Here is a 57,671-nt window from a genome sequence, read left to right on the forward strand (position 1 = left end):
GGCTTCCTTCCGGAGAAGCGGCCGAGGACCTCGCGAAGGGCGTAGGGGACCACGGGGCGCGGAAGCGTCACGGGGGTATCGGCCGTGGGGCGCTTCGAGAGGTCGAAGCCGACGATCCGCCTGACGAGCATGGCGTAGAGCTTGTCGCGCGCGCGCGCGCGCCTTCCTCCTAGCGCCGCGAGGACCGCGCCGTAGCGCGCGCACCCTCCCGTCGCCGTGACGACGTCGGTCACCGCCTGCACGTCGGCTTCCAGATCGAAGGGAATGAAGCGCGCCTCCATGGCTTCCGCCTGGGCCTCAAGCACCGGCTCCGTCCTGAAGGGCTCTCCGCTGATCCTCATGAGCGGCTCCAGACCCGCCGCCGCCAAGGCGAGGTCCATCCTGTCGAGCGGGCGGCGGACGCCCGGAGCGTCGAACCAGGCCTGGTTGGACTTGATCTCGCCGAAGCGGACGGCGTGGTTCCAGAGCTCGACGGCCACGTCCGGGTACTTGCGGACGATCAGGCCGTCCTTCCGCTTGAACACCATCTCCAGCGGCTGGAAGAGGATGGCGACGCAACGCGTGCTCATCTCCATGAACTCGGCGAACGCGGGCTCGTTCGGGCCCTCGAAGAACTGCACCCGCCTCGCCTTCGTCAGGTAGGAGCAGCTCGTGCCGTAGTCCTTGTCGTAGGTCATGCCGGTCCGAACGGATCCGAGGTCGTCCGCCGCCCTGATCTCGACGAGGGTCCAGTCGCGAGGATCCTTCCTTCCGTCCAAGCCACGTCCCCTCGCCAGCTTCTCCGGGATCGACATCGGCTGGTGGCGCGACGGGCGGCCCGAACGGCTCCAGGGACCGAGCCCCTCGGAGACGATCCGAGGCGCATGAGGATAGATGCAGGCGGCGTCTTCGTCTTCTTCGACCCTGGGCTTCGCCGCCGACGTCGCCCCCACGATGGCACGAGGGTCGCTGCGCCGGGACCTGCCGCCGTCACCGGGTGCCGACCGGCTCGACGCCGGGCCCGGTCGACCGGCGGACGGGTGCCGGAGGGCGGGCTCCGCCCTCTTCTTCCCGGCAGGGCGACCGACCTGCCTCGATATGCGCCGGCCGCTGAGGTAGTGCCGCTTTATCGTGTTTGACGGATCGGCGGGCCCGAAGCGGGCGACCGCTTCATCGTCATATCGCGCGGCGATGAAGCGCGCGATCGCCTTCTCGCCCTTGGCCACGCCTTCCGCTCGGAGCCGGCCGACGATGAAGTCCATGCGGCGCTCGGCGCGCCCGGCATCGTCACGCGAGGAGGGATCGTCTGCAGTGGCCTTCTGCGCGGCCGGGTTCGACTGGTCGTCCTGGGGCAAATCGATCTCCAGTCTCGGTTACGTGTCGGTGGTCCCCGCCCGGCGCCCGTGCGAAACGCCCCAATAGGGGCCCTCTTCGTCCTGGTCTGGGGCGCTGCTCGTGGTTACAGATGCACCGGGAGGCGGTCGGATGTTCCGCCGAGCCGCACATCGATGGAAGGCGCGTCCGCGGTCCCTCGCCTGGGGCCCGCACCGCTGGCGCCGTCGCACGAGTGATGCGGGAACGTCGGGTCGCGATCGGCACCGGCCGTGCGTGCGTCGATGGACCATCGCCTCAGACCCGCTAGCGGACCAGCGGGTCGCCCTCCGGTATGCGGGTCGAGGTCGAACCAAGGCGGCCGTCGAACATCCTCGTGATGGCCGCAGGCTCCGCATCGGACCCCGGCACCGCGACCAGCCTGACCGGAGCCCGACGCTGGCCGATCCGACGCCCTTCAAGGGCGAAGACGTATCGACCGTCGCCCATGCGGCCGACGAGGGTCGCCGACATCTTGCCACGCCGCCGTTCGAGACGCTTCCGCCCCCAGTCTCGGATCGCCGACTTGAGGCAGACGGCCTGATACGGCGCGACGGCGTCGATGTCCGCCGCGACCCCGCCGGCGGCATCAACCTCCTTCGCCCGCTCGATTTTGAAGAAGGGTGCCGCGTCCTTGACGGCCACGGCCTCCACGCGGTTGTTCATGATCGTCTTCGTCGCGCCGGCTTCCGGCCATTCGATGGCTGCCGACCGGCATGGCGACGTCCGCGGAACCGCACCGGCGGCGCGCTCGGATGGATCGCTCCGAAGCCCTCGCAACGCGTCCATCCTCGATTTGGCGTCATCGCTTCCATGCATCTTCTGACCTCGCGTCGTTCGTGGGCTGGGAACTGAACCGAAGTAGCAGTCCTACTCTTATCGCTACCTAAATGATAATGGTTGCGAATTATGTCAAGGGTGAGTCTGTGCGCACGATCCAGCGGGTGCATATGCGGCGTTCAAAGGCTATCGGTGCAGCATGACGGGGGAGACGCACGCTTCGGACTTCGGCGACATCCCGACGCTCGACTGGCTAGGGGTGCTTCCTCACGAGCGGGCGTTGTGGGAGACGCTTGGACCTGACGAGAGGGAGAAGGCACGCAGGAGGTTGGAAGCCGTTCTCGACCTGGAACGTGGCGGAGGCCGGTCGATGGCGGAAGCCGCGGCGGCGGTCGGCATGGCTAGGAGCGCATTCTTTGCAATGCGCGATCGATGGCGTGCCGTCCCCAGCGTGCTAAGCCTCGGCATGGGACTGCAGCCGGTGAAGACGCGAGCGTCGAAGAGGGGCGCCGAGTTCAAGCAGGCCGTCGTGGAAGCCATAGAGGTTCAGCTGGCCGATCCTACGCTCGGCACCAACGACGTTTTGCGGTTGATCAAAGAACGGTTTCCGGTCGGCCTCGCCAAGACGACGGTTCTTGCGTGGATCGACGATGTTCGTCGTTCCAGCTCGACGGATCGGGTCGTCGGAAGGGAGCTCTCGCTAGACCTCAGCCTGATCGATCTCCTCGATCCAGGCGGCCTTCCCTATGCCGTCGTCTGTGTCGTGGACGTGGGCGCGCGGCTGGTGCTGGGGGCGGGACTGCTCGAGCACGCCGCGGAGCACGCCTACGCGGCGGCGATCAGGGACGCCGATCGGCGCCTCGACGATCTTCCGTTGGGAATATTCGAAATCGCGCCGAAACTTCGAAGCTTCGACCTGCAACTTCCCTCCGGTACCGAAACCTCTCGCTTCGCCTTCGCTGCGGTTGCCAAGCTCCGCTTTGCGAACTGGATCTCCTACCCCGACTTGTCGATAAGTCCCCACACCAAGCGCCCGCGCGGCAGGGCGCTTGCCAAGGCGACGGACGGCTGGCTGGGCGGCCTGAGGCTAGGTCGACCGCGTCGCCGATCCGACGCCAAGCGAGGAGACGGCTACGCGTCGGGTAACGGCGGGGAGGCGCGGACCAATAGTGCTCGCGGGGAACGTCGCGTGACGGCGGACGCTGCGAAAGCTCTTCTGTCTGCGTCGATGGACGACTACGTAAAGGACGTGCGCGCCACGCTTGGACTCAGCGACGACGTCAGGGACCGGGCCGCGCGCGCCGTGCTGAGGAAGGTCCTTGGGATCACACGAACTCCGTAGGCCTGCGATGACGCGGCCTTTCCGGCGGCATCTGCGCGAGCGCCGTTAGGCTCTTCAGCAGGAGAGGCAGCTTACCGCCTTCGACGACATGGAACGGAGCGGGCGTCCGCAATCCGTTGTGGACGGCGATCGCGTCTTCCATGGCCGATCTGGCGTCCCCCAGAACGAAGGGCTGCATCCTCCCCTCCCTCACCGTCTTGCCGATGGAGGCGGGTCGATGGGTATGCCGAGGACGGATCCGCACCTCCGAGATCGCGTCGCCGAACACCACGCGCGCGGCACCGATGGAGGGCACGGGCGCCGCGCTCCTTCCGATCCGCTCGACGCCGGCGGTGGCGAGGACGCCGAGAAGGTGGAGCCATCCCGGGGTCGCGTCGGCTGCCATCTCGAGGCGTACCCTAGCCCCGCCTTCAGCTTCCAAGGCCTGAAAAAGGACGCTGGCGGTGACTTGCGGATTAGGCCTCTGCATCGTCAGTTCATGTCCGACGACGAAACCGGACGGCATCAGGGCGGCGAACGTCAGGATCGGAAGGCGGCGGCGGCCGGCGTCGTCGAGAACTGGCAGCGACACGGCGGTGTGATCGAGGACCAGGGAGGTCGGCGTGTCGCCGGCCATCGGGATCTCCTCGTGACGCCGTCGCATCAGCCTCGCCGCGATCGTCTGGTCGGCCGGCCTCGGCCTTCCGATCTCCTCACACCTGTCGGCGACGGCACGGACGAGATCCGCCGGCCTCACCTGCAGGCCCATGCTGTCGATCGCCTCGTCTATCGTCGTCTCCACGACGGGATCGATGCTCGGGTTCAGCCGGTGCGGCAGTCGGAAGGCATGCCGGGCGCCAGGCAGGGCCGCCGCCCGCCCGTGCTGACGCCATGCGGCCACCAGGCGCAGAGACCCCTGTATGCTGAGACCGAGTTCGTCGGCCAGCCGTCGGTCGTCGTCGAGGCTTGGTCTCGCTATTTCAAGGTAGCGCCTGATCAGGCCGACCCTCCGGCGGATCTCCTCACGCCGAGACGGGAACACTCCCGTGAGATCCACTTCGTCCACCTGTATTCCTCCCAACGCAGAGCTTCCGCTCGCGAACAACTTCTCGTCATAGATGACGACCGGCGCGAGGACGGTCTGTCGGGCCTGTGTTGCGACCAGACTTCGAAAAGCCCCCACGCCGAATTGCTCCCCCGCCGACGACGGGCGGCCTCGATCGCGCTGCCGGCCGCCTCTCGGCCGAAGCCACGGTTTGGCGACGGCGCCACTTGAGGCGCAAGGCACCGCCGTCCGACCGATCGCATTCTCGCACGTCTTCAAGAGCGGCAGCGCGGGTCATCGTGCCTGAATCGGGGCAGAGGCGCGACGGGCCCGCCGACTGGCAGTTCGGATCGTCGCGATGATCACATCGGACACGCATGTGGCTCCTGCGGCGGCGGCTGCCTTGCGTTGGCTGAGCCGCTTGGACCGTACCTGCGATCTCGCGCATCGGCTTTCAATTGCTGCCCGGAGCCGTATGAGCGGCTTTGCGGAGCCTTCCGGCAGGGGCCAGCTCCGAATGGCTTCGCGCCGCTCGGCTGCGGCGCGGAAGTCGCTTTCAGCGCCACGGGCGGGTGCTCTCAATAATCGACGAAGGGCCCTTCGGGTCGCCTCGCCGCCAGCCGTCGACCGCAGGTCGACGTGTCGAATGTCGCCGGCGCGAGGACGGTCGCTACGTGTCCTGAGATACATCCACGCATACTGCGCAGCCGCGACTACATGGCCGGGTCCACCGGCGGCGGGAGTAGGCGGACAGGCGGTCGTCAGGGACGAAGCAGAACGGTGCCTCGCTCCGGGACCGATGAGCCGCACTAGTCTGCACGCCGTTGGGGGGCGGCGCGATGCGTCGCCATCGTGGGATATGCGCTCAGCCTTCGACCAACAGACGCGACAGGGCGACCACCCGCTCCGGCCTTGCCCGATAGATGAGGGAGCGGCTCCGGCGCTCCTGATCGACGACGCCGGCGGCGAGCAGGATCTTCAGGTGGTTGGAGAGCGTCGCCTTGTGCATGCCGATGCGGTCGCTGATCTCGCCCGCGGCCATGCCGTCGTCTCCGGCCTCGACGAGCATCCGGTATACCGTGAGACGCACGTCGTGGGCGAGAGCGGCAAGAGTGCTGACGGCCGGCTTGGTTTCCATGGTTTTCATATAATGAAACCGATTGGTGGCGGCAACGACGGATCGACGCACTGACGACAAAAGTTATTATGATAGTTGTTGTATTATCAAACATACACGACTATGTGGGCGTCGAGGCTAGCCCGCCGACGCGGGGGCCGAGGAGAACCATCATGACGCTTCAGACCGTCGATGTCCCATGCGCCTTGCCAGGCCTCATGTCGCGCGAAGCCGGCCCGATCGCCGATCCGCTGGCCTGCGACCACCCGGACGACCTGGTCGTCCCAACCACCGCCCGACGCCTCCAGCGTCTCGCCATCGTCGCCGCCGACGTCGGCGCGCGGTTCGCCCGGGAGGCGATCCCCCACGATCCGGTGGCCTGGCTTCTCGCTCCGCGCGGCCTCTTCGGCGGCGCGTGCGCTCTCGACGCCTGCCAGGAGCGTGACGCCTTCGTCCGGGCGACCCTGCTCCACGGGCTATCGCTCGGACTGGACGCCGATGGCGACGACATCGACGCCCTGCTCGCCATGGAAGTGGACGACGATGAGGACGTCATGGGCGAGGAGACGCCGTCGCATGCCCCGCAGGCGTCGCGGGGTTCGGAGCGGCTGTTCACCGGCACCGTCGAGGGTCGGGTGGGAGCGGGCGGCCGCTGCCTGCAGGCGTTCTGCGCGACGGTCGCCCCCGACGAGGAGGTATTCCGTCGGCGGCTCAGCGTCCGCTACGGCGAGGCCCTCGGGGCGGCGGCCGTCGTCCAGGAGGGCTTCGATCCGGACGGCGCGGTCACCAAGACGCTGCTGTCGGACGCGGTGCGCCGCATGCTGGCGACTGTGGCGCGCGATCCGGGCGTCGACCTCGGACTGGGGCTCGACTTGCAGGTCGAGCAGCGGTTCGCGGCGTGAGGCCCCCTCCCCCCGAGGACGTCGCGAGCGTGCCCGTCCCGATCGGCACCCTCGCCCGCGCGCTAGATCGCCATCCCGACTACCGGGTCCTCCGGCGCGTCGGCCGCATGGAGCGCCGCGAGGCGGGCTACGCGCGGACGGGCGAGCTCAGCGTCTGCGTGCTCGACGTGGAGACGATGGGGCTGGACCACCGGACCGATCGGATCATCGAGCTGTCGCTGCAGACGGTCCGCATCAACGCTCACGGCCGCATCGTCTCGACCGGCCGCAACAACAGCTGGCTGGAGGATCCCGGCATGCCGATCCCGCCCGAGATCGTGAAGGTCACCGGCATCACCGACGCCGACGTCGCCGGCCGGTCGATCTCGGAGGGCGAGGCGTACGGCGAGCTGACGACGGCCGACCTCCTCCTCAGCCACAACGCGGCGTTCGACCGCCCCTTCGTGGACATGCGCTTCGACCTTCCCCCGCTGCCGTGGATCTGCAGCCTGAACGATCTGGACTGGAAGGCGCACGGCTTCGACGGGCGTTCGCTGACGCAGCTCCTGCTGCAGTGCGGATGGTTCTTCGAGGCGCACCGCGCCGCCGGCGACGTCAACGCGCTCCTGCACCTTCTCGACCATCGCCTCGATGGCGGCGGGACGGTCATGAAGGAGCTGCTCGTCAACGCCGCCCGGCCGACCTGGATCGTCGAGGCGGTGGGTGCCCCGATGTCCGCCAGGGGCGCCCTCAAGGCGCGAGGCTATCGCTGGGATGCCGATCGCCGCACCTGGTGGCGGACGGTCGCCGATGCCGACGGCCAGGCGGAGCAGGACTGGGCGATCGACCACGTCTACGGCGGCCTGCACAGCCCCGTCGTCAGGGGAATGACCTGGAAGGAGCGGTACGCCGCGACACCCTGACAGGTCAGAGCCACAAGCGCCCGGTCGCCCGTGAGGGTGAACACGGCAAGGACAGTCCGACGCTAGACGCCGACCCGCTTGGGTCCAATCAGTGCGTCGCCCTCGATGGCGACGGCTGGGGGCCGAAGCCGGCGAGCAGGTCGTAGCGGGACGAGCCGGCGACATCCGCCAGTCGCGCCGCCTCGTCGCTTTCGGCGGTCACGTAGGGAGCGTCAGCGGCCCGCGCCTCTGCCGCCTTCAGGGCCATGTCGTCGCCGTGGAACGCCGCGAGGACCACGCCCGGACGGGAGACGAGCCTGGCGCCGAGGGGCAGGAAGCCCTTGAGCACCGCGCCGCAGTCCAGTTCGGCTCGGCCGGGGCGGAGGGCGACCGCGGCGGCGGCATCGGTTTCGAAGATCACGCCGCGATAGGTGCCGTCGTAGCAGTGCAGCTCGAGATATGCGGGCTGCTCCGTGCGAACGTATCGCACCTCGGGATACTTCACTTTCGATCTCCTTTCATCGTCGAATGGGCGACATCGCGCCGCGCGCCGTTCATCCCTGACAAACCTTCCGTGGCACTGACGTCGTCGTCATCCATTCGGGTTTCTGTCTAGCGCGATACGGTCGCTCCTACAGAGGGGATCGGAGGCGCACCGGGCGCCGATCAGGTTCTCGAGCCGTCATCGAACGGCTTCATGGGGACCTATCCATTGCATGGAGCCGTCCACCGTGACCATTGCGGAGGAACGTGTGCCGCCGAGCACCGCCGCACCCGTGTTGCTCGGTGGTTTTGAACTCGTCCGGACGATCGCCGGCTCGCTCGACGTCGGCGCGAGAGCCGGCGTCGAAGAGGTTACGCCGCCTTCAGATCACCGTCGTTCGCGGCGGTGGGACCCGGCGCGGGGTCGACTGCGCAGGTGTCGTAGTCGCCCCAGCCTCGCACCTTCGGAAAGTATGGTGCGTCTTCGAGCAGCACGTGCAGCTTGGTCCGGGTGGGCGATCCCGGTTCGGCTGGATCGAACGTCTCGGCGAGGATGATGCCAGGTAGATGCGTGACGAGCACTGGATCCTCATAGCCGCTGCCGGTCGCGTCGATCAGGACGTGCGAGCGAACACGACGCCTGCAGGGATCCGTATCGGCCACGTCGTCCTTGAGCGAAAACTCGGTGACCCAGACGTATCGGGGCAGTTGCATGCCGGAGACCTCGTTCTTCAGCTCCTCGTCGACCATGTTGCGCATCAGCCGCCGCTTGTACTTCCAGCCGAGCGTCAGATACGTCCTCGCGACGAGGTCGTTCGCTGCCGTCGCGTAGAATGCCGGATCCACGGCCCAATCCTCGAGGGAGAGCCCGGGATGCTCGTCCCTCAGGTGCTGCGCGCGATTCTTGGCGACGCGCGACACCTTGTCCCGCGCGAGCGTCTCCGCCACCTCTGCCTTGATGAATACCTTGTTTGGGAGCGGGACGATCAGGAACAGCGCGTCGTCCAGGGTATAGTCGTCGGGCCCTCGGTCTTCTCCGCAGGGGGCGGCATTCGAGGTCGACTGCTTGCCGACGGCCAATGGGAGATAGACGCCGCGCTGATCGTCGTGCACGAGGATGTGTTCGACGCGATCGCCGGTCGTCGCGCCGTACTTCGGGCTTGATCCGGCATGCGTGCCGCCCAGCCGAGTCCCGACCGCGATCACGGCATGACCGACGCCCTCCCCCCTGCGCAGTCCGACGATCACCGGAATACCCGAATCCAGGTACCGGGTGATCTTGCGTCGCGGATGTTCGTCCCAGCCCGTCTCCCCGTCGCTGCCGTAAAAGATCGGGAATTCGCCCATCGCACGAAGCGCCCGCACCATGTTGTCGTCGGTGAGGTAGTCGGAGCCTGCCGGCAGCGAGCGTGCGAGGAAGGAGTCGGTCGGCGTGAGCGCGGCCTCGGTGATGTCCGTGATCGAGAACCAGGGCATCGCGTATCGATTGTGGAAGTGCCTTCCGGCGGTCCAGATGGTGGCTTGTGCGCAGGCGCCCGTCCGCTTGTCCTGCTCCGTCACGGGGACGCCCTTCACGACCAGCTCGGCGCCCAGGACGTGGACCCGAAAATCCGATCGGACGGCGATCTCGGTTCCCGGCTTTTCGAAGTGGCTCGTCGACACGATCGCGCTGCCGACGGGCGCGTGCCCCAAGGGGCGGATGACTATGTGGCCGAGATAATGCTCGGTCGCTGCCTCGAGCTCACGCGCAGTCTCCCCCTTCGTCGGGGCGGACAGGGCGGGACCCACGTCGACGGCGAAGAAGTGGATCCGGCGGCAGAACCGCGGCCTCTGGCGGTAGAGCGTCGAGTAGAAGTTGGCGAATGCGTCCGAGAAGTCGCGGTCGATATACGCAGTCTCCTCGAGGCACTGAACCGCGCCGCATTCGCGGAAGGTCCGGAGGAGCTGGGGCAGGACGCGGCTTTCTCCGTTGCGGTCGAGATCCTTCCGCAGATCGTCCCAGTTGCGGTCCGACTTCAGGTCGGAGTAGTCGAATTCCGCGCGCACGGGTCGTCAGATCCGGCCTCAGGAGAGGCGGATCATCCCGAGCCGGTGCTCGGCCCTGTGCGACGACTCCTCGAGCATCTTGATCCGTTCGCGAGCCTGCTTGGACGGCCCCGGATTGATGACGCCTTTGCGAGAGTCGGCCACTATGGTGCCCGACGAGCTGTTCGCACCCGTCCTAACGCTCTTCTTCGCCAAGGATGTCCTCTTGCTCATGCGAGATACCTTCCGATTCCATCGGCAGGGTGCGGCGACGCCATAGCCGACGTCGCTGCCCCCGACAAGCCAGGCTCCCAGGGCCGATTCGTCCCGAAACCGACAGGACGGTTGCCCGTCACGATCTCCCGCGCCCTTCTCGACCATCGCCGCCGTCTGGTTCGGTCAGGAGGGAGGTCAATCTTGAGATGTCGCCTGCGATCGCTTCGAGGAGACGCGCGACGCGCGCGTCGCGGACGGGCCTCGACGCGGCGACGCGTGCGTGCCGATCATCCAGCCACGTCGCCAGCGCTGTGGCGCACCGTACTCCGACGGGAACCTCCTCGTTGAGCAGCTTGCTGTAGTGCCCTTGGCTGATGCCGCAGGCGCGGCTGACCTGCATCTGCGTCAGACCCAGCTTCCTACGACGCATCTCCACGAGCCGCACCAGCTCCCTGCCACTTCGAAGAACCATTCGAGAAAATATGCATGAATATTTATGAATATTCAAGTAGCCTTTACTTCTTTATTCCGGCGTTGCCACCGTCGTAGCGACCTCCGCACGAGGCTCGTCGTGCGCCACCCCAGCTACCTTCTCAGGATTGATCCGGAAGGCGCGCATCGATCACGACCGCCGAGGATATCCGTTCGGGCCGAAGTTGATCCCGACGTGCGTTCAGGCTCGGACCAGCCAGCAGCGGCTCGCACGTCCTCTCTCGCCCGACCCGTGCACGCTCGGTCGGTCCGTCGGATGGTCATGACGTCTTAATCTATCGGGTCGATGATCCGCCGCATGTCCGGCATTCCATCGAAGACCCTCCACGTGGCCTGGGCTGGCCTCAAGGGCGATCGCTGCTCCACCCCGACTTGCGGGCGGGTGCCTGAGGTGCGCCTCGTGCTGCATCACGATCATCTCGCGAACTTCGCGCGCGCCGAGCTTCTCAGACTCTTGAAAGCGAAGGGTTTGGAGGGCCGCCACGGTCAGATCTGGCAGATGCATGCCGCGGATCTGCGGCGGCTGAGCCTCGTCCGCTTCGCACCGGCGTGGATATGCGAGGAATGCAACCATGGCGACGGCAGAGGCAAGGACAGGAGGTACCGTGGCCGGACCACCCGCATGTATCCCTCGAGCTTCTCGATGACGCCGGCAGAACTGCGACGGACGACAGGTCCGAACGGCTGGGACGAAGCAGCCAAGGAGATCTGGCATGGCGCTCGTCTTGATCATCGGCGGCGTCGGACTGTAATCCGGCAGTGGGCGGTCACCGTGGCGCGAGCCGACGGAGCGGCGGGTCCGGCAGCTCCGAAGACGCTGCCGAACTGATGGGTGGGCGTCATCGGCCTCAGCTCCGAGCTTGTCGCCCGTTGAGCTCCCACCCGTAAGGCGGTCCCTCGAAAGTCCCGTTATGTCAGGACTCAGCGGCGGTAAGATGCGGCCCTCGGCCGGCGACACGCTTGGACAGCCGAAGCCGCCTGCCGACGAGACGAGCATGCATCCGCTGGCAGAGGGCTTGTATAGGTTCTGGTCGGCGGCGCGCTTCTTGGGGCAGCAGGCGCAGCCTGGGCCTCTTGCACTCGTGCCACGAGCCTTCGACCGTCTTGCGGGAAAGGCCTTACATCTATCGAAAAGGGCTTTCGTCTGCGGGCGACGGCGGCCGGTCCGACGTCCTGCACGCCGGTTATGAAACCACGCCATCCGTAGGGCGGCATACCAGAAATGCTACCGAAGGCCTCGCCGGCGCCGGGACCATGCAATTGCGCCGATCCGGCTCGTTCAGACATTGCGTCCCCCCCGTTGTGCCGCTCATGATCTCGATGCTGCCACGGACGATGTCGGCGGTGGGAGAACGAGAAATGACGAAGGCGCAGAACCGCGCTGTTCCCGTGGTCGACGAAGGCGGTACGCCCCCTGCTGCCGGCACGGCGGTCTGTCTGTCAGGGGGCGGATACCGGGCGATGACGTTCCACGTCGGCGCGCTCTGGCGGATGCATGAGCTGGGCGTGCTGTCGAGCGTCGACAGGGTCTCATCGGTGTCAGGTGGGTCGATTACGGCTGCGGTTCTCGCGATGGCGTGGACGGATCTCGAGGAGGGCGGTTCGTTCGCGGATCTCGTCGCCGAGCCCGTGCTGAAGCTGGCGGCCCGGACGATCGACAGGGGCGCGATCATCGGAGGCGCCCTTCTACCAGGGACGATCAGCCAGTGGGTCGCCGACGTGTACGACGAGGCGCTTTTCGGTGGCGCCACGCTGCAGTCGCTGCCTGATAGGCCTCGGTTCGTGATCAACGCGACGAACCTCGAGACCGGGACCCTATGGCGTTTCTCGAAGCCCTACATGCGAGACTGGCGCGTCGGGTCGATCGAACGGCCAAAGCTCCGCCTTGCGGACGCGGTCGCCGCCTCGTCAGCCTTCCCGCCGGTGCTTTCGCCCTATGTGCTCGACGTCTCGCCCTCCGACTTCGACTTGGTCGAACCCGGCCTCGGTGACGAGTTTAGACAGGACGTGTCGCTCACGGATGGTGGCGTCTACGACAATCTCGGGCTGGAGACCGCGTGGAAGCGCTGTCGGACGCTTCTGGTTTCGGACGGCGGCGGCGTCGCAGGGGACGATCCGTCGCCACCTTCGGACTGGGCTCAGCAGGCCAAGCGGGTGCTCGACGTGGTCGATGGCCAGGTTCGCGCGCTTCGCAAACGCCAGCTGATCCAGGCCTATCGTGACGGCTCGCGTGACGGTTGCTATTGGGGGATGCGTACCGACCCCGCTGACTACGGGGTGCCCATGACACTTGCATGTCCGCCCGCGGCATGCGCATCTCTCGCGGCGCTGCCGACCCGCTTGAAGCGTATGCCCGACGAGCTCACGCGCCGGGTTGTCAATTGGGGCTATGCGATCACCGACGCCGCTCTTCGCGCTCACGTTGTGACCGATGCGCGACCGGCGGAGCGCTTTCCGTTTCCGAGCGAGGCGATCTAGGGCTTGTCGACCGTCTTCGTGCTCGGCTTCAGCGCCCCGTCCGTATTCCAACCGTATGATCGGGATCGCCGTTTGCAGGTACCCTTCCTTGACTCTGACGAGCATGCCTAGCGTACATGAGCCGGTCGTCCCGATTTGGGAGGCACAGGTGATGGCTCGCCGGTCACTGCCGAAGTGCAGCTCTGAGCTCGCTGTAGAAGTCGCCGGTCGCCGAGCGCCGGGCGACGCTCTCGCCGAACCTCGCGCGCTTCTCCAAGAGCGTACGCTCCGTCCGCTTGCTGACCCTGGCGTATTCGTCGAGATCCGCATCGCTGCGCAGGTACGGCCACTTGCGCAGAAACTCCGGCGGCAGATGGTTCTGACCGGAATACGTGGCGAGAGGAAAGCTCTTTTCGGTGGCGACGCCGATCTCCCAAGGCACCCACTGCGACGTGGAGGTCGAGGCGGAGACGATTGCGAGAAGCTGGGTGCACTTGCCCATCTCCTCTCGGATGTGGTCTGCAAGCGTCTCCACCGGGCCCCCGACGTACGGGTCGATCACGTCCAGGTAGCAGTCGATCATGTGCAGGGATCTAAGCCGGAAGGCGACGTGGCCTGCGATGTGGGAATCGTGGCGCTGGTGGGAAAGGAACACCTTCAAGCCTGATCTCCTGTTGTAATTGGGGCATGCGGGTCCCGTGGCGTTCCGAGGGGATCGCGGGTTCCGCCTGAGCTCCACGAGGCTGCGGGTCGGCTCATCGGTAGTACAGCTCCCAGATCCCCTCCACGACCGACCGCGAACTCCAGCCCACGCACTTCGCGGCGGCATTCTGGACCACGGAGGACGTGCGCAGCTGCGCACGGGGATTAACGGCGAGGATGGGCTTGTCGTAGATGGCCGAGCCGTTGATCTCCTTGCCTATCCACTTGCTGTATTGGGCATACATCCCGGTCGGGATCACGATCACGTGGCTGCGTCGGATCTGGTTGTGGATGGCTTCTCTTAGCTGCCGATCGTTCGAGGCGTTGAGGATGGGGTTCGTGCGTGGGACCGAATAGTTGTGCAGGAGCATGGAGGCGGAGCCTGCCCGCCAGGACTGGCCGAATATCCAGCCGGCGAGCGTGTCGTAATGCCCCGAGTAGCTCCACGAATGGCTGATGAAGACGTGGATTTGATGGACGCTCAACGTTTCGGACCTTCTTCAGCTCAGATGCGGCGCAACTTGGCGAGCTTGCGGTAGTGCGCGCCCATGGCGGTCAGTCTGCAGCCGGTCGAGTTGATGGCCGCATAGTACATGAATTCCTCGTCGACGGGCACGACGAGACCGTGCCGGTTGCACTTCTGCAGCTCCTTGAAGATTCTCACGTGATCGGGATCGACCGGCACGTGCGCGAGCTGCGGAGCGTTCGTCCGGTCTTCCTCGTAGGATGGATCGAGCGCGAAGACGCTCGCCCGCTCCGGGAAGTATTCCGGCAGGCGCCGGAGGACGTCGTCCGGCACCTTCGGCGTGACCTGGCGGAGCTCGATGAAGGTCTGGACGTTGGCCTTGTAGATCGGGCGCTGCTCCCAGGCGCCGAGGGTCTGATCCACGTGCGAGTACAGAGCCGCGGGCGTGACGTTCCCTCGGATGTCGGAACAGCCGCCCCTCAGGCCGTCGAGGAGGATTTCGGTGAACAGCCCATGCGGACCGTCGTCCGCCTCTCCGTCGCGATGCGTCGCCGTGAGGATCGTGACGCCGGTCCCGATCACCGAGGCGTTTGCCCTGCCGAGGCCGGCCACCTCCCCGGCATAGCCGGAATGGCAGCTATCGAGGACGATCACGCTCGACTTGATGCGAGGATGGGCTTCGTTGGCGAGATTGAGGATCTCGGCCATGCCGACGCCCCAGGAGCCTTTCTTCCCATCCTGCCCTACGACGTAGCCGGCGTTGGTCTCGGGATTCAGGATCCCGTGACCGGCGAAATACAGGAGCGCGATGTCCGCCTCGGCCCGGAAGAGCTCACCTATCGCGTCTTGCAGCACGGCGTTCGTGACCTGGCGGACGTCGCTGGTGAGCGTCTTAACCTCGAAGTTCGGCGATCCGTCCCCGTTGGACTCCAGCACCTGGGTGATGGCGTTCGCGTCGTTGACGCAACCTTCCAGCGGAGCGTCGCCGTAATGGTCGATTCCGACGACGAGGGCCCGCTTGATCATCAGCGCGCTCCGCCGACGAGCTGCTTCAGGTTCTCCCAGGTCCATTCGTAGACCTTGTCGACGGCGGTCGCGGCCTTCGGCTTCTTCCCCTCCTTGCCCGAGTACCCGTTGAGCAGGAAGTGGGGCTTGCCCTCCTCCTTTGCGATCTCGAGCTCGGCGCTGACGCCGGCCGCCGTGTCGGTCTGCCCGCCGCAGATGACGCACACCACGTCCACCGCACGGATCCGGGTCCGCGCCTTGGCCTTCCAATCGCCGTCAATGTGCTCCTTGATGGACCAGTCGGCGAGCTCGAACGGGCTGTCGGGGTTCTTGGCCTGCCCTACGAGGAGCGTCTTCAAAGCGTCGTCGTGGTCGTAGTCGAAGCTGATGAACATTCTGGTCTTGGCCATGTCGCCCCCGAGATCGTCGAGCAGCGAAGCTAGGTGCGCACCCATCAGCGTCAACCAGCCGAACCCGAGAGGCGACGTGCTTTTTTCATCCGATCCGGCGGGACCGGCTTCCCCGACCCTCCTAGTCCGGAGAGAGTTCGCGCAGCTCGCGCCGGACCGGATCGATCTGCCGGATCGGCTTGCCGAGCAGCCGCGCATGCTCGACGATGTCCCCTGTCCCGCCCCTGCCACGGGCAGGTTTGCCGTCCCAGACGGCGAAGAGGAGGTCCACCTCCTGGGCTATCCTGAGGCCGGCCTGCAGAAATGCCTCCTCGCCTTCTGCCCCATTCAGCGGGATTGTGCGCCCCCGCCCCAGAAGGCGGCGGTATGTCTCCAGCGCCTCGTCCCCTTCGTAGCACTGCTCATACCATTCTCCCGGCACCACCGTGACGATGGTGCCACCCGCCTCGAGCACCTTCTCCGCGAAGATCTGGTCGGCGCCGACCGCCAGGGACGACCAGCCCTCGACGCGGTCGGGGACTTCGCCGAGCAGCGATTTGATCGCGTCGGCAGTCCACCGCCAGTCCGCGCCCTCCCTTTCCTGATGCCCGCTCACTCCGATCTTCATCGCCGCCTCCGCTCCGCCGTCTGTTTGATGGCCTCAACGGTCGAGGGTCGTAAGCTTTCCCGCAACGGGCAGGCACCCGCGACGGACCGCACTCGTGGCGTCGCTTCGTCGATGTGAGGTACAGGGCCCCCGATGGAACCCAACCCTCTCGATTCGTTGACGCCCAAGGAGCGCGAGTGCCTGAGACTGGTCGCGCCGGACAGGAAGAGTGCAGTGATTGCCGCGACGCTGGGCATCGCCGTGCCAACGGTGGAGACCCACCTGCGATCGGCACGCGCAAAGCTTGGCGGCGTCAGCCGCTTCACGGCGGCGCGATTGCTGAAGGAGCACGAGGCTCGTCAATCGCTGACTAGTCGAGGGCTGACGATCGCCGAACCGATGGAGCCCGCCGTAGTCGATGCGTCGGACCAGCCGATCGCGGCGGGTTCCCAACCGCTGATGATGGGCGACGCGCGACCGGCCTTCGAAAAGGTCTCGGCGCGGCATGTGACGGAGCAGGCGACGGCCGGTCGAACCCGGTTGTCGGCGCTCAATCGGATGGCCCTCATCGCGTTCTGCCTGCTGGCTCTTGTGGTCGCGGGCATCGCGTCGATCCCGTTGTCGGCGGCGGTGCAGGACGTTGCGCGGATGGTGATGAAGCAACGAACGGAATGAGCCCGGCACCTCGCCGCCGGGCGAGGAGACGACCATGCTCAACGATCGACTGGCGGCAGCGCATAGCGTCCGCGACGCCTACCTGCCCCTCAAGCGCGATACCGACCTGCTGGCGCAGCGGGCAAGCGAATGCATCCTTGAGATGCAGCGCGCGCGCGCCGACGCCGGACTGCCACTCGGGACTGGCGCCGCGCCGATAGCCGACATCGCGCGGGGCGCCGCTCTCCTCTACGAGGCGCAGCGGTGCTTCGCCGAAGCCCATCCGAAGCTCGCGGCTTTGATCGGCGAGGCCGGGCTAGGCCGCTTCTACGGCTACGGCGACGACGAGTGCCCCCCGGACGCCAAGTTCGCGGCGCTTCCTCGCGCCATCGCGGCGGCGGCCTGATCGGGAGCCTGGCGATTCCGACGCGCTTGACGAACATGGTGCCTGCCGTCTCCATGGGGCATGGACATCCGACTGAGCCTCGTTGCGCTGCTGCTGCGCTTCTGGCTGCCCCTGCTGGCCACGCTCCTCTACGCGGCAAGGAGGGGCGGCCCACCAGAGCGAGCTGCGGGGGGAATGCTTCTTGCCGCTGCGGTGGGGACCCTCGTCGTCCGGACGGACTTCGCGCATCGCTACAGCTCCGTCCAGGGTTCCGTCGTACTGATCGACGTCCTACTTCTCGTAGGGCTGGTCGCCCTTGCGCTGAAGGCGGATAGGCGATGGCCGATACTCCTGGCGGCGCTGCATGGCATGACCGTTCTTGGTCATGTCGGCAAGGCGCTCAATCCGAACCTGCTGCGTCTGGGCTACGCGGTGATGATTTCCATGCCGGCGCTCCCGGGGCTCGCCGTCCTCGCCGTCGGGACTTGGCGCCATCAGCTCCGCATGAGGAGGCATGGGACCGATCCGTCCTGGAGCGACTGATAAGGGCGGCGGATCTGGACGACCCGGTGTGCAAGGCCGACGCTCTGATGGAGGAGTTCGGTTCGGCGGCGGCGGTGCTGGGCTCGGCGGGAGGATTGCGGCTGCGCAGGTGCGTCGGCGACCCAGGACTCGCGGAGATGCTGACGCTGGTCGCGGACTTCCTGCGCTGCGTCCTGGGCGGGCGGGTCCGTGGTCTCTGCGTGCTGTCGGGACGCGACGCCGTCTTCGACTATCTTCGCGCCGAGATGGCGTTCTGCCGACGCGAGACCCTTCGAGTCCTGTACCTCGACGCAGCGCATCGGCTGCTCGCCGACGAGGTGGCCGCCCATGGAACCGTCGACTCCGTTTCGTTCTACGCCCGGGAGATCGTCGTGCGTGCGCTGGAGCTGGGCGCGGTCGGACTCGTTCTCGCGCACAACCACCCCAGCGGCAGCCCCGTCGCGACGCCGGCGGACGTCACGGCGACCGACGCTTTGATACGTGCCTGCACACCCCTCGGCATCGTCGTCCTCGACCATCTGGTGGTTGCCGAGCACGGGACACGCAGTCTGCGTGAGACGGGTTGGCGGTCGTGAAGGAGCTGGCACCTGAACGCTTAGACAGGATGCCCGGGCTGCTCGACGGAGCCGTGTCGAGGTTGCGCACCCTCCTGGAGAACGCTCCCCGGAGCGTCCGCCGGCGCTTCGTGCTACCGCTTCCGGAGGATACCGGCCAAGAGGCGGTTGCCCGTATGCTCTACGAGCAGCGCCGGATGCGGTCGGACGCATTCGGCGAGCATGCGTCGTTGTTCGTCGAGCCGGCGTGGGACCTTCTACTCGATCTCTTCCTGGCGAGTTCGGAGGGTCGCGTCGTTTCAGTATCGGCCGCGAGCATCGGCGCGTGCGTGCCGGCGACGACTACGCTGAGGTGCATCGCCGCGTTGCGCCGCCGCGAGCTCGTCGTGACCAGGCGGCATCCTACGGACGGCCGCATGAGGCTTGTGGAGCTCACGCGGGAAGCCGACACTATGATTCGCCGCTATCTGTCTTCGCTACGCTGGGAGCCGAGCAGCGTCGACGCCGCCGTCGCTCCGGCATTGGGACGCCGTTCCAGCTGACGGCCGGACTCGCGCCGATCCGGTTGGAATGGCCGTTTGGGATGCCGCCGGGAAGTGGCAAGAACGTTCCAGGAGGTATCGACGTGACCACCTTTCGTCTGACGCTTCTTCCCGCCGGGGACGGCGACTGCCTCGTCCTGACCTGGGGGCGGGAGGGCGACCTGCACCACATGGTGGTCGATGGCGGCCGAGCCGGTGCGTATCCGCATCTGCACGAACGGCTCGAGAGGATGGCGCTTGGGAGGGAGCCGCTCGACCTCTACGTCATGACGCACATCGATGCTGATCACATCGCCGGAGCGCTCACCTATCTGCGGGCGAAGGATCGCCCCATCGAACCCCGCGACGTCTGGTTCAACGGCCGTGGACAGATGCCTTCTACGGGGCGCAGGAGCTTCAAGCAGGGCGACGAGTACTCCGACCTGCTAGTCGCGGCGGGGTGGACCTGGAACCGCCACTTCGAAGGCGGTGTTGCGGCTGTGGAAAACGTTCGGAAGCCGATCGAGGTCGCCGGCCTGAAGATCACCGTGTTGTCCCCGACCCTCGAGGGCCTCAGGAGGCTGGGCGCGGAGTGGGACGCGTGGTTCCGAGCACAGGAGCCGAAGAAGGATCGCGCGGGCACCAGGAAGGCGAAGGACCTGATCAAGCCCGTTCCGGATCCCCTGATCCTGGAGGATCTCGCGATCGACGGGCCGACCGACACGGAGACGCCCAACGGGTCGAGCATCGCGTTCCTGGCGGAATGGGAAGGACGGACGGTGCTGCTCGGCGGGGATGCGCATCCCGACGTCCTGGCGGCTTCGCTGGCGGCGCTCGGAGCTGGTCGCGTCCGCGTCGACCTCTTCAAGGCGTCGCATCATGGGAGCGGCAAGAACATCAGCCGGGAGCTCGTCGAGGCCATGGAATGCCACGCGCTGGCCGTGTCCACCAATGGGAACATCCATGGTCATCCCGATCCCGAGGCGATTGCCCGCTTCGTGGTGCATGGTCCTCAAGGCGCCAAGATGCTCCACTTCAACTACAGGACGGACCGGACTTCACCATGGGGTGATCCCGCGTCCGGACTTCGCTATGGCTTCGATGCTAAGTATCCCGAGGGCATCGAAGGTCTTATCGAAATCGACCTGCTTCGGATCGACGGACCGGAGGCCGGCGAGGCAGCGGGACCGGAAGGATGAAGCCGTCGGTTGCACACTCGGCGACGCTGAGGTCGACGTCGCCGAGGATCATGGGGGAATAGCGGTTGCATTGGACGAGCATGGCGGATCTGGCGACCAAGCTGACTGCGCTTCTTGAAGCACGGCATCTTGGTATGATCGGCGAGTTGCGCGCGTCGATGATCGGCGACGCGGTGCTGCTCAGAGGTCAGGTTGGCAGCGAGGCGTCCCGAAGCGACGCCAAGCGGTTCGCACTGTCGTTCGACGGCGTCTTCAAGGTTCGCAACGATCTCGAGGTTGTGGGATACCTGTCGCCGGCGAGCGATGACGATCTCGACGGCTACTTCCAGTCGGCAGCACCCGAACCCCTCCGTCGGACGCGCGGCTTGGGGGATGGGTCCCGGCGGAGGCCAGTGGTGGTCGGCCGTCCATCACCGATGCCGACACCGACATCGGAAGCGACGCGAGACACTGGCGGCGTCAGCGCGGGCGACATGGTCGATGTGCTGAGACGCCCGTCGATCTCGACGTCCTCGGAAATACTGCCGGACAGGCTCGTAGAAGTCGTTGTGGACCTGTCAGACGTCACGTCCGACTCTCCGGCCGTTGTGATCGGGCGCTTTCCGGCGGACTGGACGAAGATCGTCGTGTCGGTGCAGCTCGTCGCGCCGTGGGCCATCAGGGTGGACGCGCTGTCGCCGACGGTGACGCTGACGTCCGACGGCCGTTCCGTCCCGGCGCGCTTCGCCTGCCTGGTCTCTCCCGACTTCGACGGATCGACGGCGCAGGCGCAGGCGGTCTTCATGCACGGGACCCGTATCTGCGGGCATGTGTCGATCGACCTTCTGGCACCCGAAGCAGATGGCATCGAAAAAGTCCGTAACGAGGCACCGGCGGCAGCGGCGGGGGCGACGGCAGGCGAACAGGACGTCGGACGCGAGCGGAAGGCTTCCGTCCGGATCGTGCCGGACGCCGTGGGACCCACTCTCACGGTCACTGTCTTGACGACCGGTGCCGATCTTCAGACGTGGACCTGGCAGGCGGCGATGCCCGGCGGAATGGCGCCTGGCGTCGGACGGGTCGACCTCCAGGGCGGCGCGAAGGCGTTCGCGGACATGCAGCTTGCGTCATGCCCGGACCTGAAGCCTCCGCGTGTCAGCCGCATGATGGACGGGCTCGGAGAGAGGCTGTGGAGAGTGGCTCCAGCCGAGTTCCGCGCGGGCTACGAGCAATGGCGTAACGCGTTGGGCTCCGACTTCGCGATACAGTTCATAACCGAAGATCCCTATATTCCTTGGGAGATGATGAAGCCGGACATCTCAGGCGCCCGTCACCTGTTCGTTGACCATCCAGTCGCCAGATGGCCGGCGGGCCGGTCCGTCCTCCTGCGGGAGAGCTTCGGCACGGGCGAACTGCTTTCCTTCGTGCCTAGCTACGGGGCCGGGCAGGGATTGCCCGCTGCGCAGGCCGAGGGGCGGTGGATGGTCGAATGCCTAGGCGCGACCGCCATGCCGGCGCGCACCGAGGCATTCTTCGCCGTGTTGGACGGGGAGCGCCCCGGAGATGTGGCCGTGATCCACTTCGCGGGACACGGCCGCATCGACACGGGGCAGAGCGATGGGGGCATCCAGATGGAGGATGACTTCGTCGGCGTGGCAGAGGTCGATCAGCGGCGTACCGTCGTGGGCGAGAGGGGTGCGACCCTGGTGCTTCTCAACGCCTGCGAGACTGCCGGAGGCGCCCAGATGCTGGGCATGAACACCGGCTGGGGCGCGGCCATTGCGGCTCGAGGCTTCGGCGGTCTGGTGGCGCCGCTTTGGGAGGTCGACGACGCTATGGCGTTTCAGATGATGAAGTCGGCTCTTCCAGATCTACTCGCAGGGCGGTGCACCCTCGGCGAGGCGCTGCGGAACAGCCGCCGTGCGCATCACGCCGAGTCGGCATCCCCGTTCGCATACCTCGCGCATGGGGATGTCATGGCCCGGTTTCCCGGCTAGATCGTGACGACCGCAGGCGTGTCGACCAGCAGTCCGACGGGGACCGCGTTCCGCATCTCGACCATGAGGTCACCTCTGATCGAGGGAGTCCTTATCGAAGCTATGAGGCTGAATCGGACCGGGTCGTCCGCCTTTCCGACGTGCCTTCCGGACGCCCACCACCCCCGCATCGGGGTCACGTTGATCATGCGCCTTCCCACGAGCTGGTAGGCCGGGCCGCGCCACACGTCATGGTGGATGGTGCCGCGGTTCCGCCGCTGCCACCCGAGCAGCCATCCGGAGTCGTCGGCGCTCGAAGCGTCGCTCGCGATGGCCCGGTTCACGCGGCGCTGCGCCTGCGCTTCGCTCTCCATGTGCCGCTGCATGTCGAACTTGAGCCCATGGGAGGGATAGAACTGGCGGCGCTCGAGACCGGCGCTGTGCAGGTCCGGTTCGACGAAGTAGGAGAGCGTGCAACGAAGCTCGATCTCGGTGGCGCCCAGCGACCGCAGGGCGGCATCCGGCCACGGCAGGCGGAAGCTCTTCATCTGCCGGAGTTTGACGCTGCCGCTGGAGCCGGGCTCGTAGGGCTGGAGCTCGTCCTCGGCGACGAGCGTGGCGGCGTTCTCGGCGCTCCAGAACGCCCGCTCCTCGTTGGGGACGCCCCATCCGAAGCAGTCGAGCGTCGCCAGCGTCGCCTCCAGCGGCGGCGCGCCTGCTCGGACGAGGGCGGCTCGGCGAGCCTTCATCGCGGGGGTCCAGTCCGCGGAGTGAACGATGAGGCCGCGAACCGTCTCGGCGCGCAAAGCGGGGTATCGGGCCATGACCCGCCCCGCGAGCCGCGAGGCGGCCGCGCACGCAGCTGACGTGTCCCCCGTCAGAGTGATCTGGTCGAGCCGGTTGGACGTGGTCGCGATCATGTCCGGGCCGTGGGCGCGCGACGTCGTGCCGTCCGGATCGACGCCGTGGTTGCCGCCTTCCATCACGATGTCGGGCTTGTGCCGCTTTCCATCCCAGGCCTGAGCGGTGCGTGACCGTGGAGAGAGGTTCCCCTCGTCCGCCAGCGGCGTCGGGCCGGAGCACTTGATCGTCGAGGCCCCGACGGACAGCACGTTCAGCGCCTGGGCGGGCGACTGGATGCCGTCCTCCTCGTTGAGCGTCGCGTAGGCCGAGACCTGGTATGGCTCTGCGGCGGTGGTCGCGACGTTGCCGACGGCCACGCAGAAGAGGCGGGTGTCCACGCCGTCGTTGTAGGCGAGCCCGTCGAGCGAACCGGAGCTCGACGTCGGCCTTCCGTCCTCCGCCTCACCGATGATGGTCGCAGCGAGGCAGTATACGCGAGGATGGCGCGCCTGCCCTTCGGCAAGCGCAACGGCCTTGGCAATGGCGTCCCGCGCTGGCAGCCTCAATGCGCTCGGCGGATTGAAGACCACGATGGATTCAAGGGCGGTCTCCAGCGTGACGGGACCGTCCCGCGCCGCGAGGTCTGAAAGGTCGCCGTAGAGGGCCACCCCGGCCATCTTAGATCCATGCCCGTCCGCGTCGAACGGGTCCCAGGCACCGACCACGGCGTGGCATCGCGTCGTCGGAAGCGAGTGGGAGAGCAGGGCGCTGCGGGGGTTCACCCCCGTGTCCAGCAACGTGACCCAAGGCGCCGCACCCGGAGCCGGAAGCACCCGGGACGCCATGGCCCCGATGCGGCGCAACCTCGACGGCGGCGGAAGATCCAGGTGTTCGGCAATGAAGTTCGAGGCTCCGCGCAGCTCGATCACGGCGGCGCTGCGCTCAATCAGCTTCGCCAGGGAGGCCTTCGTGGCGACGACATTGTATACCACGATGTCGACGAACTCGGTAGCGGCTCCCTTGATCCGGAGCGCGAGATCCGCGGCGCCCTCCTCAAAGATCTCTCTCATGGGACTGCGGACCCAAATCTCCCATTCCACGGCTCCCTTCTCGCGGGGGAACAGTTCTAACGGGTCGGTCCAGAGGTCCTCGACCTTCGCAACGCGAAAGGAGGCCGCACTTTCGAAGAGCCAGAAGTTGCGCTTGCGACGGGATGCCGGGTCGGATTCCTGCTCCTCGAACAGCGCATCCTCAAGGTCGTCCGGCTGTTCCCAGTCTTCGTAGTAGTCCAGCGAACGTCCGAGACTGGCGATGGCGTTGGCGCTCAGATAGAAGATCGCACGATCCTGGCCCCGCCTGCTCCGCACGTCGGCCTGCCGCCTCACGTTGAGCAACTGGCGTCCTCGGCTGTTCGCACGCAGGGTATCACCCACCACGAGTTCCTCCCCGACGCGGGAATGGACGGTCACGGTGACGCCCCTCTTCGCCTTGGGCACGCCGAGGAGGGTCTGTCCCGCCCGGAGGTCGCGGGCCTCGTCCGACACGGTCTTCAGATCACCGCGCAATCGCCCCGCGTGCACGGCTCTGTCCGAAACCGCGCGTGGCCGCTTGGTGCTGCCGCCGCCGACGGGTTCGAACTTTGCCGAGGCACGACCGAGCCCTCGGACTACCAGATGTCGATGTAGCGGCATTGCGGCAGGCTAGCAGCGTGCGCTTCGCCGTGCCAACCACGCTTTCTCACCGATCCGGTTGGGTTCGTTCCCTGAGTGCGCGCAGGAGCAGGACCGGATCCAGCGTGCCGGCGTTCTCGAGTACCGCGTCGCGGGCGGCGTCGTCCGCGGCCGCGACGATGTCCGCCTGACTCAGGTCCGAGGCGGCCTGCGCGACTGCAGTCCAGTCGAATGGCGCGAGGTCGAAGCCGGGCAGCCGTTGGACGAGGATCCGCCTGACGTGATCTGCTTCCGGGAGTCCGTAGCGGATGGTCGCGTCGAATCGTCTGAAGATGGCCCGATCCAGAAGCTCCTGATGGTTCGTCGCGGCCAGGATGAGACTGCCCGAGGAGTCTTCGTCCAGGAACTGGAGGAACGAGTTCAGCATGCGACGGGCCTCGCCGATGTCGTTCTCCGCCCCCCGCCGCGTCGCCAGGGCGTCCACCTCGTCGAAGAAGTAGACGCCACGAGTGCCGGTCATGGCATCGAATACGATCCGGAGCTTCGCCGCGGTCTCGCCCATGAACTTGGTGATGACGCCGTCGAGCAGGAGGGTGAACAGGGGAAGCCCCAGTTCGCCCGCGATCGCGGCCGCCGTCATGCTCTTGCCGGTGCCAGGCGGCCCGGACAGGAGCAGCTTCCGTCGAGGATGCAAGCCGCGATCGGCCAGAATGCCTCGTTCACGATGTTCGCGGACGATGCGGCGGAGCCGTGTGCCGACGTCTTCGGCGACGACCACGTCTGCGAGGCGCGTTTCCGGATACGAGGCACGGACGAGTGACGCCAGTTCGCCGCGCGGGGCTGCGATGAGGATCGGCCGGGTCGCCGAGCGCCGCTCGCCGACCTCCTCCTTCAGCGAACCGACGAGCGAACCGATCTCCTCGGCCATGCGGTGGTGACCGGCGTTCCGGGCGTCGTTGGCGATGTGCTCGGCGATCGCGAGGAAGCGCTCGTCGTCACCGGCAGCATGGCTGCGGATCATCCCGATCAACTGCTTGCTGCTGGCCATGGCGACACCCCTATTGCTTCCGTTCGGCCAGGTCGAGGGCTTGTGCCGTCAGCGCCCTGGCCGCATCGAGCAGCCTATCGCATTCGGCGATTATACGCAACGATTTGTGCAACAGCATCGTCGCGTTTTCGAATGGTGCGCCTCCTGACAGCAGCCTTTCGGTCCTTTCTCTGAGATCGGTCGAGAACGCATTCCTCGACAGCATGCGGCTGACGGTTGCTTTCGTCACCCCCAATAACTCGGCAACGTCGCTTTGGCTGAGACCTCTGTGACGCATGAGGCCTCGAACTTCATCGGCGAGATGCGGATCTGGTTTGCGAGCATGCCGTCCCATGCCGATGCTGTTGCACAAAAGGTTGCACTTTGAAAGTGCCGCCACGAGCCTCGCACGCTTGCTGCACGGCGTGATTACCTGCCGCGGGCCCAGACGCGACGCCCCAATGGTCAGCGTCCCGCGTACCGCCGACACCCGGCGCTTCGCAAGTCTGTGGATCGCCGATCGCTCCAAGTTAAGCCGGAGAGCCCGGGCATGAGGGTCATCGAGGATCGATGGTCTCCTCCGGCGCGAGATATGACGTGATCGTCGGAGAAGTCGTCGCGCCGACATTTACGTCGTTCCTCTGCCGTGCGACGTGATCCGACGCTCCGCACCGGCTGACAGTCCGCGGCTGGCCCGACGGAGACGCGCATGTGTCCGCTTCCCGGCCTTCCGCCCGCCCGACCTCCTGGTCGGGCGGCACCACGCTTGTCCTCAAGCGCGTCCCTCCGCCGCATGGCGTTGGATTGGGATCGCGGATTGAGAGGTACGCAAGCGCTTCATGGCGGGCGAGGCGCGCCAGGCGCTGATGCTAGCCCGCCGCACGATGAGCCCCAGGTAGGGGCGAGGTTCGTGTGGATGACCTTCCACTCGCGTGCGAGGTCCTCCTGATTTGGACGTCGGGGTCCGGCGCGGCCCCCCGTGGACGTCCGGCCGTCCAGTTCGACCCCCGCCTGATGGCTTTTCACGTCGGGAGATCCGCGCAGACGCCGCTGATCGGCGGCCCACGCGGTGACCGCCTTGCCATGATCGATAGCCGTCGGCAGGTTCCTTAGCGAGGACTTGAGCGGGGTGAGCGCAACCTGCCTCGAGCGAGGATAGTCGTAGAGCTCATGGGCGGCCCACACCGGGACCATGAACCGGGCTTCTCGCTCGTCTTCTTCCACGCGACGGACACCGTGCGGGTGCCGGATCCCGGTCCGAACAGCCAGAACAGGATGTAGGTGTCGGCTAAGACGAGCGTCGTCGGCGCCGTCAGTGCTGCGGCGATCCTGGTGGAACTCGTGCTGGACGACCGTCGTCAAATGCGACCTCATCCGACTGGCCCCGCTCCGCGGGCTTCGACGAAGGTGACGATGGTCCGCTCGCCGGTGGTGCGGCTCCCCGCGCTGGCATGCGCAGGCGGCATCGCCCTCGCTGCAAGCTCGCGGCCCCCGGCTCTCGAAGCCACAGCGAGGGTCGAGACGACAACGAGGTTGACGTTCGCCCTTGTCCTCGGCGGCGCGGCGGCATCGGCTTGCGTCCATGGCGGACCCGACGCGCAGGACCGTGCGCTGGAGAGACTCGCGGCGTGGTGGCCGCCGTTCAGGAAGCCGCGAGCCGAGGCATCCGTCGGATGCGGTCCGCGAGCCGGTTCGGTCGGCCCCTACGCCTGGCACGACACGATTTCGCCGTCGGCGGCGGTTTCGCGAGGCGCCCATCCGCAGAGCAGAGGCGACGGAAGTGGAATTTCGCGGATCCCTGACAGGGACTATTGTACGGGATACTGATCCGGACTACAGAGGTTGTAGCCCGCCTCGACTCGGGCCGGTGTATCAGACCGACGACGATGAAGAGGCGGGCACCAACAGCGGAGCTGTTGGCTAGCGGGAGGCTTGGTGGCCTCCGCCGCGCTCCAAGGCGTGGCGACGATCGCCGAGTGTCTCGCACATGTCAAGGCTCCGCATACGAGGAGTAGACGATGAGCGGACCGAACATGTGGCCGTGGATCGACATCCGGATCCATGCCCCCCGTGGTTCGTCCACGGTGAGGAGACACCGACCCGCACGTCTCAGGAGGCGTTGCGGGGACCGGGGTCTCGAGGATCCGGAACCCGACTGAGGTCGGGCGTCAGCCGGGGCCGTCGTGCGTCGACGGCCCCCTTTGCGCTTGGGAGACTGACGTGGTGCCGATCGAGGACGAACTGCCGAGGACGACGCTTGATCGTGCGCTGCCGGTGCCGACGGCCATCTCCCGCGAAGGCCGCTCCCTGACCAGAGAGGAAGTGGCGATCTCCCTCGGGGTGAAGGCGGGCACCGGGTCGGTCAACGCCAAGACGATCGCGGCCAAGCGGTTCGGTCTGATCGAGCTTGATCCTAAGGGTGGCTACCGCGTGACCGATCTAGGTCGCCGGCTCGTGGCCGCACCTAGCGACGCCGATCTCCGAAGGACGGCCATCCTGCGCGTGAAACCCTTCGAGCAGTTGAAGAGATATTTCGCATCGGATTTCGATGCGATCCATCGAGACGATCTAGCTCGCGCGCTGATCGGTTTCGGCGTGGGTCCGGATCGTGCGGCTGAGGCTGCGGGCGTACTGGAAAGGTCTTGGTCGGGGAAGCCGGCCCGTGGCGAAACCGTCCCATTCGGCGCGAGGGGACGCGCGCCTTTCGTTCAGGACGCTGGCGTGGCGGATCGCGACGGTGCATCGCCGTCCCCGTCGATCGGACCGAGGGACACCCGGCCTTCCGCCGCCCTGCTCCGGCATCCTCTCGTCGCCGCCGTGCTTGCGCAGGCGCCGGAGGACCTGGCCGGGTGGGAGGCTGACCGCAGGGACGCATGGCTCGATCTGTTCGCGAGCACGGTCCGCTACCTGCGTTACGCGTGAAGGTTCCCCCTTCCGTCGGAGAGGCTGCAGGCCGGTCGTCCTATCGAGCGCCCAGGACGATGAAGCCCTTCCCGTTGGCGGGGCGCCCGCGACCAGGAGGATCGCCGGGGGCAGCATCCGCTTCGCGGCCACGCCCCCCCTTCCCTTACCCTGTTCCACTCGGCCTGAGCAGCTCCCGCGAGAGCGCATCGATTTTCTCGCATCCCCGTCGACGTCTGCGGGCGTGTGGTTGTAGAACGCGTGGAGACGCAGCCGCTTCAGCTCGCCGAGCACGAAGAGCCATTCGGCCGCATCGGGATACTCGCGCAGGAGGACGCGGGGATGCGCGAGATCGAAGTCGCCAAGCACCTTGGCTCTGTCCCTGACACCTTCGCGGGCGGCCCGCGCCGCCGACATGTGGATCGCGAGATCCTCCCGCTGCTCGTTGATCCACGCCTGTCTGGATTCCGTGGTCTTCCTCGCCTTTCCGAGGACGAGGCAGACGAACGCGGCCGACGCCGCGAGCCGACGCCGCGCCGACGTAGCCGACGGCTTGGACGAACAACTTCCGCACTCCCCCTTCCTTCCGGCCGACGGCCTTCCCTGCTGCGATAGATGGATATCCCGTTCTTCACGGCTCCCGTGGCAGGTCTGGTGCCGATCCGCTGGTGGAGCCGGTGTCCGGACGGGCGACCACGGCCGGGCCTGCCGCGTGGTGGGACACTCGTCGCGACGTTCCGCATGCACCGGTGGATCCCGACCGGACGCGGCGAGGTGCAAGACGACAGCCGTGGTCAGGCGGAGCTTCGCCAGGCTCCGCGCACCGTCCCTTGATGGTCTCGCGCCGGACTTGCAATGGCTCGAGCGTCATGGGAGCGTCAAAGACTCGACTTGAGGGGCAATGGATGTCGGACGGTATGGATGGGGCGGCTCTACGTCGGCCCGCTCGAACACCTCGCGAGCTCGGGCGGACTGGACTGGCGGACTGCATGGGCGAGGATGCGAGGCGACCTGAGGCCCGAGGCGGCTTGACGCGGAAGACGGATGGCGGCGCCAGCGTTGCTGTGAGGGGCGTCGACAATGACGTGGCCGCCGACGAGGATCTGGGCCGCTTCCTCCAGTCGGTGGCTGAGCGCGACATCGACCTCCTCCTAATGGAGGAGTTGCACGCCGATCCCCTGTTCGTACGCTTCGTTGCCGGTCTAGCTGGGTTCGGGGCCGAAGTGGTCTTCGACGGAGCATGGCACTCGCTCTGCGACGAGGACGGCGAAACCGATCTCCTGCTGCGGCTGCGCCTGCCGGACGAACGGGTCGGCCTCCTGATCGAGAACAAGATCGCGGCACCGGCGCAGGACGAGCAGGACCTGCGATACCATGTGCGCGGACGGCGGGCCCAGGAGGCCGGCCGGTTCGACCGCTTTGTGACGGCGATCTGCGCTCCCCGGGTGTATCTGGGCGCCCTTCCGACGGACACTGCCTACGAGCACTTCATCCCCTACGAGGCGATCCGCGACTGGTTCCTTGGACGCGATGACGCGCGCTCGAAGTGGCGGGCGGCGATCATGAGGGAGGCTGTGGAGCAGGGTCGACGCGGATACGTCATGAAGGTCCATGCCGGGAAGACCGCCTTCCACATGGCCTACTGGCTGCTCATGCAGGAGCGGCATCCGCAGTTCCTGATGGTTCGACCTGGGCCAAAGGGGCCGAAGTCCGACTGGATCCGGTATCGCCGCGCCGACTTCCCCAAGGGCGTGACCCTCAACCACAAGGCGGACCAGTGCTGCGTCGAACTCGAGTTCGCCAGGACCACCGTGGACGAGCTCCTCGAACGACGTGACGTGGATTGGCCAAAGGCCGTCCGGGTGCTCGCCCGTGGCGGCTCGGCTGCGCTCAGCGTAGTCGTGCCCAAAGTGGACATGGGCGGTCCGTTCGAGCCACAGCGGAAGTTGGTCCAGATGGCGCTCGATGCGGGCGTGCTGCTCGCCCCCTTCGCTCACGCGTTGCGGTAGCGAAACAGGGATCCTCCGTTTGGGCTCGAACGCGTCGGCGCCCGGCTCGCCGTCGAAGCCGCCGCCGCCGTCGTTCATAGGGGTGCTCGGTTCGGAGGCCTTGCGATCGTCGTGGGCGCCGCTGCCGTTCTTGCCGATCACTGGGGTCGACGTAGCCTTGGGCATGCCCGCAGCGGGCGGACGGCCCGGCGCACCCTTCATGACGCGATTTTGATTGGCCGCCGCCTTTCGCCTCGCCTAGCTTCTCGCCGGTACGTGCCGTTCGGAGAGAATGCAGTGCTCGGTCCTCGCAGGGACCGTTATGGGAGCGCCCCCCCGGCTATCGCGATGACAGTCTTCAGCGATAGTAGCCAAGCCCTCGCCGAAGCATAATGGGTGTAAGGTTTCCTCCTGACCTTCGGTATTCAAAGGCGCAACCGGTTGATGGCTTGAGTGAGAGATAGGGAGGGCGAGCTCCGAAATCGGTTAAACTGTTAGACCGCCTAGCTGTGAAGGATGTTTAACATGCATGCGTAGCCGATCACAAGGTCGACAAAATGGCTATCGACGTGCTCGCTTTCAAATTTGCGACTATGTGCTATGGCGCGTGGCTATCCTACGATGGCAATCGAAATTAACGATGACGGCCTGATCGTACTGGTTTTCAAGGCGATACCCGACGATGACATGTTTGGGCTGGTCCAGGCGTTGCCAGTGCGCTCAAGCGCGAAGATCAACACCGTGTTGGGCGATCGACCGCCCTTTACACACGTCCCAACGCGTGAACTGAATTTGTTCACGCGTCCCCGGTTGTTCAGCGTGGCGGTCGAGACGAAGCTGGACAACACGCCGGCGGTTTCGCCTCGATCGCCCGCGTCGAGGAATGCGACGATCGGAGCAGGCAGCGGCATGGTGACGCTCGCCGGTCGTGTGCGAGCGCAGCCGATCACGGCCGGGCAGCGCCACCGCAAGCCCTGCTGCGAGAGAGAGAGAGAGAGGCTTAGAAATGGCACCGCGGGTCATGCGGCTGTGCCATGGGACAAGGGTCGGCGCGACGCCCTGACGGCGACGCGCGCGATCGTGCCTTCGCCGAACGGCGCGCGAGTTCGGGTCAGGATGGCTCCGGGCGTGAAGCTGACCAGGTGACGGATGCGAGATGAGCGCATGGCCGACTGTCCAAGATGAGAAGTCCACCGGGCGGGACGACACGCGGAGCGACGGGGGCGGCTCGACGCGATGCTGTGGGGCTGGCCGTTCCTTCTTCCAGAAGAGGCCGTACGCCGACCGCGGAAACGTGATGGGCCCGCGGTCGGCAAGCCGTTCAGGCTCGCGCCGCGGGTTTGAGCAGGTCGGCGAGCCCGACGCGATGCAGCATCTCGGCACGCAGACGGTCTAGCACCGCGAAGCCGACGTCGGCGCCGTCCTCCGCCGGGTCGTAGTGGATGCGAAAGGGACGCGTGCCGAACGGCATGTCGATCGCCTGGACGATCCGTTCGGCCACGCCGGCGGGATCGGCATCCTCCGGCACGATCTCGGCGAATGCCTCCTGAACCAGCTTGCCGAAGCCGGCATAGGGGCCAAATTCGTATTCGGCGAGACGCGCCTGATCGTCCGGCTGGCCCGAATTCGCGAAGTGGTTGGTGCCCTTGGTGAAAGCGCCCGGCACGACGATCGTGGTCTCGATGCCCCAGCGGCTGAGCTCACGAGCGTAGATGACCGCCAGCGAGTCCATTGCGGCCTTGGCCGCGAAGTAGGGCGAGAGGTAGGGAGGCGTGCCGCCCGCCGAACTCGAACTAGACACCCAGACTAGCAGCCCGTGCCCGGCTGCACGCATGTAGGGCAGTGCCGCCCGGTTGACGCGCTGCGTACCCAGCACGTTGACGTCATACTGCTGCGCGAACTGCTCCGGCGTGAAGGCCTCGGCAGGGCCGAACATCATGTGGCCCGCATTGTGGATCACGACGTCGATGCGGCCGGCCTGTTCCATGATCGCGGAAACCGCGGCGCTGGCGGACGCTTCCGACTGCACGTCGAGTTCGATCGGTCTGACGCGGTCCCCGAACGCGTCCACTAGCTCGGCGGCCGTACCCGCATTTCTGCCCCCGACGTCGCGCATCGAGGCGTAGACGAGGTTGCCAGCCTTCGCGAGCGCCTCCGTCGTGAGGCGTCCGAACCCGCTGGAGGCGCCCGTGATGAGGATGCTCTTGCTCATGAACCATCTCCGTATTCGTAGTGATTGGGGTAGGCGTGTGGATTGGGAAGGTGCGACCGGGCGTCCCCTCGGGTGGCTGGAGGCTGCATCCAGCCAGGATCCCACCGCCCGCTGAGGGGACGCCGCCGCCGCCGCGGCAGGATCAGACGATTCCTCCGTTGGCGCGCAGGATCTGGCCGTTGATCCAGGCCCCATCGGGGCCGGCGAGGAAGGCGACGACCGAGGCTATGTCGTCAGGCCGTCCCAGCCGCTCCAGGGGCGCGAGCTTGCTGAGGTGGTCGATCACCCCCTGGGGTTTCCCGTCCAGGAATAGCGCGGTCGCCGTCGGTCCCGGAGCGACCGCGTTCACGGTGATGTTGCGTCCGCGCAGTTCCTTCGCGAGCACCCGCGTCATCGCCTCGACGCCCGCCTTGGTCGCTGCATACGGGGCGTAGGTCGGCTGGTAGAGACCGACGACGCTCGACGACATGTTGATGATCCGGCCACCGGAACGTAGCCGCTTCGCAGCCTCGCGCATGGTGTTGAACGGACCCTTGAGGTTGACGGCGATCTGGCTGTCGAAGAGATCGTCGCCGGCTTCCGCGACTGCGGCGAGTCGCATGATACCGGCATTGTTGACCAGGACGTCGACGCCGCCGAAAGCCGCCTGCGCCGCCTCGAACATGCGGGCGACGGCTGCCGGATCTCCTACGTCCGCCCGGGCGGTGACGGCGCGGCCGCCGTCCTCTTCGATCCTGCCGGCAAGCGCCTCAGCCGCCGCCGCGTCCCCGGCGTAGTTGATGACGACGGAGTGTCCGTCCTGCGCCAGCCGTGCCGCGATGGCGGCACCGATCCCTCGTGATGATCCGGTTACGATCGCTACCTTGTCGCTGTCCATGTCGTGCCTTCCGTCTGTAGTCGCCGATCCGACGACGAAGGCTATTTAGGCCTCGACGTTGTTGAGATAATCTACTGGAAAGCGACAACACTGTTTGCGAAGGTGGAACAATGGACCGTCTCGACGCTATGCGGCTGTATGCCAGGGTCGTCGACCGACGCAGCTTCACGCAGGCTGCGAGCGACCGCGGCGTGCCACGATCGACGGCGACGCAGGCCATTCGTCAGCTCGAGGAGCGACTTGGAACGACGCTGCTGCAGCGCACGACCCGGACGGTCCGCCCAACGCTGGACGGCGAGGCGTACTATAGGCGGTGCCTCGCCATCCTCGACGACGTCGAGGAAGCCGAAGGCGCCTTCAAAGATGCCCGCCCCAGCGGAATGCTGCGCATCGAGGTGCAGGGCACCCTGGCCCGGCACTTCGTCATGCCCACCCTTCCGCAGTTCATGGAGAGATATCCTGCGGTCGAGATCGCGATGAGCGAAAGCGATCGCTGGGTCGACGTCGTCCGCGAAGGCGTCGACTGCGTGCTGCGCTACGGGAGGCTTCCGGATAGCGACCTGATATCGAGGCCCATCGCCCGGCTTCCGCGGATCACGTGCGCCGCGCCCGCATATCTCGAGCGGCATGGCCGCCCTGGATCGATGGAGGAACTCGCGGGCCATCGATCCGTCGGGCTCCGATCTCTGACGACTGGAGGATTGGCCCCGTTCGAATTCGCGATTCCGGGCGGAATCCGGAAGGTCGACCTCCCGGCGCCGCTGTCGGTGACGGGTACCGAAAGCTACCTCGACGGGGTTCTGCAAGGCTTCGGCCTCGCACAGATGCCGGTCTTCCACGTCTCCGAGCATCTGGCGTCCGGGCGCCTCGTACGTGTGCTGGACGACGTCGAGGTGCCGGAGGGCCCGGTGGCGGTGCTCTATCCCCGCAGCCGGCAGCTCTCGCCAAGGGTCCGCCTGTTCATAGACTGGCTCGTGGCCCGCTTCGTCTGACGTCCCTTCGACGGTCCGGCGGAGACGTCGAGGATCAGGCACGCGTGGATCTCGCTCGACATGCCGACCTCCCCGCCCTGCGGACGTCCGAGCCGGCAGCCGAAGCGGCTGCTACCGGCGTAGTTCCACCGGTCCCGGGTCGGGTGCGGTTCCACCGTTCGCGGCATCTTCCGATGGCGGCTCGGCGTCATGCGGCCGCCGGGCCACGCCGACGCGGCGTCGCTGTCGATCGGGAGCGGCGGCGTCGCGGCCCCTCCACTGGCCGGTTGCGGCATCCGGACTTCACGGGGGCATCTCAAGGCAGCTCGCCGACCGGTCGGAACCGAGCTGCCGGACGTCAATGCTTGTCCAGGCCGCTTCGACGCATGCTGGCGAGGTGTGCACCCTTGCCCTCGACGGCACTTCGAGCGGAATGCTTGCGTCTGGATCTGTTGGCGACGGCCACGGCCGGAAGGCGCGAGGGCATGCCGGCCCGCGGGCGGGGCCGCAGCTTCCATCTTCCAGACGTCGAGCCTGCATGGGATCAGGAATCCTGCTTCGGGACGCGGCGATCCCGCATCGACGGGTCCGCGGGAGTCGCCGTCACGGTACGACGGCGATCCCCCGTTTCGGCTTCGCGTCGGTGAAGCGGAGGACGTCGCTCATGACCGCCTGCGCCTCCGGAGAGTTGAACGCGGTCTCGACCGCCACGCGATCACGGAAGCGGCATTCGCAGATCGCGAGGGTGCCCGTATCGCCGCTCCGATCCGCGGGGAAGAAGGCGGCGAGCTCCTCCAACCCATGGCGCGACCATGCCTTCATGACGAGCGGAAGATGGATCGCCGCGTAGTAATCCCGATCAAACCGCGTTTCGTCGTTTCCTTCGTATGCGACGAAGACGATCGCCTTGCCGTCGGGCAGCTGCGGGAGCGGCGTCCGATCGGACGCGATCGGCAGGATCCGATATCGCCGAAGGGCCAGGTCGGTGAATTCGGCTATGTCGGCCCGCATGCGCGCGCCCTCCGCCGATCCGAACGCCGCCTGCATCAGGTCCGCGTCGGCGAAGCGGAACTCGGTGAGAGCCATCGCTCCGTCACCATCGGACGCGGGAAGGAACGCCTTGATGCCCTCGAGGCCGTAAATGCCGTAGGCCTGCCTTGCCAGCGGGACATGCCGATCGCGGTAGTAGTCGGGGTCGAACCTCGCGCCTGATGCGCGAGGATAGGTGATGTAGAGGACTGCTTCGGAAGAAGCGGCTTCGCCTGTCATGGGATTGGAACCTTGCGGGAGGACGAGATCGGGATTCGAGACGATGTCGCTGGATCAGTCGGCGAGGAAGGCTGCGACCATCGGGTTCAGCGTCGCGGCGCATTCCTCCGGCAGCCAGTGGCCGCAGCCGGGCAGCACCTCGCCCCGCACGTCGATCGCGTATTCCTTCAACTGATCGCCCTCGAGCCTCCCCATGCCGCCGTGACCGCCGCCGCCGATGGCGAGAACCGGCATCCTCAGCTTGGTCGCGGCGAGCGGCCTGTTCCGGCGCGCGGTCTCGTTGAGCGCGCGATAGTATTCGAAGCTGCCGTGCAGCGTCGTGGGTTTGGCGTAGGAACGGCCGTAGAGATCGAGCAGCCCGGGCGTGAACGCGTCCTTGTTCGTGGCGTGCACCTTGATGAAGTGTTCGATGAAGAACCGCTCGTTGCCGCGTACCAGCCGTTCCGGAAGCAGGTTGTCGGCCGCGAAGAAGCTGAAGTGCCAGACGAGCGACTCGCCCTCGGGCGTGAACGCCGGAAACTGGTAGAGGCGATCGTCGGGAATGGGCGCCTCCATGAAGACGACGCGACGGACGTCGTCCTGATGCGCCGCCACCATGGGGTAGGTGTTCCAGATGCCGATGTCGTGGGCGACGAGATCGAACGGCGCATCGGGAGAGAAGCTCTTCGCGAACTCGTGAAGCACCGGCGCCACGTCCTGTCCGGCATACGACTTCGGAGCCCCCGACAGACCCAACGCGGGGAGATCGACCGCCACGACCGTATGGGTCCTGGCCAGCATCGGCATCAGTTGGTGCCACTCGTACCAGCTCTGCCCGAAGCCATGCACCAGCAGGACGAGCGGCCCCTTGCCGCCCTTCAGATAGTGCAGCCTCACGCCTCCCGCCTCACGGTAGCCCGGAGTGAAGCCGGCAGGCGTCGGGAACTCCTCTGCTGCGGCAGGAGCGGCGATGGCGGGTGAGGATGGAACGGTGAAGCCGGCGAGGGCGAGCGACAGCGCGACCGCCCCGCTGCGTAGCAGAGAAAACGTCATCAGGGATCTCCAATGGGAAAAAGGGAATTGGCTCGGCCTTCAGCCGAGCGCCCGCCGACCGGGCGTGAAGCCGTGCCGGCGGGCCATGGTCGCGACGGCCAGGGCGAGCAGCGAGAGCGCGAGCACCGCGTACGGGAACACGCCGGCGCCGTAGCGGTCCAGCAGCAGCCCCCCTACGATGCCGCCGGCGGCGATGGCGGCGTTCCAGACGGTCGTGACCATGGCGTTGGCAAGGTCCACGCCGTCCCCCGCAGCATCGGCCGATGCCGTCTGCAGCTGCGTGGCGGCTCCGCCGAAGGACAGACCCCATGCGACGATGCCGACGACCACCACGGCGGGCGCCGCGGCCATGAGGCCGAGGGCCAGCGCGACCGTGGCGAACGCCGTCAGGCAGGTCAGCACCAGACGCCGGAGCATCCGGTCGACGAGCACGCCGGTGACGCCGATGCCAACCAGCGCGGCGATGCCGAAGCCGAGCAGCAGAAGGCCGACCCTCCCCTGCAGTCCGGACAGCGCGGCGAACGGCGCGATGTACGTGTAGAGGATGTTGTGGGCGGTCATCCAGGCGAAGATGGTGGCGAGGATCGCGGGGATGCCTGGCGTCGTCGCCACGCTGCCGAGCGAACGCCGCCGATGCGCCGGCTGCCCTGCGAAATCCGGCACCACCCGGACCACGAGCCCGATCAGGACGATCGTAGTGGCCGACATGACGAGGAACGCCGAACGCCACCCCATCGCTCCGCCGAGAAGGGTTCCGGCAGGCACGCCGAGGGAAAGGGCGATGGGGGTGCCTATCATCGCGATGGCCAGCGCCCTGCCCTTCAGACGGTCGACGACCATTCGACGCGCGTAGCCCGCCAGGATGCCCCAGGCCAGACCGGCGGCCACCCCCGCCAGGAAGCGGGCGCAGAGGGTCAGCCAGAGCGATCCGGACAGCGCCGTCACGGTGTTGAAGATCAAGAAGCCGACGATCGCGGTCAGCAGGACGTTCCGGCGCCGCCAACCCTGGGTCGCCGCCGTGAGCGGGATCGCCGCGACCAGCGAACCGGCGGCATAGGCGGTGACCGTCTGTCCCGCGAGGGACTCCGTCACGCCGAGGCCTTCCGCGATCTGTGGAAGGAGACCGGCGGGCATCGTCTCGGTCAGGATCGCGGTGAAGCCGGTCATGGCGAGCGCGAGCAGCGCCGCCTTGGGGAGGCGATCGCGCTCCCCCGTCTCCGCGTCTGCTTGCTCGTGCGACATAGTTGGACCTGAAATGTGGATCGATCAATCCACAATCCGACTTCGGGGAGGCGTTGTCAACGACTAATGGATCGGCTAGTCCAGATTTTGATTGGGAGATGTCAGACATGGCTCGAACCGGACGCCCGCGAAGCTTCGACCGAGGTCGAGCGGTCGAGAGGGCCATGCACCTGTTCTGGCAGTACGGCTTCGAGGGTGTGTCGCTCGATCTGCTGCGCCGCGAGATGGGGAGCATCTCCTCGGCGAGCTTCTACGCGGCCTTCGGCTCCAAGGAGGCGTTGTACCGTGAGACCGTCGCCGCATATCTCGGTTCACATGGCCGCGTCATGCAGGCGCTGGGAGATCAGGACGTCCCGCCGCGCGACCGCATCGAACAGGCCCTGCGAGGTTCGGCCGAGATGCAGACGGCCGACGCTCACCCGACGGGCTGCCTGATCACGCTTTCGGCAACGGTCGGTCCGCAGGCCAGCTCTCCCATCCAGGCGATCACCGCCGACGAGCGGCGGAGGAACCGCCAGGCGATCGCCGACTGCGTGAAGGCGGGCGTCATGGGAGGCGACCTCGGGACCGATACCGACGTCGAGGGCCTCGCCGCGTTGTTCGAAGGTCTGCTCGTCGGGCTCTCGATCCAGGCGCGGGACGGGGTGGACCGTCATGCCATCGACGCCGCCATCACGCAGGCGCTCGCCGCCTGGGATGCCAATGCGGGGGGTGTCGGCATCCAGTCTGCCGAACGCGGCGCCTCGGGAGCCGACCGGAGCAGGTGACACGCGCGGACCGGCCCTCGCCCCTCCGCCTCGGATATGCCGGAGCGGCGTCATGCGTCATGCGTCGATGCGTTCGACGACGCCCTGGTCTGATCCGCCCGGGAAAGCCGGCTGGCGGGGCGCGGACGATGCCGTCCGTCAGCCGGCGGCTCGATCAGAACTTGACGTTCGCGTTGATGCCGATCGTGCGTGGCTGGATGTAGTAGGTGTAGCCGGCGGGCCGGAAGTTGTCGATGAACACGTAGGTGACCCCCCGCTCGTCCGTCAGGTTCCGCAGGAAGCCCTGCACCGTGACCTTACCAAGGTCGAACGTCAGCCGCACGTCGTAGGTGGTATAGCCCGGATACCGTGCGAAGTACGGGTCCAAAACGCCGGTGTCCTCGCCGGTCATGGTGCTGGTGAGCGTCGGATGCAGGTTGTTCTGGCTGCCAGCGACGTGTTGCGCCTCCCCCCGCAGCCGGATCATCAGGCCATCGTTGACGACGAAGCTGTTCTCCGCCGAGAGATTGATCGAATCCGCCGGCACGGCGGGTATGCGATCGCCTGCCAGACCGCGACGAGGCACCCCGCGGATGAACGGCTGGTCCCTCGACAGACGGGCGGCGACGTGGCCGTAGGTCAGGCCGAGGTCCAAGGTGGGCGCCGGACGGCCCGACACCTCCACCTCGAATCCGTCGACCTTCGCCTGGCCCGCGTTCGTGGTGAATCGGAACAGGCCGTCAGGGGTCGAGCCGCTGACCTGGATGCCGTTCCAGTCGATGTGGTAGTAGTCGGCGTTGACGGTCAGGCGACGGTTGAACCATTGCGACTTCAGACCCGCCTCGTAGTTCGCGACGTCGTCCGAACCGAAGCCCGCCGGGATCAGCGGGGACACCGTCTGGTTGGCGCCGCCTGGGCGGTATCCTTCGCTGCGCAGGACATACACCAGGACGTCTCGGTCCATCTTGTACGAGGCGGCGAACTTCTTCGTGAGGCCCGACTGGCGGAACGGCGCGGCTCCGCCGTAGGCGCCCGCATTCGACGGAACCGTGCCGCCGCCCGCTATCAGGGTCGCCTGCAGAGACTGGACATCGTAGGTGAACCATCGCAGCCCGACCGTCGCGGTCAGGCTCCTGAACAGCGTCAGGTTCGCCTCGCCGAAGACCGCCGACTGACCGAGCCTTGTCCGCACGAAACGGTCCTGAAACAGCGGCAGGGTGTCGCTCGGCACTCCCGTCGACGTCGCGAAGGGTGCGCGGCTGCGTACCAGCGCGTCGCGATCCTGATGGAAGCCGCCGACCGTCCAGGTGAGCGCGGATGCCGTATCCGGCGACTGGGCCCGTAGCTCGTAAGTCTTGGACTTGGAGGTCTCTGGCTGCTGTACGATCCCCGTGCCAAGCCGGACCGGGCTGGTTGAGGGGATCGCCAAGTTTGGAAAGAGGAAGTTGAAGTCCAGATCTCGCCTGTAATATGACAGGTTTCCGACGAACGTCGCGATCCGCGTCTTGTACTGCGCCGTGACGCCGTAGAGCTGCACCGTGTCGTCGAGAGGATCGTAGGCCGGCAGGTTCGATTTGAGATCGCCCAGCTGCCGGATGGCCGCGTTCCCGGCATCCGCGTGGAAGGTCTGGTAGAGCGCGAACAGATCCATCCGCAATCCGCTCGCCGGCTCGATCCGTCCCGAAGCGCGAACCCCCGCGTATCTGGACTGGTTGGTGTTGTTCCGGCCGAGCGTCACGTTGTCGATGAAGCCGTCGGAACGTCCGGCGTAACCGACCAGACGCAGTCCCGCCACGTCTTCGACCAGAGGCACGTTGATCGCGCCCTCGACGTTCACCGTGCTGCCGCCCTTCTCGGTGAAGCTGCTGAGGGCGCCGGCCGAGCCCCCGATCTTCGACAGATCGGGCTTGTTGGTGACGACGCGCAGCGTGCCTCCCTCCGAGCCGCTTCCGAACAGCGTCCCCTGCGGACCTCGCAGAACCTCCACTCGCTCGACGTCGACGAGCTTGATGTCCGGAGCGAAGCGGCCGGCGTCGTTGGTCGCACCGGGAGAGCTCGTGATGGGGAATTCGTCGTAGTAGGTGCCGACCTGGGCCTCGCCCGCTCCTTGGATGCCGCGGATCACGGGGCGGCGCTGTCCTGGACCGTTGTCGCGGATCGTGAACCCCGGCACCGAGGCGGCGACGTCGATGAAGTCCCTTGCCGCCTTCCTGTCGAGCAGTTCGCCGCCAAGCGCGGCGATGCTGATGGGAGTGTTCTGCAGTGTCGTAGAGCGACGCAGAGCGGTGACGACGATATCGCCTGCCCCGGCGGCATCGGAATCGATGGGAGGCGGCTGGTGTGACGCCGCTTCCGAAGCGGGATCGGTCGGGCCGGCGCCCTCCTGCGGCGGGGCAGCGTCGATCTGCACGGGCACCGGTTCGTCCGGAACGGGCGTCGGCCGCGCCGCGGCCGGGACTCCCGCCAGCAGCAGCCCGTGAAGGCAGGTTCGGGCGATGCGGGCGGGCTGAGCACCGCGGCGGCGACGATCGGTCATTGTTTCTGCCTCCTATTGACGCCGCGAGCGACGGCGTGGCTTTGCGACGACTCGGGCGCGCGCGTCTCCGTCTCGCGCGACGAAGCGTCGTCGCGCCGGATTGGAGGTCGGCCGCCTCGACTTTGGCGACGAACGGCGTCCGGCCGTTCGGGGATGGAAGCGCAGATCCTCCTTTCTATCCGGCCGGCCGCTGCAGGATCTGCGCGATGAGGGTGGCGCCGAGGAACGTGCCTGCGTTGGCCAGCAGCGACACGAGTACGATGCGCCAGCCGAGGCGGCGGAACGCCGGCAGGTCCTTGGCGAGGGACAGGCCGGCGAGCGCCATCACGGGCGTGCCGAGGGCGATGAAGTGTATCCGCCCGGTCAGCGCCATCGTCTCGGCGGCGCCGGGCATTCCCGGAACCGCCAGCGCCATGCCGACGAGGGACACGGTCGCCACCGCCGGTACGGCGCCCCGCGACAGCGAGTGCAGCGCATGGCCCCCGGCCGTCGCGCCCACCACGATCGCAAGTCCGGCGAACGCCCGTGGATCCGCCTGCTCGCCGAAGGCGAAGTAGTTGCCGATCAGACCCATGGCCGCCACCGCCGTCCAGATCGCGAACAGCCGCGGCCAGCCGAAGTCGACTGGCTCGTCCTCCACGGCTGCCTCTCGCGCCGTCGCCTCGGCTTCCGCTACCTGCGTCGCCGCCGCCGGGCGTCGTCGTCCCAGCCTCGGCTCGAGCATGCGGTAGGCCCGCACGGTGAAAGGTAGCGAGACGTAGAGCGTGAAATACGTTCCAAGCGTCGTCGTGACCAGGTTCGCGGCGGCGGCGAAGGCGATCACCTGTCGCGCCAGGTCCGCTGGTTGCTGCGACGCGATTGCGCCGGCGGCAGCGGCCATCATGCTGCCGGAGCCCAGCCCGCTCCCCATCGCCAGGGCCAGGGGATCGAACACGCCGAGGCTGGCGACGAAGCCGGCGAGAAGCGAGATGAACGCGGTGCCGAGAAGGGTGCTCGTGACGTATTCCGCGAGCACGCCGCGCCCTTCCGGACTGGCCATGCCGTATCGTTCGCCGATGATGGCGAGGCTCGGCTCCCGCCCGACGGAGAACGTCGCTCCGATCGCCTCGCGCTTGATGCCCAGCATCAGCGCGACGGGCAGGCCCAGCGCCGCGGTTCCCAGGAAGTGACCGAATTCCTGGAAGAGCAGCGACCAGCCGGCGTGGACGATCTCCGGAAGCGCCTCGCCCACCAGGAGACTGGACTTGGCGATGAAGATCAGCAGCGCGGGCTGCAGCGCCGCTGCCGCGAGACGCTGCATCGGGGGATCGATGCGCAGGGCGCGCGGCATGCGACCTTCCGCTAGACCTAGCGCGCCACCGATAAGCAGCACCCACACCATCGGCAGCAGCACGATCCGGAGCGGTCCGCCCAGCGGGATGACTGCCGAACCGATCGCCTCCGCAGCCAGCACGCACGACGAGGCGACCAGCAGCAGTCTTCCAAGGAAGGCTGAGGCGGTGCGTCGTCGACCCGTGCGGCGCTGAGCGGCGACCAGCGGCGGCATCTCCGTCACCGCGCCCCTCCGGTCACGGCAGCGGCGCTTCGAAGAACGCGATCTGACCGCCTCGATCGTCCGCGTAGGGCGATATCTCGTCGAAGCCCAGCGAGCGATACAGCCCGATGGCGTCGCCCATGCTGGGGCGATGCGTGTCGAGGCAGATGCGAACGTAGCCGGCGACGGCCGCCTCGTGCATCAGAGTGGCGAGCAGCAGCCGTCCGACGCCCCGCCCACGGCGTTCCGGCGCGACGACCATGCGCTTCACCTCGGCCAGCTCCGGAGCGAGCCGCCTGTAGGCCCCGACCCCGCACGGCTCCCCGTCCACGCTCGCCACGAGCAGCAGTCCTTCCGGGCGGACGTAGGGGTGCGGCAGGCCTGCGACCTCCCTCGCGAAGCCTTGGTAGGCCAGATCGAACGGCAGCGACGCTGCATAATCCAGCAGCATCGCGCGCACGAATGGCAGATCCGTCGATCCCGCCTCGCGGACGCTCGCTCCGAGCCGATCGCGGGTCATGATCGGAAGTATTCAACGCCGTACTCCCTGCCGAGGTCGACCATCGCCTCGATGCTCTCCGGCGACGGCGCGTGGCCGGTGGCGGCATGGTCGACGGGATGGCCGACCTCGACGAGGAAGTCCTCCAGCCCGCCGGGGATCAGGAAGGTGATGAAGCGGACCGGTGCGTCCGTCTCGTTGCGGAAGCCGTAGGTGCACCCTTCGGGAAACGTAACGAAGTCGCCGGCACGAAGCTCCAGCGCCCGGTCGCCCGACCGCACCGTCAGCACGCCGTCCAGCATCAGGAACGACTCGCTTTCCTTGGAGTGGCGGTGCGGCATCGCGCCGTGGCCGGGCGGCGTCACCGTCTCGTAGATGGTGAAGCGGCCGCCGGTGTGCCGACGCGTGGCGATCAGGCCGTACAGGTCTCCGCCGACCGCGAAGCGCCGTCGCTCCCCGGCGTAGGCGACGACGGGAGCGATGGATGGGGTGTCGGTCATGCGGTCGTCCTCCCGGTGGTCCGCAGCGAGGCGATGGCGAGCGCGGCGAGCAGCCTCGCCCCGTCGCCGAGCACCGCGTCGTTGAAGTCGTAGGCCTGGCTGTGAAGCGGCGCATGCTCCTCGCCCACGCCTATCCACAGGTATGCGCCGGGACATCGTTCGAGCATGAAGGCGAAGTCCTCGCCCGCCATCGTCGCCGCGAACTCGGTCTCGACGCGGTCCGATCCGAAGATCTCGACCGCGGTCTGCGCCGCCATGCGCGCGCAATGCGGTTCGTTGATGGTGGCAGGCACGCGCCGTTCGTATTCCACCTTCGCGGAGAGGCCATGGGCGGCGGCGACGCCGTCCGCTATGGTCCGGATCGACTTCTCCAGTCCGGCACGCGTTCCATGGCTGAGCGCGCGACAGCTGCCTCGAAGGACGAAGACGTCCGGAAGGACGTTCCATGTCCCGCCCGACTGGACGCCGGTCACGCTCAGCACCGCCGCGTCCGACGGATCGAGCCGGCGGCTGACGACCGTCTGCAGCGCGGCCACCAGCTCGCACCCCGCGACGACCACGTCGTCGACGCGGTGCGGCATCGCGGCGTGCCCCCCCTTTCCCGCAAGGGTGATCTCGAACACGTCGAAGCTCGCCATCATCGCGCCGGCCCGAACGGCGACGCGACCGGTGGCGATGCCGGGCCAGTTGTGGAGCGCGAAGATGGCGTCCATCGGATAGCGGCGGAACAGGCCGTCCTCCACCATCACGCGGCCGCCGCCTTCGGTCTCCTCCGCGGGCTGGAATACCAGATGGACGCGGCCCGCGAAGGAACGGTCCTCAGCCAGCAGCCGCGCTGCGCCGAGGAGCATCGCGGTATGGCCGTCGTGACCGCAGGCGTGCATCGCGCCGGGATGCCGCGAGGCGTAGGGCAGCGTGCCGGTCTCCTCGATCGGCAGGCCGTCCATGTCGGCCCGCAATCCGACGGTTCGGCCGCCTGGTCGCCCTTCGATCGTGGCGACGACGCCGGTGCCGGCGAGGCCGCGCTCCGGCACGAGACCCAGCCGCTCCAGTTCCTGCGCGACGTGGGCGGCGGTGAGATGCTCCTTGAACGCGATCTCGGGATGGGCATGCAGCCAGTGGCGGTGCTCCCGAAGTCCATTCGCCTCCGCCTCGGTCAGCGCGCGGATAGAGGGCATCAGCGGCATCCCTCGAAGGCGTCGAGTATCGCATCGGTAGCGTATTCGATCTCCGCCACGGAGAGCGCGGCGCTCGGCTGCGCACGCAGCCGCGCATCGCCGCGCGCCACGATCGGATGGGCCATGACGGGGACGAAGACGCCCTCCTCGAGCAGTCGCGAGTGGATGCGTCGTGCGCGACCCTCGTCTCCGACCGGCAGCGGCGTGATCGGGCTGGGCGAATCGGCCAACGCCATGCCCCCGTCGCGAAGGCGGCTGCGGAACAGCCGGGCGTTGGAGTGCAGCCGGTCGAACGGTCCATCGCCCGACCTGAGCGCGCGAAGGGCGGCCAGGGCGGCGGCCGCGTCGGCCGCGCCCATGCCGGTGGTGAAGATGAACGGACGCGCGCCGAGCCGCAGCCACTCCACCAGCTTCCGCGACCCCGCGGCGAAGCCGCCCGGAGCACCGCCGAGCGCCTTGGAGAAGGTGCCGGTGAACAGTATCCGCGCCGGGTCGACGCCGCAGGCGGCGGCGGATCCGCGCCCGTTCGGGCCCACGACTCCCGTCCCGTGGCTGTCGTCGACGACCAGCACGGCGCCCGCCGCTTCCGCGAGCGCCGCCAGCTGCGACAGCGGCGCGACGTCGCCCTCCATGCTGAAGACGCCGTCGGTGATGATCAGCGCCGCGCGCCGATCGCCGCGCGTCTCGATCGCCGCCGCGAGGCTGGCGGGGCTGCTGTAGTCGTAGACCAGCGTGGAGGCGCGGCTCAGCCGGCAGCCGTCGATGATGCTCGCGTGGTTCATGCGGTCGCTCAGAATCAGCTCGCCAGGACCGGCCAGCGTCGTCAGCACGCCGGCGTTGGCGGCCGAGCATGATGCGAACAGCAGCGCGTCCTCGACCCCGAGATGGTCGGCCAGCTCCGTCTCGAGCGCGAGCTGGACCGGCGTCCGCGCGAAGCAGGGATTGATCCCGGTGCCGACGCCGTAGCGTCGCAGCGCCTCGATCGCCGCCTCCGCCACCGCCGGATCCCCCGCCAATCCGAGATAGTTGTTCGATCCCAGCATGATGGTAGCTGCGCCGTTGATGGTGGCGGTTCCATGCACGGGGGACGCGATGGTGGAGACGCCGATCCGCTTCGGCGCGATCGCGGTCGTGGCCGCAGGCGCGATGGGGGTCATGCCGCAGCCTTCGGAAGACAGCGTCGGACCAGTTGGACCCAGTAGTCGACGCCGATCGGCAGGATCTCGTCGTTGAATTCGTAGTTCGCGCTGTGCAGCGTCCTGCCGTTCTCGGCCGGACCGTTCCCGAGCCAGACGTAGCACCCCTGCTTGACCTTCAGCATGTGGGCGAAGTCCTCGCACCCCATGCTCGGGGGGAGATCGGTATCCACCGCGGTCTCGCCGACCGTGGCGCGTGCGGCGTCGATCGCCCGGGCAGCCGGCTCGGGGCTGTTGATCGTCGCCGGGCACCGCCGGTCGTATGCGAGCGTGCCGGACAGGCCGTGCGTCGATGCCGTTCCCTCGACGAGCTGGCGTAGCCGACCTTCCACGACGGCGCTCGTCGTCGATCCGTAGTGGCGGCAGGTGCCGTGCAGCACCACTCGCGCGGGCACTATGTTCGATGCTGCCCCGCCCTCGATGCGGGTGACGCTCAGCACGACGGGTTCGGCCGGATCGGTGGTGCGGCTGACGATCGTCTGGATCGCGGTGATGAGAGCGCCGGCCGCCACGATCGGATCATCGCCCTGATGCGGCATCGCAGCATGGGCGCCCCGGCCCGACAGGGTGATGTCGAACAGGTCCACCGCCGCCATCACTGGCCCCGGGTGGACCGCGATCCGCCCCACCGCGAGCCCCGGCCAGTTGTGCAGCCCGTAGACCGCGTCCACGGGGAAGCGTTCGAAAAGCCCCCCCTCGACCATGACCCGGCCGCCGCCCTCGTTCTCCTCGGCGGGCTGGAAGACGAAGTGCACCGTTCCATCGAAGTCCGGGTGCGCCGCGAGCCGCCGCGCGGCGCCGAGCAGCATCGCGGAATGACCGTCGTGTCCGCATGCGTGCATCACGCCCTGCTTCGTCGAGGCGTGCGCGACGTCGTTGAGTTCGGCCACGGGCAGCGCGTCCATGTCCGCACGCAACGCTATCGCGCGGGATGACGAGCCCGACCTCAGCGTGGCGACGATACCCGTGCCCGCCAGCCCGCGATCGACCTCGAGGCCGTAGCGCGCCAGCTCGGCGGCGAGCAGGTCCGAGGTCCGCGTCTCCTGGAACGCCAACTCCGGATGCGCATGTATGTCGCGGCGCAGCCGCACCAGCTCCTCCATCCATCCGTTCGGCAACGGCCGCATCGTTGTTGACTCCTCATCGTCTCTGCGGACACATTGCGGCAGGGATCACCGGAGTTCTTGTAGGATTGTTTCACTCCGGCGGGAGATCGCCCGATGCGAGCGAAAGTGGACTATTGGCTTGTCCCCGTCGGCGACGCGCCGCCGATCGAGGCGATCGCGGCGGACTACCAGGAGCAGCGCTTCCGTCCGCATTGGCACGAGGGCTATGCGGTTGGGGCGGTCACCCGCAACAAGCAGGGCTTCCGCTGCCGCGGGCGGGACTGGATCGCGCACGAGGGCGACCTCATGCTGATCAACCCGCGCGAGGTGCATGACGGTTACGCTCTGGACGGCGGATGGTCGACCCGCATGACGTATTTCGAGCCCGCCGCGTTCGCGGCGCTCGTGCCGGGCTTGAGAGGCTCGCCGGGCTGGTTCGCCGCGCCGGTCGTCAGATCGTCCGCGCTGTTCGACCTGTTCCGGGAGTGGCACGATTCGACCCGCGTCGGATTGCGGGTCGAACGGCTGGCGCAGACAGCACCGTTGATGGCGGCTCTGTCGCGGACGATGCAGATGGAAAGCCCGGTGCAGACGGTCACGGACTCGGTGCTCCGGATCGTGTCCGGGCCGGATGGACCGATGCCGGCGTCGGCGGCCGAAGGGACGCTTGCCGACGAGTCGGCTCGACCCAGCCGCACGACGTCGTGGCGACGCGTCAAGGCCTCGACGGGGGTCTCCTCCAAGATCCTATCTAGCCAGCTGCGGCTGAGCGACGCTAAGCGTCAGCTCGCTTCCGGCGCGGCTCTCGTGAACGCCGCGCTCGATGCCGGGTTCTACGATCAGAGCCATCTGTCACGCGAGTTCGCTTCGGCCTACGGGATGACCGCGGGCCAGTTCCGTCGGCGGCAGGTCGAGAATGCGGATCGGATGCGAACGCAGCCGGATGGCGCGACGGCGATGCCGCTCCGTGTCGGACGTCCGACGTCGGCGACGTGACGGGCTCCTCGCGGCCGGACGGTAGGCGCATCACAGGCTTCCGAGCTTGAGGCGCACGCCACCGACGGCCGTCAACGGCCTGCCGTGGAGCGGCGCGGTGAAGCCGTCGTTGGTGCCGACGTAGCGGCGGTCGAACAGGTTCTCGATCTGGCCGAAGACGTCGACGCTGCCCCGCAGCGGCGCGCTCGCCCCGAGGTCGGCGACGAAGTGGGCGTCCGTCCGATAGATCGCATCGGGATCGCCGTTCGTTCGCGACAGGTAGCGGACACGGGGGCTGATCCTGATTCCGTGAGGGCCGGTCCAGTCGAGGCTCGCGCTCGCCCGATGCCGGGGTATGCCCTGCTGCTGCACGCCGATGCTGACCGGATCTTCCGCGTTCCGAGTGACGATCGAGTCCGCATGGGTGTAGGCGAGCGTGCCGGCGAGCTTCGAGCTCGGTCGCCACGTGAGCTCCGCCTCGACGCCGCGGCTGCGCGCGCGCCCTGCGTTGACGAGACGGGCGCCGATGTCGAACCCGGCCGGCAACGTGGCGGGATCGAGATAGCGGTAGGTCAGGAAGTCGGAGATGCGGCTCGCATAGGCCGTCGCCTGAAGGCGGAGCGGGCCGCGATCGACATCGAACCCGGCTTCGACGCCCTCCAGCGTCTCCGGCTTCAATGCGGCGTTGGCGTAGAGGATGTAGCCGGGGACGGACGCCCCACGGTACAGATTGTCGAGCGTCGGCGCGCGGAAGGCGCGGTAGATCGCGCCGCGCAGCGCGAAGTCGGCGGGGAGCTTGTAGCGGATCGACAGACGCGGATCGACGTCGCTGTCGTGGCGGCTCGCCACCCTGCCGAGGCCGCCCGGCGTGTCGTCGACGCCGTCGTAGCTGTGAAAGTCCTGGTAGCGGACGCTCAGCAGCAGTTGCAGGCGGTCGACTGGACGAATGTCCGCTTGCGCGAACCCGCCGAGGAACCGCTGGTTGCCGGAACCCGTGTCGATCCGGACCAGCGCTCCGGTATCGTCGAAGATGCTCGCATGGTCGCTGCCGCGGACACCATGATAGTCGGCTCCGGCCGACAGCGAGCGGATCACGCCCGAGAAGGTCTGCGTCCAGATGAGCGAGGCGCCCCAGTCGTTCGCGCGTGTGCGATGGCTGTTCTGGACGAACTCGACGTCGTTGGGGTCGGCACCCTCCGGCGAGCCGGGATTGTTGGTGACGAAGCGTTCGTCGTTATGGAAGGCGGTCAGGTCGATCGAACCGCCTTCCCGTGGCGTCCAGCTCAGCGTGCCGGTATAGCGCCAGGTCTGCTGATCGTTGGTGTTCGCACGCGTTAGGAAGGTCTGGTCGTTGTCGTAGTAGCTGACGCGCGCCCGCGCCGTGAGGTCGGGTGCGAGATCGGCGTTTCCGGAGACGGCGACCGTGCGGGCGGTGAACGACGTGGGCACGGTGGCTGCGCCGCGAGCACTCTCCACCTGCTCGACATAGCCGTCGCTGTGATTGATCCCGGCGTCCAGCCCGATGCCGTAGCCGTCGCCGGCCAGCGCGCCGTGAACGTCGGCGCGACGGGTGCCACGGCTGCCCCCTGCTGATTCCGCCACAAGCCCGGTCTTATTAATCGGCTTGGTCAGGATGTTGATGACGCCGCCCATGGCGTAGTTGCCCCAGAGCGGCGCTCCGCCTCCCCGCACGACTTCCACCCGGTCAACCGTCTCCAGCGGCACCTCGCTCCACTGGACGTAGCCGAAGAACGGATCGTTGATCGGCACGCCATCCAGCAGGACCAGCGAACGGATGCCGGAAAGCCCGCGCATCGAGACGATGGTGTTGGTCGGGTGCTGCTCGTTGGTTCCGGCGATCGGCAGGTCGACCGAGGGCACGCGGCTTAGCACGTCGTCGATCGTGCGGGCTGGTGTGCCCTCGATCTGGTCGCTGGTGACGACCGACACGCTTGCCGGTACGTCGGCCATGGCGCGGGTGGACCGGGTGGCGGTGACGACGATGTCGTTCGAGGCAGGAGATGCGGTATTCTGGCTGAAAGCCGGTGCAACCGCCAAGAGACATGGCACCACGCTCCCTGCCAGCAGGTAGGATCGTAACATAGCAATACCTTCGACCGGCCGCGCGTCGAGGACGTCGGCCGCAGATCATGGGGGTGCGCCGGGCACGCCGGCGCACGATGGTCAGGTCAAAGGCGGACCGGTGGTCCTCTGAGCGGCGGCCGCAGATAGGTCGGATCGGACGGTGCCGACGGCATCGCCCAGACCATGCCCGTCGCCATGACGAAGGCGATCAGGGCGGCGAGCTGGATCGGATCGATCGCCCCGGTCATCGCGGCCGACAGGCCGGAGAAGGCGCACGGCGTTTCGAATTTGCCATGATCCTTCGTTCTGCCGTGATCGGGCATATCGCCGGGCATGCCGGGCATGTCCTTCGTCATCGTCGCCGGACCGAAGCCGGAACAAAGGGTGATGGCCACCTGCCCGGACGAGACGTCGATCATGTATCCGGTCGGGACCAGCAGCTTCAGCAGCAGCGTAGCCGCGCAGAGCAGCACGGCCAGACGGCGTTGCGCGAGAAGATGCCGGATGGCCTGCACCTGAGCTAACTACCCGTGGCGATAGGAGGTGTCACTTAGCCAATCTGCCACTCGGCCGCTTTGCTTCCAATCGGTCGAAGACGTCTCGCCTTGCATCGAGCCTAAGCCATCGCCGCTTGCTGGAGATCGCGTTTGGAAGCATGGCCGGATCAGCGCACGTCGAGGGCGATCGTCGCGGCCTTCTGATCACGGAATACCCTCAACGGTATCGTCCCCTGCCAGCGCCTTGCCTGCGCTGCGGCAAGGAACGTCGCAGCATCGGGCACCTGCTGCCGACGCGCATCCGCCACCGGATCGATCGCGAGAATTACGTCGCCCGGGCGCAAGCCCGCGCTGGCTGCCGCGCCTGCGGTCTCGACCGACAGCACCAGCACGCCCGATATGTCAGGAAGTCCCGCCGCCGATTGTTCGCCTGGCGTCGTCACCGACTTGATTGTCATCCCGGCGAAGGATCGCGCTGCCTCGCGCTGACCCGGCTGCCGCGGTTCGAACGGCAGAGGGAAGCTCGGTCGCTCGGCGAGCGTGCGCAGCCGCATCGGCCTTACGCCGAAGTCGTTCATAGCGAAGTTTCGAAAGCCGACTTGCTGTGCAGGTGACGCTGGGCCGGCGGTGTAGTCGCCGAGTCGCGGCGCGACGAAGCGCGGATCGCCCGCCGACGAACGTGCATCGGTGCCATCCGAACGGGCCTGCGCAAGGTCGTCCGGGGAAGAGAAGAGATTGCGATCGACGCGCCTGCCCCAGCGCCTGATGCGTATCGGCTGGAACTCCGCCATGACGATGTTGCGTTCGAACACGTCCATGCCGTTGTCGAACCAGACGTGCGGAAAGAAGGTGTTGTTGAGCAGGATGTTGTTCCGCACAACCCGATCGAAGCCTTCGCGGAGCTTCAATCCGCCTGACAGCAGCAGGTTGTTCTCGATCAGGTAGTTCGACGAGCCGTCGTCCAGATCGACGTCCCAGCCGTGATCGCACTTGAAGCGATTGTTGCTGAGGACGATGGTCTCGACCGCGTCCAGCCTGGCCAGCGAGCGCTCCCGCGTGGTCCGCCGATCCATCTCGTCGCGGTCGGGATCCCAGAAGCGATCCCGTCCCCAGCTGTTGTAGGCGCCGTGATCGCCGCTTTCGCGCACTGTGTCGAACACGTCGTTGTGCGTGATCCGGTGACCGCCCCATGTTCCGTCGCCAATGTTTATTCCGGCGCGCGGCACGCGGTAGATGCTGTTGTGATCGATCGTGATCCGAGCCGACATGGCGATCTGTACGCCGGCAGACTGTTTCTCGAAGAGGCCTATGTCGTGTATCAGATTGTCCTCCGCGACGCTGTCGGCGGGGTAGTCTTCGCTCTTTGGGCCCGGCGTCCGGTCGATCCGCGAAGTCGGTTGGCTCTGATGGTATTCGAACAGCGGCGAGCGCACCGCCTCCGCCCGACCCACGAACGCGATCGCGCTCGCGCCGACATGCGCGATGAGGTTGCGGCGGACCGCGATCCCTCGTGCGTGACCGCTGATGACGATGGCGTTGCCGCCCAGGTCCTGGAAGTCGCCGTCCTCGATCGCTACCCGTTCGGCGTCGGCGATAAGCACCGCGCCGCCACGGTGGAACGTCCAGTCCGATCGCAGCAGCGGCTCCGTCGTCTTCATAAAGGTCGGTTCGGTTGCACGGAACGCGAGACCGGCGATCCTGACGTCGTGGACCGGCATGGTGCGCGTGCCGACGATCCGGATCAGCTCCTCGGCCGCTCCGACGCTGAAACCGCGCGCGGGTGGCGCCGCGGCCCCATGCGGTTTATAGTAGAGATAGCCGTGCGCGGCATCGTGGAACCACTCGTGCGGTGCGTCGAGCTCCTCGCGAACGTTCTCCACGAAACGCTCCTTCTCGCTCGGCGGACCGGCGCGGTTGTTGCCGGTTTCAGGTCCGAAACGAAGCGTGCCGTCGGAATTCTTGCCGAGGATCGGAACATGGACATCGCCCCAGCGGCTGGCATGCAGGGCCTGCAGGATGCCGCCGGCGGGATTTGACCATCGCGCGACCCGAGCAGGCGAAGTCGCGTCCGCGGCTATGCCGCCATAAGGAAGCTTGGCGGGGTCGTAATTCGGATAACGCGCTCGAACCTGCGCTTCATTTCGCAGCCAGAGGCGCTGGAACGCCGCGCCTGTGACCTTCGCACGCCAGACGCCGTTGCGCTGCGCCTGCCAAACCAGAGGGGATAGGGCGCGTGCGCCGCTGAGCTCTACCTTGGCGCCTGGCGCCGCCTCGATTGTGAACGGCGCGTCGGCGGTGCCCGACAGCCGGGCATCGATGGTGATCGGGGCGGCGAGCTCATATCTGCCGGAGGCTAAGCGGATGGTGCGGACCGTGCCGGCCTGGGCGCGGACGAGTGCGGCCGCGAGTTCCACAGCGGAGGCAACCGTCAAGGTAGCGCTGCGCGACGAGGTCGCCCCGACCTTCGTCGAAGCCGGATGCCCCGCCGTCGCCGGTATCGCCGCCGCCGCCAGTGACAGCGGCAACGCGACCCTCCTCATGGCAGCAAGCCGTCGACCACGTCTCATAAGATTCCTCTCCGGCCTTCACGCGAGGCTCGTCACCTGCAGGGGGCTACGACGCAGCGCCGACGGTTCGAGTGCGACCCCGAATGACGAGCGGCCAACGGATGCCCTTGCGCTGATGATAACATGTTTGCATAGGTGCACAAGTTGCTGAAGACGGTCGGCGAATGCCTGCCGTGGCAGCGCCCGGGACGGCGCCGATGAGGGGATTGCTTGATGTTGAAGGGTCGTATGCTGACGACGGCGGCGCTATCGGTTGCGATGTGCCTCGGGGCGGCAGGATTGATGGCGACGTCGTCGCGGGCGCAGACTGCGCAGGGGCATCCGCGATGGCCGGGCAAGGGCGATCTGTTCGTGGGCACCAACTACCAGCCTGTCGATCGATCTACGGCGCAGATACGGCAGGACATCGCTGTCATGAAGCAGGCCGGCTTCAACGTGGTCCGCATGGGCGATCTGTCGTGGGACGCGTTCGAGCCACAGGAAGGCCAGTTCACCTTCGAGTGGTTCGACGCGATCCTCGATCAGATGCAGGCGGCGGGCATCCGCGTCGTGCTCGACATCCCCGGCGAGCCTGCACCGACCTGGCTGCACAAGCACTATCCAGGTGTGGATCTCGTCGACCAGAACGGCACTCGATTGAACGCCGCCACCCGATACTGGGACAACATCAGCGATCCTGATTACCGGCGCCTGGCGAAACGCCTCGCCGACCGGATGCTGCAACGCTACGCTAGGCATCCCGCCGTGATCGCGATCGGATACGACAACGAGATCGGCAACGGTCGCATGTCCTATTCCGCCGCGGATCGCGACCGGTTCGTCGCCTGGCTGCAACAGCGCTACGGCACGATCGAGGCGTTGAACAAGGCGTGGGCGACGCAACGCTGGTCGCGGCGCATCAACGACTGGAGCGAGGTCGATCTGCCCTACGAGCGGGGACCGGGTCCGAACGAGCGCTACCTCGATCTGCGCCGCTACTGGTCGGACGACACCTTGGGTGCGCTTAAGGATCTGGAGGCCGTGCGCAAGCAACGCGCGCCTGACCTGCCGGTCCTGTCCAATCTCTGGCCTTATGCGGGCCAGAAGGGGTTCGACTTCCTGCGTTCATGGGACCAGATCTCGACCTATGGCGCGCTCGGCTTCTATCCCGGCGACCCGGCCGATGCGGCAGTCGACGTGATGTTCAACCGCGCCGGTCATACCACCCCCGTCTGGTTCAACGAATTCACTGCGGGCGGGGGCGGCTATTACGGCACGCCGGGCCGTTCGCGCATGTGGGCCTATTTCGGCCTCCTCTACTATTCCCAGGCGTTCCTCGCCTGGACGTTCAATTCGCACCTCGGCGGCGAGGAGCAGGCGCTGTTCGGGCTGATCGATCATGATGACCGGCCGTCGTGGAAGGTGGGCGAGTTCGCGCGCATCGCTTCTGAGATGAAGAAGCTGAAGACGCTGGGCTTTCCCCGAACGGGCCAGCCCGACGTGGCGGTCGCCTATTCCTATCAGACCAGCTGGCTGGTCAACCCGCCGCCCGGTCCCAACACCATGCAGGAGTACTACAAGGCCGATTATCGCAAGCAGGTCGGCAACGCCTACTTCCCGTTCTTCCGCGACAACATCGATGCGGCGACGATCGACGTCGGCCATGATCGCCTCGACCGTTATAAGCTGATCGTGATGCCGACCGCCTATCTGGTCGATCGGCCGACCTCCGATGCGATCCGGGCGTACATCAGGGACGGCGGCACGGTCGTGATGACCGGCTATTCGGCGAAGGTCGACGTCACGGGCAAGTGGTTCGACACGCCCCTGCCCGGCGGGCTGACCGACGTGTTCGGCCTGCGCACCAACGCGTTCTATCGTGCCGAGCAGCCGTTGACGGTGCAGTTCGGGACCCAGACGATGACCGGCAGCGATCCCTACTACGAGGTGCTCGAGCCGTCGACCGCACAGGTGCTGGCCCGGTTCACCAACACGGGCGAACGGTCGCCGGCGATCACCGTCAACCGGTACGGCAAGGGACGCGCCATCTACCTGGCCACCGCCGCGCAGCCGGAATTCATCCAGCCGTTGATCCGCTCGCTCTACGCGTCAATCGGGATCACGCCCGGACCGTCGACCCCCGATGGCGTATCGGCGCGGATCGTGGATGGCCGGACGCTCTACGTGAACACCAGGGCGACGCCTGCGAAGATCGCGATCCGCGGGAGCCGGATCGACGAGCTCACCGGGCGTAGCGCAGCAGGCACCGTCGAACTGGAGCCCTATGGCGTCGCCCTGATGCGATGATGACGGGCGACGCCGGGGTTTGACACGGTGGAAGGGGCGTCGCAATGCTCGCCTCGCGAAGCTTCGGGAGGGCGCATGCGCGACGGTTCGAAGGCGTCCTACGCCGCGCCTGCTGTCGAGAAGGCGTTCGAGATATTGGAGATGCTGCGTCGCCGGCCCGGCGGCGCGCTGGTGAGCGAGATGGCGGTGCTGCTCGACCGGTCGGTCGGCGAGCTGTTCCGTATCGTCGTAGTGCTGGAGAAGATGGGCTATCTGCAGCGGTCAAGTGCCGACGATCGCTATTCCGTGTCCTACAAGCTGCTGGATCTGGCGTTTCACGCCACCCCGGCACAGGACGTCGTGACGGCCGCGATCCCGTTCATGCGGCAGCTGGCGAGCGAGGCCGCTCAGTCGTGCCACCTTGTTGTGGTGAATGGCGCAAAGGGTCTCGTCATCCATCGCGAGCAGAATCCCGGCACGCGAGGATTTTCGCTGAGGCTCGGCGCGGAGGTCAATCTGACGACGAGCTGCTCCGGACAGGTGCTGCTCGCCTTCGTCTCAGACGATGAGCGCGCGCACCTGTTGAATGCGATCGGCCACGCCGCCTATGCGCCGGATGCCGCGCGTCTGGCGGCGGTGCGCAAGCGCGGATACGAACAGCGCAAGAGCGCGATCACGGGCGGCGTGACCGACATCAGCTTCCCGGTGTTCGGCCGCGACGGCTTCGTGGCGGCGGCGCTCACCATTCCGTTTCTAGGTCAGATCGGCGGATCGCAGGCGATCGAGCTCGCCAAGACGCGCGGGCTGCTGAACGAGGCGGCCACGGCAATCTCCGCGACGCTCGGCCATCGTCCGTCCTGAACGTGCCCCATGCGTCGCCTGCATGGCAACGACGCAGGAACTGGGAACCGCATCGCGGAGGCGGATGACGACCCACCACCTCTTGCATCCAAGAGAACTTTCTTTCAGATGTGGAAAGTGATCGGATCTAGGAGACCATGGTGCTGACCGTTGTGTGCGACGAGCCGCACGTCCTCTCCTGCGTGACGCGGGCGATGCCGACTGCCGGCGCGGGCGAGGCGCTCGTGCGGATACGGCGGGTCGGACTGTGCGGCACCGACTATCACATCTATGCCGGTCGTCAGCCCTTCCTCAGCTATCCGCGCGTCATGGGGCATGAGCTCGCCGGCGAGATCGAGCAGGTGCGGGAGGGATCAGGCTTCCGCCGGGGACAGATCGTGACGGTGAATCCCTATCTCGCCTGCGGCAACTGCGTGGCGTGTCGGCGCGGCAAGCCCAACTGCTGTGCCAACGTCGCCGTGCTTGGCGTGCATACGGACGGGGGCATGTCCGAGTGGCTCGTCGTTCCGGAGACGGCGCTGATCGACGCTTCGGGCCTTACCCTCGACGAAGCGGCGATGATCGAGTTCCTCGCCGTCGGCGCGCATGCCGTCGCGCGCGGCGCGTTGCGCCGAGGCGACCGGGTGCTGGTACGCGGCGCCGGGCCGATCGGCATCGCCGTCGCGCTGTTTGCCCGGCTCGACGGCGCCGAGGTGGTGCTGGCCGATACCCGCCCTGCCCGGCTCCGATATGCCCGCGAGGCCTTCGGCTTCGATCGAGTGATCGTCGCCGACGAGGTCGCCGATGGACGATTGCGCGATCTGACCGGCGGCGACTTCTTCGACTCTGTGTTCGATGCCACCGGCAGCATCGAGGCCATGCGCGACGGGCTCGCCTACGTCGCGCATGGCGGCACGTACGTCCTCGTCAGCGTCGTCAAGGACGACCTAGTGTTCGCTGATCCCGAATTTCACAAGCGCGAGACGACGCTGCTTGCAAGCCGGAATGCACTGAGCATGGACTTCGAACGCGTCGTCACCGCCATGCGCGCGGGCGATCTGCCGGC

Annotated in this window: 51 protein-coding genes (2 of these 51 cut by a window edge); 21 read left to right on the plus strand and 30 right to left on the minus strand. The window is 67.1% G+C overall.

All coding sequences use genetic code 11. The annotated features are described in order from the left end of the window. Positions 1-1,334 carry the 5' portion of a hypothetical protein gene (locus BW41_RS15965; RefSeq protein ID WP_037535558.1) on the minus strand. Its footprint begins 4 nt before the window's first position, so only the first 1,334 of its 1,338 coding nucleotides appear in the window; the start codon lies at positions 1,332-1,334; the stop codon falls past the left edge of the window. A gap of 283 nt (positions 1,335-1,617) precedes the next feature. Continuing rightward, positions 1,618-2,016, minus strand: a complete 399-nt coding sequence (locus tag BW41_RS15970; protein WP_037535560.1) for a hypothetical protein — start codon at positions 2,014-2,016, stop codon at positions 1,618-1,620. A gap of 313 nt (positions 2,017-2,329) precedes the next feature. Here BW41_RS15970 and BW41_RS15975 point away from each other — a divergent pair, with 313 nt between their 5' ends. Beyond that, positions 2,330-3,472, plus strand: coding sequence for a hypothetical protein (locus BW41_RS15975; RefSeq protein WP_037535561.1), 1,143 nt, complete (start codon positions 2,330-2,332; stop codon positions 3,470-3,472). Here BW41_RS15975 and BW41_RS15980 read toward each other — a convergent pair. Next, positions 3,456-4,634 (minus strand): hypothetical protein, encoded by a 1,179-nt coding sequence (locus BW41_RS15980; protein ID WP_037535563.1) that lies wholly within the window; start codon positions 4,632-4,634, stop codon positions 3,456-3,458. The genes BW41_RS15975 and BW41_RS15980 overlap by 17 nt on opposite strands. Before the next feature lie 727 nt (positions 4,635-5,361). Then, positions 5,362-5,634 carry an ArsR/SmtB family transcription factor gene (locus tag BW41_RS15985; RefSeq protein ID WP_051583615.1) on the minus strand — a complete coding sequence of 91 codons (273 nt, stop codon included), beginning with the start codon at positions 5,632-5,634 and terminating at the stop codon, positions 5,362-5,364. Between the two features lie 152 nt (positions 5,635-5,786). Between BW41_RS15985 and BW41_RS21080 the strand changes: the two genes are divergently transcribed. Together BW41_RS21080 and BW41_RS15995 are read left to right on the plus strand one after the other, a co-directional pair. Continuing rightward, positions 5,787-6,515 (plus strand): hypothetical protein, encoded by a 729-nt coding sequence (locus tag BW41_RS21080; RefSeq protein WP_152542355.1) that lies wholly within the window; start codon positions 5,787-5,789, stop codon positions 6,513-6,515. 29 nt (positions 6,516-6,544) lie between these two features. After that, entirely contained in the window at positions 6,545-7,417 is an 873-nt protein-coding gene (locus tag BW41_RS15995) for a 3'-5' exonuclease (protein ID WP_152542356.1), read from the plus strand. An 88-nt stretch (positions 7,418-7,505) separates the two neighbouring features. On the opposite strand, the gene BW41_RS16000 is transcribed toward BW41_RS15995, so the two are convergent. The 3 genes from BW41_RS16000 to BW41_RS22095 all read right to left on the minus strand — a co-directional run bounded on the left by BW41_RS16000 (position 7,506) and on the right by BW41_RS22095 (position 10,592). After that, on the minus strand, positions 7,506-7,901 hold the full coding sequence (locus tag BW41_RS16000) for a hypothetical protein (protein WP_037535565.1): 396 nt from the start codon (positions 7,899-7,901) through the stop codon (positions 7,506-7,508). 350 nt (positions 7,902-8,251) lie between these two features. Then, positions 8,252-9,925 carry a hypothetical protein gene (locus BW41_RS16005; protein WP_051583563.1) on the minus strand — a complete coding sequence of 558 codons (1,674 nt, stop codon included), beginning with the start codon at positions 9,923-9,925 and terminating at the stop codon, positions 8,252-8,254. 331 nt (positions 9,926-10,256) lie between these two features. After that, the gene (locus tag BW41_RS22095) at positions 10,257-10,592 is read right to left on the minus strand and encodes a helix-turn-helix domain-containing protein (protein WP_037535570.1); all 336 of its coding nucleotides are present in this window, start codon (positions 10,590-10,592) and stop codon (positions 10,257-10,259) included. A gap of 318 nt (positions 10,593-10,910) precedes the next feature. Between BW41_RS22095 and BW41_RS16020 the strand changes: the two genes are divergently transcribed. Both BW41_RS16020 and BW41_RS16025 read left to right on the plus strand, forming a co-directional pair. Continuing rightward, positions 10,911-11,441 carry a hypothetical protein gene (locus BW41_RS16020; protein ID WP_037535572.1) on the plus strand — a complete coding sequence of 177 codons (531 nt, stop codon included), beginning with the start codon at positions 10,911-10,913 and terminating at the stop codon, positions 11,439-11,441. 530 nt (positions 11,442-11,971) lie between these two features. Beyond that, positions 11,972-13,090 carry a patatin-like phospholipase family protein gene (locus BW41_RS16025; protein ID WP_037535574.1) on the plus strand — a complete coding sequence of 373 codons (1,119 nt, stop codon included), beginning with the start codon at positions 11,972-11,974 and terminating at the stop codon, positions 13,088-13,090. A gap of 163 nt (positions 13,091-13,253) precedes the next feature. Here BW41_RS16025 and BW41_RS16030 read toward each other — a convergent pair whose 3' ends face one another. The 5 genes from BW41_RS16030 to BW41_RS16050 all read right to left on the minus strand — a co-directional run bounded on the left by BW41_RS16030 (position 13,254) and on the right by BW41_RS16050 (position 16,259). Continuing rightward, a complete protein-coding gene (locus tag BW41_RS16030) occupies positions 13,254-13,724 on the minus strand; it encodes a toll/interleukin-1 receptor domain-containing protein (RefSeq protein WP_235199810.1) in 471 nt (156 codons plus the stop codon). A gap of 100 nt (positions 13,725-13,824) precedes the next feature. Continuing rightward, positions 13,825-14,256: a TIR domain-containing protein gene (locus BW41_RS16035; RefSeq protein WP_037535578.1), complete on the minus strand. Its 432-nt coding sequence runs from the start codon at positions 14,254-14,256 to the stop codon at positions 13,825-13,827. Positions 14,257-14,276: 20 nt separating this feature from the next. Then, positions 14,277-15,263 (minus strand): caspase family protein, encoded by a 987-nt coding sequence (locus tag BW41_RS16040; protein ID WP_200870449.1) that lies wholly within the window; start codon positions 15,261-15,263, stop codon positions 14,277-14,279. Further along, positions 15,263-15,697 (minus strand): TIR domain-containing protein, encoded by a 435-nt coding sequence (locus BW41_RS16045; RefSeq protein ID WP_327195601.1) that lies wholly within the window; start codon positions 15,695-15,697, stop codon positions 15,263-15,265. The genes BW41_RS16040 and BW41_RS16045 overlap by 1 nt, the downstream gene beginning before the upstream one ends. Positions 15,698-15,773: 76 nt before the next feature. Next, entirely contained in the window at positions 15,774-16,259 is a 486-nt protein-coding gene (locus BW41_RS16050; RefSeq protein ID WP_037535579.1) for a hypothetical protein, read from the minus strand. A 132-nt stretch (positions 16,260-16,391) separates the two neighbouring features. Between BW41_RS16050 and BW41_RS20180 the strand changes: the two genes are divergently transcribed. The 7 genes from BW41_RS20180 to BW41_RS20190 all read left to right on the plus strand — a co-directional run bounded on the left by BW41_RS20180 (position 16,392) and on the right by BW41_RS20190 (position 22,070). Further along, the gene (locus tag BW41_RS20180; RefSeq protein ID WP_051583565.1) at positions 16,392-16,913 is read left to right on the plus strand and encodes a helix-turn-helix domain-containing protein; all 522 of its coding nucleotides are present in this window, start codon (positions 16,392-16,394) and stop codon (positions 16,911-16,913) included. A 34-nt stretch (positions 16,914-16,947) separates the two neighbouring features. Continuing rightward, a complete protein-coding gene (locus BW41_RS16060) occupies positions 16,948-17,298 on the plus strand; it encodes a hypothetical protein (protein ID WP_037535581.1) in 351 nt (116 codons plus the stop codon). Between the two features lie 60 nt (positions 17,299-17,358). Further along, positions 17,359-17,820, plus strand: a complete 462-nt coding sequence (locus BW41_RS21085; RefSeq protein WP_037535583.1) for a hypothetical protein — start codon at positions 17,359-17,361, stop codon at positions 17,818-17,820. 26 nt (positions 17,821-17,846) lie between these two features. Further along, the gene (locus tag BW41_RS16070) at positions 17,847-18,395 is read left to right on the plus strand and encodes a JAB domain-containing protein (RefSeq protein WP_152542358.1); all 549 of its coding nucleotides are present in this window, start codon (positions 17,847-17,849) and stop codon (positions 18,393-18,395) included. Continuing rightward, the gene (locus BW41_RS20185) at positions 18,383-18,916 is read left to right on the plus strand and encodes a hypothetical protein (protein WP_051583568.1); all 534 of its coding nucleotides are present in this window, start codon (positions 18,383-18,385) and stop codon (positions 18,914-18,916) included. Before BW41_RS16070 ends, BW41_RS20185 begins: the two co-directional genes overlap by 13 nt. Before the next feature lie 83 nt (positions 18,917-18,999). Then, complete coding sequence (locus tag BW41_RS16080; protein WP_037535584.1) at positions 19,000-20,094, plus strand: ComEC/Rec2 family competence protein; 1,095 nt, start codon at positions 19,000-19,002, stop codon at positions 20,092-20,094. An 80-nt stretch (positions 20,095-20,174) separates the two neighbouring features. Continuing rightward, positions 20,175-22,070, plus strand: a complete 1,896-nt coding sequence (locus BW41_RS20190) for a CHAT domain-containing protein (RefSeq protein WP_051583570.1) — start codon at positions 20,175-20,177, stop codon at positions 22,068-22,070. Here BW41_RS20190 and BW41_RS16095 read toward each other — a convergent pair. From BW41_RS16095 to BW41_RS21390, 3 genes are all read right to left on the minus strand, one after another. After that, positions 22,067-24,457 carry a S8 family peptidase gene (locus tag BW41_RS16095; protein ID WP_161773141.1) on the minus strand — a complete coding sequence of 797 codons (2,391 nt, stop codon included), beginning with the start codon at positions 24,455-24,457 and terminating at the stop codon, positions 22,067-22,069. The two genes, BW41_RS20190 and BW41_RS16095, sit on opposite strands and share 4 nt — an antisense overlap. Before the next feature lie 172 nt (positions 24,458-24,629). Continuing rightward, entirely contained in the window at positions 24,630-25,610 is a 981-nt protein-coding gene (locus BW41_RS16100; protein WP_037535590.1) for an AAA family ATPase, read from the minus strand. A gap of 10 nt (positions 25,611-25,620) precedes the next feature. Beyond that, complete coding sequence (locus BW41_RS21390) at positions 25,621-25,989, minus strand: helix-turn-helix domain-containing protein (RefSeq protein WP_161773142.1); 369 nt, start codon at positions 25,987-25,989, stop codon at positions 25,621-25,623. Positions 25,990-27,809: 1,820 nt separating this feature from the next. Between BW41_RS21390 and BW41_RS16110 the strand changes: the two genes are divergently transcribed. The 3 genes from BW41_RS16110 to BW41_RS16120 all read left to right on the plus strand — a co-directional run bounded on the left by BW41_RS16110 (position 27,810) and on the right by BW41_RS16120 (position 31,624). Continuing rightward, positions 27,810-28,511, plus strand: coding sequence for a hypothetical protein (locus BW41_RS16110; RefSeq protein WP_037535593.1), 702 nt, complete (start codon positions 27,810-27,812; stop codon positions 28,509-28,511). A gap of 1,064 nt (positions 28,512-29,575) precedes the next feature. Next, positions 29,576-30,499 carry a hypothetical protein gene (locus tag BW41_RS20195; RefSeq protein ID WP_152542361.1) on the plus strand — a complete coding sequence of 308 codons (924 nt, stop codon included), beginning with the start codon at positions 29,576-29,578 and terminating at the stop codon, positions 30,497-30,499. Between the two features lie 600 nt (positions 30,500-31,099). Further along, entirely contained in the window at positions 31,100-31,624 is a 525-nt protein-coding gene (locus BW41_RS16120; RefSeq protein ID WP_051583575.1) for a hypothetical protein, read from the plus strand. A gap of 175 nt (positions 31,625-31,799) precedes the next feature. On the opposite strand, the gene BW41_RS16125 is transcribed toward BW41_RS16120, so the two are convergent. Both BW41_RS16125 and BW41_RS16130 read right to left on the minus strand, forming a co-directional pair. After that, positions 31,800-32,690, minus strand: a complete 891-nt coding sequence (locus tag BW41_RS16125; RefSeq protein WP_037535595.1) for an SDR family oxidoreductase — start codon at positions 32,688-32,690, stop codon at positions 31,800-31,802. Between the two features lie 142 nt (positions 32,691-32,832). Next, the gene (locus BW41_RS16130) at positions 32,833-33,567 is read right to left on the minus strand and encodes an SDR family oxidoreductase (protein WP_037535597.1); all 735 of its coding nucleotides are present in this window, start codon (positions 33,565-33,567) and stop codon (positions 32,833-32,835) included. 110 nt (positions 33,568-33,677) lie between these two features. Between BW41_RS16130 and BW41_RS16135 the strand changes: the two genes are divergently transcribed. Next, on the plus strand, positions 33,678-34,559 hold the full coding sequence (locus tag BW41_RS16135) for a LysR family transcriptional regulator (RefSeq protein WP_037535599.1): 882 nt from the start codon (positions 33,678-33,680) through the stop codon (positions 34,557-34,559). A 582-nt stretch (positions 34,560-35,141) separates the two neighbouring features. Here the strand turns inward: BW41_RS16135 and BW41_RS21395 are convergent. Genes BW41_RS21395 through BW41_RS16150 form a run of 3 tightly spaced genes read right to left on the minus strand, consistent with a single transcriptional unit; the run spans position 35,142 to position 38,081 of the window. After that, the gene (locus BW41_RS21395) at positions 35,142-35,807 is read right to left on the minus strand and encodes an EthD family reductase (RefSeq protein ID WP_161773143.1); all 666 of its coding nucleotides are present in this window, start codon (positions 35,805-35,807) and stop codon (positions 35,142-35,144) included. A 54-nt stretch (positions 35,808-35,861) separates the two neighbouring features. Next, on the minus strand, positions 35,862-36,839 hold the full coding sequence (locus tag BW41_RS16145) for an alpha/beta fold hydrolase (protein ID WP_037535600.1): 978 nt from the start codon (positions 36,837-36,839) through the stop codon (positions 35,862-35,864). A 39-nt stretch (positions 36,840-36,878) separates the two neighbouring features. Next, positions 36,879-38,081, minus strand: a complete 1,203-nt coding sequence (locus tag BW41_RS16150) for an MFS transporter (protein ID WP_037535601.1) — start codon at positions 38,079-38,081, stop codon at positions 36,879-36,881. Between the two features lie 164 nt (positions 38,082-38,245). Here BW41_RS16150 and BW41_RS16155 point away from each other — a divergent pair, with 164 nt between their 5' ends. Next, the gene (locus BW41_RS16155) at positions 38,246-38,848 is read left to right on the plus strand and encodes a TetR/AcrR family transcriptional regulator (RefSeq protein WP_235199801.1); all 603 of its coding nucleotides are present in this window, start codon (positions 38,246-38,248) and stop codon (positions 38,846-38,848) included. A gap of 154 nt (positions 38,849-39,002) precedes the next feature. Here BW41_RS16155 and BW41_RS16160 read toward each other — a convergent pair whose 3' ends face one another. The 7 genes from BW41_RS16160 to BW41_RS16190 all read right to left on the minus strand — a co-directional run bounded on the left by BW41_RS16160 (position 39,003) and on the right by BW41_RS16190 (position 47,397). Beyond that, positions 39,003-41,363, minus strand: coding sequence for a TonB-dependent receptor plug domain-containing protein (locus BW41_RS16160; protein WP_081793151.1), 2,361 nt, complete (start codon positions 41,361-41,363; stop codon positions 39,003-39,005). A 175-nt stretch (positions 41,364-41,538) separates the two neighbouring features. Further along, on the minus strand, positions 41,539-42,909 hold the full coding sequence (locus tag BW41_RS16165; RefSeq protein WP_037535748.1) for a DUF3100 domain-containing protein: 1,371 nt from the start codon (positions 42,907-42,909) through the stop codon (positions 41,539-41,541). 22 nt (positions 42,910-42,931) lie between these two features. Then, positions 42,932-43,417: a GNAT family N-acetyltransferase gene (locus BW41_RS16170; protein WP_051583577.1), complete on the minus strand. Its 486-nt coding sequence runs from the start codon at positions 43,415-43,417 to the stop codon at positions 42,932-42,934. Continuing rightward, entirely contained in the window at positions 43,414-43,896 is a 483-nt protein-coding gene (locus BW41_RS16175; RefSeq protein ID WP_051583579.1) for a cupin domain-containing protein, read from the minus strand. Before BW41_RS16175 ends, BW41_RS16170 begins: the two co-directional genes overlap by 4 nt. Further along, positions 43,893-45,074, minus strand: coding sequence for a M20 aminoacylase family protein (locus BW41_RS16180; protein ID WP_051583619.1), 1,182 nt, complete (start codon positions 45,072-45,074; stop codon positions 43,893-43,895). Before BW41_RS16180 ends, BW41_RS16175 begins: the two co-directional genes overlap by 4 nt. After that, positions 45,074-46,231, minus strand: a complete 1,158-nt coding sequence (locus BW41_RS16185; RefSeq protein ID WP_051583581.1) for an aminotransferase class I/II-fold pyridoxal phosphate-dependent enzyme — start codon at positions 46,229-46,231, stop codon at positions 45,074-45,076. Before BW41_RS16185 ends, BW41_RS16180 begins: the two co-directional genes overlap by 1 nt. Continuing rightward, positions 46,228-47,397: a M20 aminoacylase family protein gene (locus BW41_RS16190; protein ID WP_037535604.1), complete on the minus strand. Its 1,170-nt coding sequence runs from the start codon at positions 47,395-47,397 to the stop codon at positions 46,228-46,230. The genes BW41_RS16185 and BW41_RS16190 overlap by 4 nt, the downstream gene beginning before the upstream one ends. Before the next feature lie 105 nt (positions 47,398-47,502). Here BW41_RS16190 and BW41_RS16195 point away from each other — a divergent pair, with 105 nt between their 5' ends. Further along, the gene (locus tag BW41_RS16195) at positions 47,503-48,372 is read left to right on the plus strand and encodes an AraC family transcriptional regulator (protein ID WP_037535606.1); all 870 of its coding nucleotides are present in this window, start codon (positions 47,503-47,505) and stop codon (positions 48,370-48,372) included. Positions 48,373-48,402: 30 nt separating this feature from the next. Here the strand turns inward: BW41_RS16195 and BW41_RS16200 are convergent, their stop codons facing one another. The 3 genes from BW41_RS16200 to BW41_RS16210 all read right to left on the minus strand — a co-directional run bounded on the left by BW41_RS16200 (position 48,403) and on the right by BW41_RS16210 (position 53,458). Beyond that, positions 48,403-50,454: a TonB-dependent receptor plug domain-containing protein gene (locus BW41_RS16200; RefSeq protein WP_037535607.1), complete on the minus strand. Its 2,052-nt coding sequence runs from the start codon at positions 50,452-50,454 to the stop codon at positions 48,403-48,405. 86 nt (positions 50,455-50,540) lie between these two features. Continuing rightward, complete coding sequence (locus BW41_RS16205) at positions 50,541-50,951, minus strand: hypothetical protein (protein WP_037535608.1); 411 nt, start codon at positions 50,949-50,951, stop codon at positions 50,541-50,543. Positions 50,952-51,100: 149 nt separating this feature from the next. Beyond that, positions 51,101-53,458, minus strand: coding sequence for a PDZ domain-containing protein (locus BW41_RS16210; RefSeq protein WP_037535610.1), 2,358 nt, complete (start codon positions 53,456-53,458; stop codon positions 51,101-51,103). A 270-nt stretch (positions 53,459-53,728) separates the two neighbouring features. Here BW41_RS16210 and BW41_RS16215 point away from each other — a divergent pair, with 270 nt between their 5' ends. The 3 genes from BW41_RS16215 to BW41_RS16225 form a co-directional block, all read left to right on the plus strand. Then, entirely contained in the window at positions 53,729-55,786 is a 2,058-nt protein-coding gene (locus BW41_RS16215) for a beta-galactosidase (protein ID WP_081793154.1), read from the plus strand. Positions 55,787-55,861: 75 nt separating this feature from the next. Then, positions 55,862-56,626, plus strand: a complete 765-nt coding sequence (locus tag BW41_RS16220) for an IclR family transcriptional regulator (RefSeq protein ID WP_037535614.1) — start codon at positions 55,862-55,864, stop codon at positions 56,624-56,626. A 137-nt stretch (positions 56,627-56,763) separates the two neighbouring features. Beyond that, on the plus strand, positions 56,764-57,671 hold the 5' portion of the coding sequence (locus BW41_RS16225; protein WP_200870451.1) for a zinc-binding alcohol dehydrogenase family protein. 106 nt of this gene lie beyond the right edge of the window; 908 of the gene's 1,014 nt are visible here — the first part of the coding sequence; its start codon is at positions 56,764-56,766; its stop codon lies beyond the right edge, outside the window.

Source organism: Sphingomonas sp. RIT328 (assembly GCF_000632225.1).
GTDB classification, from domain to species: Bacteria; Pseudomonadota; Alphaproteobacteria; order Sphingomonadales; family Sphingomonadaceae; genus Sphingomonas; species Sphingomonas kyungheensis.

Excerpts from the sequence above, each read along its gene's own strand:
- BW41_RS15970 (WP_037535560.1), bottom strand. The coding sequence starts at position 2,016 with ATGAACAACCGCGTGGAGGCCGTGGCCGTCAAGGACGCGGCACCCTTC.
- BW41_RS15975 (WP_037535561.1), top strand. The coding sequence starts at position 2,330 with ATGACGGGGGAGACGCACGCTTCGGACTTCGGCGACATCCCGACGCTC.
- BW41_RS15985 (WP_051583615.1), bottom strand. The coding sequence starts at position 5,634 with ATGGAAACCAAGCCGGCCGTCAGCACTCTTGCCGCTCTCGCCCACGAC.
- BW41_RS21080 (WP_152542355.1), top strand. The coding sequence starts at position 5,787 with ATGACGCTTCAGACCGTCGATGTCCCATGCGCCTTGCCAGGCCTCATG.
- BW41_RS22095 (WP_037535570.1), bottom strand. The coding sequence starts at position 10,592 with ATGGTTCTTCGAAGTGGCAGGGAGCTGGTGCGGCTCGTGGAGATGCGT.
- BW41_RS16020 (WP_037535572.1), top strand. The coding sequence starts at position 10,911 with ATGTCCGGCATTCCATCGAAGACCCTCCACGTGGCCTGGGCTGGCCTC.
- BW41_RS16025 (WP_037535574.1), top strand. The coding sequence starts at position 11,972 with ATGACGAAGGCGCAGAACCGCGCTGTTCCCGTGGTCGACGAAGGCGGT.
- BW41_RS16040 (WP_200870449.1), bottom strand. The coding sequence starts at position 15,263 with ATGATCAAGCGGGCCCTCGTCGTCGGAATCGACCATTACGGCGACGCT.
- BW41_RS16045 (WP_327195601.1), bottom strand. The coding sequence starts at position 15,697 with ATGGGTGCGCACCTAGCTTCGCTGCTCGACGATCTCGGGGGCGACATG.
- BW41_RS16050 (WP_037535579.1), bottom strand. The coding sequence starts at position 16,259 with ATGAAGATCGGAGTGAGCGGGCATCAGGAAAGGGAGGGCGCGGACTGG.
- BW41_RS20180 (WP_051583565.1), top strand. The coding sequence starts at position 16,392 with ATGGAACCCAACCCTCTCGATTCGTTGACGCCCAAGGAGCGCGAGTGC.
- BW41_RS16060 (WP_037535581.1), top strand. The coding sequence starts at position 16,948 with ATGCTCAACGATCGACTGGCGGCAGCGCATAGCGTCCGCGACGCCTAC.
- BW41_RS21085 (WP_037535583.1), top strand. The coding sequence starts at position 17,359 with ATGGACATCCGACTGAGCCTCGTTGCGCTGCTGCTGCGCTTCTGGCTG.
- BW41_RS20190 (WP_051583570.1), top strand. The coding sequence starts at position 20,175 with ATGGCGGATCTGGCGACCAAGCTGACTGCGCTTCTTGAAGCACGGCAT.
- BW41_RS16100 (WP_037535590.1), bottom strand. The coding sequence starts at position 25,610 with ATGGCCAGCAGCAAGCAGTTGATCGGGATGATCCGCAGCCATGCTGCC.
- BW41_RS16120 (WP_051583575.1), top strand. The coding sequence starts at position 31,100 with ATGGCAATCGAAATTAACGATGACGGCCTGATCGTACTGGTTTTCAAG.
- BW41_RS16125 (WP_037535595.1), bottom strand. The coding sequence starts at position 32,690 with ATGAGCAAGAGCATCCTCATCACGGGCGCCTCCAGCGGGTTCGGACGC.
- BW41_RS16130 (WP_037535597.1), bottom strand. The coding sequence starts at position 33,567 with ATGGACAGCGACAAGGTAGCGATCGTAACCGGATCATCACGAGGGATC.
- BW41_RS16135 (WP_037535599.1), top strand. The coding sequence starts at position 33,678 with ATGGACCGTCTCGACGCTATGCGGCTGTATGCCAGGGTCGTCGACCGA.
- BW41_RS21395 (WP_161773143.1), bottom strand. The coding sequence starts at position 35,807 with ATGACAGGCGAAGCCGCTTCTTCCGAAGCAGTCCTCTACATCACCTAT.
- BW41_RS16145 (WP_037535600.1), bottom strand. The coding sequence starts at position 36,839 with ATGACGTTTTCTCTGCTACGCAGCGGGGCGGTCGCGCTGTCGCTCGCC.
- BW41_RS16150 (WP_037535601.1), bottom strand. The coding sequence starts at position 38,081 with ATGTCGCACGAGCAAGCAGACGCGGAGACGGGGGAGCGCGATCGCCTC.
- BW41_RS16155 (WP_235199801.1), top strand. The coding sequence starts at position 38,246 with ATGCACCTGTTCTGGCAGTACGGCTTCGAGGGTGTGTCGCTCGATCTG.
- BW41_RS16160 (WP_081793151.1), bottom strand. The coding sequence starts at position 41,363 with ATGACCGATCGTCGCCGCCGCGGTGCTCAGCCCGCCCGCATCGCCCGA.
- BW41_RS16165 (WP_037535748.1), bottom strand. The coding sequence starts at position 42,909 with ATGCCGCCGCTGGTCGCCGCTCAGCGCCGCACGGGTCGACGACGCACC.
- BW41_RS16170 (WP_051583577.1), bottom strand. The coding sequence starts at position 43,417 with ATGACCCGCGATCGGCTCGGAGCGAGCGTCCGCGAGGCGGGATCGACG.
- BW41_RS16175 (WP_051583579.1), bottom strand. The coding sequence starts at position 43,896 with ATGACCGACACCCCATCCATCGCTCCCGTCGTCGCCTACGCCGGGGAG.
- BW41_RS16180 (WP_051583619.1), bottom strand. The coding sequence starts at position 45,074 with ATGCCCTCTATCCGCGCGCTGACCGAGGCGGAGGCGAATGGACTTCGG.
- BW41_RS16185 (WP_051583581.1), bottom strand. The coding sequence starts at position 46,231 with ATGACCCCCATCGCGCCTGCGGCCACGACCGCGATCGCGCCGAAGCGG.
- BW41_RS16190 (WP_037535604.1), bottom strand. The coding sequence starts at position 47,397 with ATGCGGCCGTTGCCGAACGGATGGATGGAGGAGCTGGTGCGGCTGCGC.
- BW41_RS16200 (WP_037535607.1), bottom strand. The coding sequence starts at position 50,454 with ATGTTACGATCCTACCTGCTGGCAGGGAGCGTGGTGCCATGTCTCTTG.
- BW41_RS16215 (WP_081793154.1), top strand. The coding sequence starts at position 53,729 with ATGCTGACGACGGCGGCGCTATCGGTTGCGATGTGCCTCGGGGCGGCA.
- BW41_RS16220 (WP_037535614.1), top strand. The coding sequence starts at position 55,862 with ATGCGCGACGGTTCGAAGGCGTCCTACGCCGCGCCTGCTGTCGAGAAG.